General features: G+C 70.9%; 51 protein-coding genes and 3 pseudogenes (1 of these 54 only partly in view). 20 read left to right on the top strand and 34 right to left on the bottom strand.

What is annotated here, in order from left to right; all coding sequences use genetic code 11:
- The 16 genes and pseudogenes from ACZ4FV_RS19530 to ACZ4FV_RS19455 all read right to left on the bottom strand — a co-directional run.
- On the bottom strand, window positions 1-406 hold the beginning of the coding sequence (locus tag ACZ4FV_RS19530) for an ROK family transcriptional regulator (RefSeq protein WP_395872431.1). It extends 782 nt beyond the left edge of the window; the window shows 406 of its 1,188 coding nt (coding positions 1-406); the start codon lies at window positions 404-406; its stop codon lies off the left edge, out of view.
- Window positions 407-719: 313 nt separating this feature from the next.
- Complete coding sequence (locus ACZ4FV_RS19525) at window positions 720-1,700, bottom strand: OmpL47-type beta-barrel domain-containing protein (RefSeq protein WP_465322993.1); 981 nt, start codon at window positions 1,698-1,700, stop codon at window positions 720-722.
- A 93-nt stretch (window positions 1,701-1,793) separates the two neighbouring features.
- Window positions 1,794-5,294: pseudogene (locus ACZ4FV_RS19520) on the bottom strand (ThuA domain-containing protein); the annotation flags it as partial.
- A 189-nt stretch (window positions 5,295-5,483) separates the two neighbouring features.
- Window positions 5,484-6,344: a sugar phosphate isomerase/epimerase family protein gene (locus ACZ4FV_RS19515; protein ID WP_395872430.1), complete on the bottom strand. Its 861-nt coding sequence runs from the start codon at window positions 6,342-6,344 to the stop codon at window positions 5,484-5,486.
- Between the two features lie 93 nt (window positions 6,345-6,437).
- Window positions 6,438-7,658 (bottom strand): ABC transporter substrate-binding protein, encoded by a 1,221-nt coding sequence (locus tag ACZ4FV_RS19510; RefSeq protein WP_395872428.1) that lies wholly within the window; start codon window positions 7,656-7,658, stop codon window positions 6,438-6,440.
- Entirely contained in the window at window positions 7,655-8,734 is a 1,080-nt protein-coding gene (locus tag ACZ4FV_RS19505) for an ABC transporter permease (RefSeq protein ID WP_402241499.1), read from the bottom strand. The genes ACZ4FV_RS19510 and ACZ4FV_RS19505 overlap by 4 nt, the downstream gene beginning before the upstream one ends.
- Window positions 8,734-9,744, bottom strand: coding sequence for an ABC transporter permease (locus tag ACZ4FV_RS19500; RefSeq protein WP_395872426.1), 1,011 nt, complete (start codon window positions 9,742-9,744; stop codon window positions 8,734-8,736). Before ACZ4FV_RS19500 ends, ACZ4FV_RS19505 begins: the two co-directional genes overlap by 1 nt.
- Entirely contained in the window at window positions 9,741-11,237 is a 1,497-nt protein-coding gene (locus tag ACZ4FV_RS19495) for a sugar ABC transporter ATP-binding protein (RefSeq protein ID WP_465322969.1), read from the bottom strand. The genes ACZ4FV_RS19500 and ACZ4FV_RS19495 overlap by 4 nt, the downstream gene beginning before the upstream one ends.
- Window positions 11,234-12,388 carry a Gfo/Idh/MocA family protein gene (locus ACZ4FV_RS19490; RefSeq protein WP_465322992.1) on the bottom strand — a complete coding sequence of 385 codons (1,155 nt, stop codon included), beginning with the start codon at window positions 12,386-12,388 and terminating at the stop codon, window positions 11,234-11,236. The genes ACZ4FV_RS19495 and ACZ4FV_RS19490 overlap by 4 nt, the downstream gene beginning before the upstream one ends.
- A gap of 269 nt (window positions 12,389-12,657) precedes the next feature.
- On the bottom strand, window positions 12,658-14,031 hold the full coding sequence (locus tag ACZ4FV_RS19485) for an alkaline phosphatase family protein (protein ID WP_465322968.1): 1,374 nt from the start codon (window positions 14,029-14,031) through the stop codon (window positions 12,658-12,660).
- A complete protein-coding gene (gene eboE / locus ACZ4FV_RS19480) occupies window positions 14,031-15,191 on the bottom strand; it encodes a metabolite traffic protein EboE (protein ID WP_465322967.1) in 1,161 nt (386 codons plus the stop codon). The genes ACZ4FV_RS19485 and eboE overlap by 1 nt, the downstream gene beginning before the upstream one ends.
- On the bottom strand, window positions 15,188-16,057 hold the full coding sequence (locus tag ACZ4FV_RS19475; RefSeq protein WP_395872418.1) for a TatD family hydrolase: 870 nt from the start codon (window positions 16,055-16,057) through the stop codon (window positions 15,188-15,190). Before ACZ4FV_RS19475 ends, eboE begins: the two co-directional genes overlap by 4 nt.
- Window positions 16,058-16,073: 16 nt before the next feature.
- Window positions 16,074-16,778, bottom strand: coding sequence for an EboA domain-containing protein (locus ACZ4FV_RS19470; RefSeq protein ID WP_395872416.1), 705 nt, complete (start codon window positions 16,776-16,778; stop codon window positions 16,074-16,076).
- Window positions 16,775-17,617: a sugar phosphate isomerase/epimerase family protein gene (locus ACZ4FV_RS19465; protein ID WP_395872414.1), complete on the bottom strand. Its 843-nt coding sequence runs from the start codon at window positions 17,615-17,617 to the stop codon at window positions 16,775-16,777. The genes ACZ4FV_RS19470 and ACZ4FV_RS19465 overlap by 4 nt, the downstream gene beginning before the upstream one ends.
- Before the next feature lie 136 nt (window positions 17,618-17,753).
- Entirely contained in the window at window positions 17,754-18,833 is a 1,080-nt protein-coding gene (locus ACZ4FV_RS19460) for an SCO3242 family prenyltransferase (RefSeq protein ID WP_465322966.1), read from the bottom strand.
- The gene (locus tag ACZ4FV_RS19455; RefSeq protein ID WP_465322991.1) at window positions 18,830-20,098 is read right to left on the bottom strand and encodes an inositol-3-phosphate synthase; all 1,269 of its coding nucleotides are present in this window, start codon (window positions 20,096-20,098) and stop codon (window positions 18,830-18,832) included. Before ACZ4FV_RS19455 ends, ACZ4FV_RS19460 begins: the two co-directional genes overlap by 4 nt.
- Before the next feature lie 480 nt (window positions 20,099-20,578).
- Between ACZ4FV_RS19455 and ACZ4FV_RS19450 the strand changes: the two genes are divergently transcribed.
- Window positions 20,579-21,595: a sugar phosphate isomerase/epimerase family protein gene (locus ACZ4FV_RS19450; protein ID WP_395872410.1), complete on the top strand. Its 1,017-nt coding sequence runs from the start codon at window positions 20,579-20,581 to the stop codon at window positions 21,593-21,595.
- Window positions 21,596-21,622: 27 nt separating this feature from the next.
- Window positions 21,623-21,703 (top strand): annotated as a pseudogene (locus tag ACZ4FV_RS19445) (hypothetical protein); the annotation flags it as partial.
- Window positions 21,704-21,847: 144 nt separating this feature from the next.
- Here ACZ4FV_RS19445 and ACZ4FV_RS19440 read toward each other — a convergent pair.
- The gene (locus tag ACZ4FV_RS19440) at window positions 21,848-22,210 is read right to left on the bottom strand and encodes a putative quinol monooxygenase (RefSeq protein WP_465322965.1); all 363 of its coding nucleotides are present in this window, start codon (window positions 22,208-22,210) and stop codon (window positions 21,848-21,850) included.
- A 119-nt stretch (window positions 22,211-22,329) separates the two neighbouring features.
- Between ACZ4FV_RS19440 and ACZ4FV_RS19435 the strand changes: the two genes are divergently transcribed.
- The gene (locus ACZ4FV_RS19435; RefSeq protein WP_402241467.1) at window positions 22,330-22,668 is read left to right on the top strand and encodes a cyclic-phosphate processing receiver domain-containing protein; all 339 of its coding nucleotides are present in this window, start codon (window positions 22,330-22,332) and stop codon (window positions 22,666-22,668) included.
- Between the two features lie 472 nt (window positions 22,669-23,140).
- Here the strand turns inward: ACZ4FV_RS19435 and ACZ4FV_RS19430 are convergent, their stop codons facing one another.
- Window positions 23,141-23,836 carry a flavin reductase family protein gene (locus tag ACZ4FV_RS19430; protein ID WP_465322964.1) on the bottom strand — a complete coding sequence of 232 codons (696 nt, stop codon included), beginning with the start codon at window positions 23,834-23,836 and terminating at the stop codon, window positions 23,141-23,143.
- A 672-nt stretch (window positions 23,837-24,508) separates the two neighbouring features.
- Between ACZ4FV_RS19430 and ACZ4FV_RS19425 the strand changes: the two genes are divergently transcribed.
- The 4 genes from ACZ4FV_RS19425 to ACZ4FV_RS19410 all read left to right on the top strand — a co-directional run bounded on the left by ACZ4FV_RS19425 (window position 24,509) and on the right by ACZ4FV_RS19410 (window position 27,695).
- Window positions 24,509-25,234: a TetR/AcrR family transcriptional regulator gene (locus ACZ4FV_RS19425; RefSeq protein ID WP_465322963.1), complete on the top strand. Its 726-nt coding sequence runs from the start codon at window positions 24,509-24,511 to the stop codon at window positions 25,232-25,234.
- A gap of 334 nt (window positions 25,235-25,568) precedes the next feature.
- Window positions 25,569-25,745 (top strand): hypothetical protein, encoded by a 177-nt coding sequence (locus ACZ4FV_RS19420; RefSeq protein ID WP_395872394.1) that lies wholly within the window; start codon window positions 25,569-25,571, stop codon window positions 25,743-25,745.
- A 173-nt stretch (window positions 25,746-25,918) separates the two neighbouring features.
- Window positions 25,919-26,845, top strand: a complete 927-nt coding sequence (locus ACZ4FV_RS19415) for a TauD/TfdA dioxygenase family protein (RefSeq protein ID WP_402241451.1) — start codon at window positions 25,919-25,921, stop codon at window positions 26,843-26,845.
- 508 nt (window positions 26,846-27,353) lie between these two features.
- A complete protein-coding gene (locus tag ACZ4FV_RS19410) occupies window positions 27,354-27,695 on the top strand; it encodes a hypothetical protein (RefSeq protein ID WP_395872389.1) in 342 nt (113 codons plus the stop codon).
- Between the two features lie 190 nt (window positions 27,696-27,885).
- Here ACZ4FV_RS19410 and ACZ4FV_RS19405 read toward each other — a convergent pair whose 3' ends face one another.
- The gene (locus ACZ4FV_RS19405) at window positions 27,886-28,035 is read right to left on the bottom strand and encodes a hypothetical protein (protein ID WP_395872387.1); all 150 of its coding nucleotides are present in this window, start codon (window positions 28,033-28,035) and stop codon (window positions 27,886-27,888) included.
- Window positions 28,036-28,090: 55 nt separating this feature from the next.
- Complete coding sequence (locus tag ACZ4FV_RS19400) at window positions 28,091-28,987, bottom strand: RNA polymerase sigma-70 factor (protein ID WP_402241445.1); 897 nt, start codon at window positions 28,985-28,987, stop codon at window positions 28,091-28,093.
- Window positions 28,988-29,360: 373 nt separating this feature from the next.
- Here ACZ4FV_RS19400 and ACZ4FV_RS19395 point away from each other — a divergent pair, with 373 nt between their 5' ends.
- Both ACZ4FV_RS19395 and ACZ4FV_RS19390 read left to right on the top strand, forming a co-directional pair.
- On the top strand, window positions 29,361-30,338 hold the full coding sequence (locus ACZ4FV_RS19395) for an L-threonylcarbamoyladenylate synthase (protein WP_465322962.1): 978 nt from the start codon (window positions 29,361-29,363) through the stop codon (window positions 30,336-30,338).
- Window positions 30,339-30,590: 252 nt separating this feature from the next.
- Window positions 30,591-31,019 (top strand): VOC family protein, encoded by a 429-nt coding sequence (locus tag ACZ4FV_RS19390; protein WP_402241439.1) that lies wholly within the window; start codon window positions 30,591-30,593, stop codon window positions 31,017-31,019.
- Window positions 31,020-31,092: 73 nt separating this feature from the next.
- Here the strand turns inward: ACZ4FV_RS19390 and ACZ4FV_RS19385 are convergent.
- Window positions 31,093-31,572: pseudogene (locus ACZ4FV_RS19385) on the bottom strand (ATP-binding cassette domain-containing protein); the annotation flags it as partial.
- Window positions 31,573-32,067: 495 nt separating this feature from the next.
- On the bottom strand, window positions 32,068-33,681 hold the full coding sequence (locus ACZ4FV_RS19380) for an NPCBM/NEW2 domain-containing protein (RefSeq protein ID WP_465322990.1): 1,614 nt from the start codon (window positions 33,679-33,681) through the stop codon (window positions 32,068-32,070).
- Window positions 33,682-34,215: 534 nt separating this feature from the next.
- Here ACZ4FV_RS19380 and ACZ4FV_RS19375 point away from each other — a divergent pair.
- Window positions 34,216-35,022, top strand: coding sequence for an ABC transporter ATP-binding protein (locus tag ACZ4FV_RS19375; protein ID WP_395872378.1), 807 nt, complete (start codon window positions 34,216-34,218; stop codon window positions 35,020-35,022).
- 147 nt (window positions 35,023-35,169) lie between these two features.
- On the opposite strand, the gene ACZ4FV_RS19370 is transcribed toward ACZ4FV_RS19375, so the two are convergent.
- On the bottom strand, window positions 35,170-36,489 hold the full coding sequence (locus ACZ4FV_RS19370) for a wax ester/triacylglycerol synthase domain-containing protein (protein ID WP_465322961.1): 1,320 nt from the start codon (window positions 36,487-36,489) through the stop codon (window positions 35,170-35,172).
- A gap of 207 nt (window positions 36,490-36,696) precedes the next feature.
- Window positions 36,697-38,175, bottom strand: coding sequence for a pyridoxal-dependent decarboxylase (locus ACZ4FV_RS19365; RefSeq protein WP_465322960.1), 1,479 nt, complete (start codon window positions 38,173-38,175; stop codon window positions 36,697-36,699).
- A 40-nt stretch (window positions 38,176-38,215) separates the two neighbouring features.
- Here ACZ4FV_RS19365 and ACZ4FV_RS19360 point away from each other — a divergent pair, with 40 nt between their 5' ends.
- The gene (locus ACZ4FV_RS19360; RefSeq protein ID WP_465322959.1) at window positions 38,216-39,136 is read left to right on the top strand and encodes a hypothetical protein; all 921 of its coding nucleotides are present in this window, start codon (window positions 38,216-38,218) and stop codon (window positions 39,134-39,136) included.
- 153 nt (window positions 39,137-39,289) lie between these two features.
- On the opposite strand, the gene ACZ4FV_RS19355 is transcribed toward ACZ4FV_RS19360, so the two are convergent.
- A complete protein-coding gene (locus tag ACZ4FV_RS19355; RefSeq protein WP_395872370.1) occupies window positions 39,290-39,883 on the bottom strand; it encodes a TetR/AcrR family transcriptional regulator in 594 nt (197 codons plus the stop codon).
- 152 nt (window positions 39,884-40,035) lie between these two features.
- Between ACZ4FV_RS19355 and ACZ4FV_RS19350 the strand changes: the two genes are divergently transcribed.
- Genes ACZ4FV_RS19350 through ACZ4FV_RS19340 form a run of 3 tightly spaced genes read left to right on the top strand, consistent with a single transcriptional unit; the run spans window position 40,036 to window position 42,862 of the window.
- Complete coding sequence (locus tag ACZ4FV_RS19350) at window positions 40,036-40,812, top strand: alpha/beta hydrolase family protein (protein WP_465322958.1); 777 nt, start codon at window positions 40,036-40,038, stop codon at window positions 40,810-40,812.
- Complete coding sequence (locus tag ACZ4FV_RS19345; protein ID WP_395872366.1) at window positions 40,809-42,002, top strand: YbfB/YjiJ family MFS transporter; 1,194 nt, start codon at window positions 40,809-40,811, stop codon at window positions 42,000-42,002. The genes ACZ4FV_RS19350 and ACZ4FV_RS19345 overlap by 4 nt, the downstream gene beginning before the upstream one ends.
- 50 nt (window positions 42,003-42,052) lie before the next feature.
- Window positions 42,053-42,862: an inositol monophosphatase family protein gene (locus tag ACZ4FV_RS19340; protein WP_465322957.1), complete on the top strand. Its 810-nt coding sequence runs from the start codon at window positions 42,053-42,055 to the stop codon at window positions 42,860-42,862.
- 266 nt (window positions 42,863-43,128) lie between these two features.
- On the opposite strand, the gene ACZ4FV_RS19335 is transcribed toward ACZ4FV_RS19340, so the two are convergent.
- The 5 genes from ACZ4FV_RS19335 to ACZ4FV_RS19315 form a co-directional block, all read right to left on the bottom strand.
- Entirely contained in the window at window positions 43,129-43,794 is a 666-nt protein-coding gene (locus ACZ4FV_RS19335; RefSeq protein WP_402241420.1) for an ABC transporter permease, read from the bottom strand.
- A gap of 23 nt (window positions 43,795-43,817) precedes the next feature.
- The gene (locus tag ACZ4FV_RS19330; protein WP_395872360.1) at window positions 43,818-44,696 is read right to left on the bottom strand and encodes an ATP-binding cassette domain-containing protein; all 879 of its coding nucleotides are present in this window, start codon (window positions 44,694-44,696) and stop codon (window positions 43,818-43,820) included.
- Window positions 44,693-45,028 carry a PadR family transcriptional regulator gene (locus ACZ4FV_RS19325; RefSeq protein ID WP_395872359.1) on the bottom strand — a complete coding sequence of 112 codons (336 nt, stop codon included), beginning with the start codon at window positions 45,026-45,028 and terminating at the stop codon, window positions 44,693-44,695. The genes ACZ4FV_RS19330 and ACZ4FV_RS19325 overlap by 4 nt, the downstream gene beginning before the upstream one ends.
- 294 nt (window positions 45,029-45,322) lie before the next feature.
- A complete protein-coding gene (locus ACZ4FV_RS19320; RefSeq protein WP_402241416.1) occupies window positions 45,323-45,814 on the bottom strand; it encodes a VOC family protein in 492 nt (163 codons plus the stop codon).
- On the bottom strand, window positions 45,811-46,683 hold the full coding sequence (locus ACZ4FV_RS19315) for a sigma-70 family RNA polymerase sigma factor (protein ID WP_395872355.1): 873 nt from the start codon (window positions 46,681-46,683) through the stop codon (window positions 45,811-45,813). Before ACZ4FV_RS19315 ends, ACZ4FV_RS19320 begins: the two co-directional genes overlap by 4 nt.
- 137 nt (window positions 46,684-46,820) lie before the next feature.
- Here ACZ4FV_RS19315 and ACZ4FV_RS19310 point away from each other — a divergent pair, with 137 nt between their 5' ends.
- Complete coding sequence (locus tag ACZ4FV_RS19310) at window positions 46,821-47,234, top strand: VOC family protein (RefSeq protein ID WP_395872353.1); 414 nt, start codon at window positions 46,821-46,823, stop codon at window positions 47,232-47,234.
- A 241-nt stretch (window positions 47,235-47,475) separates the two neighbouring features.
- A complete protein-coding gene (locus ACZ4FV_RS19305) occupies window positions 47,476-47,883 on the top strand; it encodes a hypothetical protein (protein ID WP_465322956.1) in 408 nt (135 codons plus the stop codon).
- On the opposite strand, the gene ACZ4FV_RS19300 is transcribed toward ACZ4FV_RS19305, so the two are convergent.
- Window positions 47,815-48,570 carry an SDR family NAD(P)-dependent oxidoreductase gene (locus ACZ4FV_RS19300; RefSeq protein WP_395872351.1) on the bottom strand — a complete coding sequence of 252 codons (756 nt, stop codon included), beginning with the start codon at window positions 48,568-48,570 and terminating at the stop codon, window positions 47,815-47,817. The two genes, ACZ4FV_RS19305 and ACZ4FV_RS19300, sit on opposite strands and share 69 nt — an antisense overlap.
- The gene (locus ACZ4FV_RS19295) at window positions 48,567-49,895 is read right to left on the bottom strand and encodes an alkyl sulfatase dimerization domain-containing protein (protein ID WP_465322955.1); all 1,329 of its coding nucleotides are present in this window, start codon (window positions 49,893-49,895) and stop codon (window positions 48,567-48,569) included. The genes ACZ4FV_RS19300 and ACZ4FV_RS19295 overlap by 4 nt, the downstream gene beginning before the upstream one ends.
- Window positions 49,896-50,054: 159 nt before the next feature.
- Here ACZ4FV_RS19295 and ACZ4FV_RS19290 point away from each other — a divergent pair, with 159 nt between their 5' ends.
- Window positions 50,055-50,660, top strand: coding sequence for a TetR/AcrR family transcriptional regulator (locus tag ACZ4FV_RS19290; RefSeq protein ID WP_395872348.1), 606 nt, complete (start codon window positions 50,055-50,057; stop codon window positions 50,658-50,660).
- Between the two features lie 292 nt (window positions 50,661-50,952).
- Here the strand turns inward: ACZ4FV_RS19290 and ACZ4FV_RS19285 are convergent, their stop codons facing one another.
- Complete coding sequence (locus ACZ4FV_RS19285) at window positions 50,953-51,699, bottom strand: HAD family hydrolase (RefSeq protein ID WP_395872346.1); 747 nt, start codon at window positions 51,697-51,699, stop codon at window positions 50,953-50,955.
- A gap of 321 nt (window positions 51,700-52,020) precedes the next feature.
- Entirely contained in the window at window positions 52,021-52,692 is a 672-nt protein-coding gene (locus ACZ4FV_RS19280) for a ScbR family autoregulator-binding transcription factor (RefSeq protein ID WP_395872344.1), read from the bottom strand.
- A 189-nt stretch (window positions 52,693-52,881) separates the two neighbouring features.
- On the opposite strand from ACZ4FV_RS19280, the gene ACZ4FV_RS19275 reads away from it, so the two are divergent.
- From ACZ4FV_RS19275 to ACZ4FV_RS19265, 3 genes are all read left to right on the top strand, one after another.
- Window positions 52,882-53,805 carry a ScbA/BarX family gamma-butyrolactone biosynthesis protein gene (locus ACZ4FV_RS19275; protein WP_395872343.1) on the top strand — a complete coding sequence of 308 codons (924 nt, stop codon included), beginning with the start codon at window positions 52,882-52,884 and terminating at the stop codon, window positions 53,803-53,805.
- A gap of 309 nt (window positions 53,806-54,114) precedes the next feature.
- Window positions 54,115-55,242: a non-homologous end joining protein Ku gene (gene ku / locus ACZ4FV_RS19270; RefSeq protein ID WP_395872341.1), complete on the top strand. Its 1,128-nt coding sequence runs from the start codon at window positions 54,115-54,117 to the stop codon at window positions 55,240-55,242.
- Window positions 55,243-55,561: 319 nt separating this feature from the next.
- Window positions 55,562-56,068 carry an acetoacetate decarboxylase family protein gene (locus ACZ4FV_RS19265; protein ID WP_465322954.1) on the top strand — a complete coding sequence of 169 codons (507 nt, stop codon included), beginning with the start codon at window positions 55,562-55,564 and terminating at the stop codon, window positions 56,066-56,068.
- Window positions 56,069-56,331: the final 263 nt, after the last annotated feature.

Genomic DNA, 56,331 nt, shown 5'->3' with positions numbered 1-56,331 from the left:
GTGGGAACGGGTCGTCCTCGCGCAGTTTGTCGACGAGCGCGAATACCCGGTCGAGCACCGCCGCGGGGCCGCCGCGCACGTCGCACGGCTCGGTCAGATGGCCGAGCACTTCCAATTCGCCGTTGGTGACGGCGACATCGATCGACGTCGCGCCGATGTCGACGCCGACGAACCGCGTGGCGGATGCGATACGTACGATGCCCGAGCGTCGCCCGCCACGCGAGGCCGCGAGTCCGGCCGGCTCCACCAGGCCCAATTCGACGAGCCGATCGATCTCGACGGCCAGTTTGGAGCGTGAGATCTGCACGGCGTCGCCGAGTTCGCTCCGCGACCGCGGCCCGTGGTCGCGCAACAACTCCAGCAGGTGCGCCTGGTGACGGTTCTCCGGTCCGAACTGCGTTTCCATGGCCTCGTCCCCCTCGTGATCCGGTGGGATCACATCGTCCACGTCCCGCGACGATCCCGCCGAGGCAGCCGAGCCTTTCCCCGGGTCGTCACGGGTGACGGGCACGTGGTGACCGGCACTGGACTTTTGTCCTGGTTTTCCGTCGTTCGCGTGGCGCATCATCAACTTTTTCCATTTCGATAACAAAGTTGTGCCGACGGTACCGCGAAGGCCGCGACCCCGTCGGAACGGGGCCGCGACTTCGGGGCGAGCCGGCGCGCGTCATCGCGAACCGTTACTGCTTTGAGGGTATTACGCCCTGTTCAGGCGGCGATCACCCTTCGATGTCGGCGATCACCCGATTCGCATCGCGGGTGATCACCGTGCGCACATCCACGTTCGGGACCACCTTCGGGTCGGCGACGAGGGTCTTGAGTTTGCCGAGTTCGGCCATCGCCCGGTCGTCCCGGCCCTGCGCCTCGGCCACCCGGGCCTTCTCGATCTGTCGGGTGAGCTTGGTCCTGGCCGTCGCGGACAACCATCCCGTGCCGCGGAAACGGTCGACGAGGTTCTGCATGTCGCGCATCGACGTGGTCACCGTGAAGCGGACCGCGGTCGTCGTCGTGTTGCCCGCGTTGTCCGCCGCCGAGACGTCGACCGTGTGCTGCCCCAGGCTCAGGGCGAACAACGGTTGAACGGTGCCGGAGGTGAAGGGCTTCGCGTCGAGCGTGCCCGCGAGCGTCTTGACACCCGAGGTCGGATCGATCGCCTCCCAACTCACCCGCACGTCCTGCGCGTCGCCATAGACCGCGCCGTCGGCGACCCCCGCGACCAACAGCACGGGCTTGGTCCCGTCGATCTTGATCGTCGCGGCCTTCTCCGGCTCGACGAGTCCGGCCCGGTCGACACCGCGGTAGCGCAGCACGTGCTCCCCGTCGCCGGACACCGACACCGGGCTGTCCGAGTAGGGCGTCCAGGCGCCGCCGTCCAGCGCGAATTCGATTCCCGCGAGCTTCGAGGACGCGTCGACGGCGCTCAGCGTGACGGGTATCGCTCCCCGGTGCCAGCCGCTGTCTCCCGGCGCCGCGAATCCCGCCGTGGTCAACGGAGCCGTGGCGTCGACCTTGACCACCAGTTCCCGGCCCTCCTCGGTGTTGCCCGCCTTGTCCTTCGAGCGGTACCGAAGCTTGTGTTCGCCGTCGCCGCTGACGCTCACCGGGGTTCCGTCGTACGCGGCCCACCCGGCGCCGTCCAGGTCGTACTCGGTGGAAGCGACCCCGGACCCACCCGCCTCGTCGACGCCGGCGAGCGTCACGTTGACGGGAGCCGCCGTGTACCAACCGTCCTTGCCGGTGGGCTGCGCCGGATCGGGCGTCGCGTTGGTCACCGGTGCCTGGGCGTCCGTGGCGACCCTGGTGAACCTCCAGTTCTGGTTGGCCGCGCCGTTGCAGGTCCACTGCACGACCTTGGCGCCGTCCTGCGTGCCGACGCCGGCGACGTCCGCACACAGCTTGCTCGTGACGTTGGCCAGCGCGAATGTGCCGGCACTGGCGCTCACCGTGGGCTTCCAGTGTTGGTTGCCGCCGTTGTTGCACGTGTACTGCACGAGTTGCACGTCGAGTTGGGTGGACCAGCCGGGGACCTCCAGGCACTTGCCGTCGATCGCCGACTTGATCGTGTACGAGCCGTCACCGACCGGGTCGACCTGCCACTTCTGTTCCTTGCCGGCGCCCGATGCCTGTTGCACGATCGGCGCGGACTCGGCCGACGAGGCCCCCTGCACGGCCATGTTCTTGCCGCTGTGCTCGGCCGTCAGGGTGTACAGGCCCGCCTGGATTTCGCCGGTGACCACCTCGGGATCGAACAGGACCGCGTCCAGGTCGTAGGCGTGGTTCGTCGGCGTCTTGAACACCACGTAGAGCTTGTGCGTTCCGGCGAGCGCGGTGAGTGGCACGCCGGGGGTGATCCGGTAGTCGTTCCAGCCGCCGGTGGCCGGTACGGGTGTGCTGCCCAGAAGCGTTCCGGTGGGAGAGTCCGCGCGCAACTCGATGGACCCGCCGCCCGTGGGCGAGGACAGCCGGTAGCGAAGCGACTTGGTGCCGGCCAGGTTCGCCGGGTCGAACATGATCCAGTCGTTGTCGCTGATGTCGCCGAGGCGTTTGCCGTTCTCCGCGCCCGGCTCGTTGATCAGCCGGGTCCCGGACTGTGCGGTGAAGTACTCGGCCTGCTTGTGCCGGGGGTGGAGCATGGCGCGGGTGTGCGAGGTCAGCGGGGGTGCGCCGGAGGCGCCCTTGTCGGTGTACTTGGCACTGACGATGTAGTAGAGGTTGGCGCCTTCGGGGTGCCCGCCCAGGTCGCCGGTGTCGATGGTGCCTTCGCAGCCGGGGATGTCGGTGGTGTGGTGCGCGTGGTCGTCGTGTCCCAGTGCGGGGTTGACGACGACCTCGGCGCAGTCGATCGCTCCGTCCTCGGGATCGGTGACCGTGACCTTGTAGGGCACGCGGTCGCCGAATTCGATGAAGCCGCCGTCGGCCGGGAGGTCCAGCTTGATCGTGGGCGCGGTGTTGCCCACGGTGACGGACACGTTGGCGAAGCCGGTGTCACCGGTGGTGTTGGTGACCTTCAGTTGCGCGTTGAAGGCGCCGACGGCGGTGTAGACGTGGGTGGGGTTCGGGTCGGTGGAGTCGACGGTGCCGTCGCTCTCGAAGTCCCACGCGTAGGTGATCGGGATGTTGCCCGGATCGTGCGTACCGTTGCTGGAGAACGCGACCGTCAGCGGTGCCGGGCCGTTGGTCGGCGTTCCCTTCGCCACGGCGACCGGCTGGCGCCGGCCCTGCGTGTAGTCGATGCGGTAGAGACCGGAGTCGTCGTTCCCGCCGCCGAAACCCCTGCCCCAGTCGAGCACGTACATCGAGCCGTCGGGGCCGAAGGTCATGTCCATCGGCTTGGCGAGCTGCGCCGTCGGCAGGAAGTCGTTGACCTGTAGAAGACCACCCGACGCGTCGGAACGAATCTCCTTGACGAACCCGCGTGCCCATTCGTAGAAGAACTCCGCGCCGTCGTAGTAGGCCGGGAACTTCGTGGTCGAGGGGTTGTTGGGGTCGTAGCGGTAGACGGGGCCGGCCATCGGCGCGCTGCCGCCGTTGCCCATCTCGGGGAATTCGGGGGAGGTGCCGTAGCCGTACCAGATCTGCGGCATTTGCACGGCCGGGAGCCGGGTCAGTCCGGTGTTGTTGGGCGAGGGGTTCGTGGGGGCGGCGCAGTCGAACTTCGGTCCCACGGCGCCGTTGTCGGGGTTGTAGGGGGCGTAGGGCTGGTTGTCGCCGTGGCAGAAGGGCCAGCCGAAGTTGCCGGGCTGTGCGATGACGTTGTACTCGACCAGTCCCTCGGGGCCCCGGTCGGTGGTGGGCAGGCCGCGGTCGGGGCCGTAGTCGGCCACGTGCAGCCGGCCGGTGCCCTGGTCGACGCGGAAGCGGAAGGGGTTGCGGAAGCCCATCGCGTAGATCTCGGGCCGGGTCCTGTCCGTGCCCGGGGCGAACAGGTTCCCGGTGGGGATGTCGTATCCGCCGTCGGCCCCGGGCCTGATCCGCAGGATCTTGCCGCGCAGGTCGTTGGTGTTGCCCGCGGTGCGCGCCGCGTCGAGCATGGATTTGCCCGGTCGCCAGTCCAGGGGTGCGTAGCCCTGCCACGCCGGATCGAGGTTGGGCGGGGTGTCGTCGCCGGTGCCCAGGTAGAGACTGCCGTCGGGGCCGAAGTCGAGGGCGCCGCCGGTGTGTCCGGGTTCGGGGAAGGTCCGGTCGCGGTACGCGGGGACCTCGATGACGGTCTTCTCGCTCGCGGGGTCGATGGTGTCGCCGGTGACGGTGAACCGGGAGAGTCGGTTGACGTCCGTGGCGGCGTTCCTGGGCGAGTGGTAGAGGTAGATCCACTTGTTCTGTGCGAAGCCGGGATCCAGGACCATGCCGACGAGGCCGTCCTCGCCGCCCGTGTACACGTCGAGCCTGGCGGCGGTGACCGTGCTGTGCGTGTCCGGCTTGTAGACCTTCACCTCGCCGGCGCGCTGGATGTAGAACACCCGCCCGTCCGGGGCCACGTCCAACTGCATCGGATCGACGGTGTTCTCGTCGAGGGCGACCTTCTCGAAACTGCTCCACACCGTCGGCCCGCAGTCGCCGGGGACGTTGCCCGCCGCCCACTTGAGGCCGCCGATGATGTGCCTGCGCAGATCGGGTTCCGCGTAGGAGGAGGCGGTGTGGCCCATGGCCGTGGCCCAGACCCGGCCGCCCTCGGCGTTGCGACACCACGAGATCGGGTGGTCGGCGCCCATCCTGGACGGGCCCGGGTCGTAGGTGCTCTCGTCCGCCGTCACCAGGACGTGCACATTGCCCCGGGGGTTCTTGTCGAAGTTGTACCACTCCTCGCTGCGGGACCAGCGCTCCGGCAGGTCCTTGGTCGAGGGGTGCACGCGGTCGGCGACCTTGGCGGTGCCGGGCAGGACCCCCGGCGAGTGGGCGGGCATGTGGGCGCCGCCGTTGACCAGGTTGTCCCACCACGGGAATTCGTTGTCGATGCCCATGTCGGTGGCGTTGTGCAGGGCCACGATGCCCTTGCCGGAGTGGACGTACTTCTGCAGGGCTTGGCGCTGGGCCTCGGTGTCCCAGACCATGCCCGAGTTCTGCAGCATGACGATGACGTCGAAGCCGGCGAGGTTCGCGTCGTTGAAGACGGCGGAGTCGTTGGACTGCACGACCTCGTAGTGGTTCGCCTCGGCCTCGTCCTGGAACATCTTGATGCCGGCCGGGATCGACTCGTGGACGTAGCCGACGGCCTCGGTGAACAGCAGCGCGCGGAACGTGGCGTGTGCCTGGGCCTGGGGAACGGGCGTCAGGGTGAACAGGGCCAGGGCCATCGCGAGGACGGCACCGAGTGATCGCACGGATCGGGAGGCGGGTAGGGGACGGGGTGGACCGATCGAGCGCATGGGTTCTCCTCGTTTCGCACAGGGGTGCGCTGCTCGTGCCGCGCGGGTCGCGGGCGAGCGGGACGGTGCGAGGGTTTCCGTGGCCGGTTGGTCGGACCGGGCGAGGTGCCGTACGGGTCAGAGCGCGGCGAGGGTCGCGCGCAGGAAGGCGATGCCGTCGCGGGCGATGGTGTCCTGGGTGGCCGCGAGGGGTCTCCAGATGGAGGCGGCCACCGCGATCGAGGCGTTGTGCGCGGTGAACGACTCGATGCAGAGCGGACCCTGATGGCCGGCTGCCGCCAGGGCGGTCAGGAAGCCGGGCCAGTCGAGGTGGTCGGTGCCCGGCGTGCCGCGGTCGTTCGCGCACACCTGCACGTGCGCGATCCGGCCCGCCGCCGCTTGGACGGCGCCGACGAGGTCGTGTTCCTCGATGTTCTGGTGGTAGGTGTCCAGGGCGATGCCGACGGCGTCGGCGGGGAGTTCGGCGATGGCTTCCAGGGTTTGCGCGACGGTGTTGAGCACGCTGGTCTCGTACCGGTTGAGGGGTTCGACGGCCAGGAGGACGCCGGCGGAGCGGGCGTGTTCGACGATCGGGGCGAGGCCGTCGCGGAACTCGTCGAGGATGCGGGCGCGTTCGGCCTCGGTCGTGCGCCAGGTGCGGCCGACCGCCGCGTACATGGGGCCGGCGACGACGGGCGCGCCGACCTCGGCGGCGGCGTCGACGCAGCGGCGCAGGTAGTCGCGGGTACGACCCAGGCCGGCCGCGTCGGTGGCGACGAGGTCTCGGCCCGGGGGCATGACGGCGGCGACGGAGGCCGCGGTCAGGTCGTGGTCGAGCAGGATTTCGCGGACCTTGACCGGGTTCCAGTCATGGGGCTGCTCCAGCGGGAGTTCGACCACGTCCGCGCCGAACTCACGGATGCGGGGCGCGAGTCGCAGAAGGTCGCCTTCGGTGAGTGGGGAAGCCCAGATCCAGGTGTTCACACCGAGCGCACGCATGGCGGTGCTCCTTGTCGTCGCGGGATCGAAGAAGCTGCGGGATCGTGACCGATCGGAGTCGGGGCGACGAGACGATCGCCCCGACTCGTTCGACTACTTGCCGCCCCACTTGTCGGGATAGCCGGGCAACGTCTCACAGCCGCACATCGCGTAATGCAGCGGCGGCATGCCGGGCTTGAGGTACTGATCGCGGTTGTCGGCCGTGATGGTGGGTTGCGGAAGCTTCCATTCCTTGGGTACCGGTTCGCCCTTGAGGATCTTCAGAGCCGCGATGATCGGAGTGCGCCACTGGTACGAGGGGTACGTCGGGGCGATCGCGGTGAGGTTCTTCTTCTTCCAGACCTCCAGGAACTGCTGCTGGTCCTCGCCGGTGATCGGCGGGACCTTCTTGCCCGCGTCCTCGAACGCCTCGACGGCCGCGACGGCGGTGTCGCCGGCGTCCATCCAGACGCCGTCGATGGTGCCGTGGCGCTGGATGGCGTCGCTGACGACGGCCTTCGTCTTGGCCGGGTCGCCGTCGGTGAACTTGACGTCGACGACATCGAGTCCGCCCTGCTCCAGCACACGCTTGCCCGCGGCCCAGCGGTTCTCCAGGACGTCGACGCCGGGCAGGATCCGCAGCGCGAGGATCTTCCCGCCGGGCTTGACCTTCTCCTTCAGGAATCGGGCGCCGGTGTCGCCGAAGGCGTAGCCGCCGACGGGGTTGACGAAGGTGACCGGGCAGTCGGTGCTGACGCCTCGGTCGAAGACGACGACCGGGATCTTTCCGCACGCGGCCTTGACGGCCGGGGTGAGCGTGGCGGTGGTGTTGGGCGAGACGATCAGCGCGGAGCAGCCCTTGCCCGCGAGTTCCTGGATGTCGGAGATCTGTTTGTCGTCCTTGCCCTGGGCGTCCAGGACGGTGAACTTGGCGATCTCGGGGTGGGTGGCGGCCTCGGCCTGGATGTTCTTGAGGCCGGTCTGGCGCCAGTTGTTGGCGACGCTCGCGTTGGAGAAGCAGATCTCGTACGGGCCGTCCTTCTTGTACTGCGTGGTGTCGACCATCTGCTGCGGGTCGAGCATCTGCTCCCAGGGCTTGTCCGCGGGGCCTTGCGGAGTCGCCTTCAGAAGCGCCAACTGGCGGTCGTAGTCCGCTTGTACGAAGAACTTCGAGTCGCCGGAGTCGCCCTTGCCGGGGTTCGTTCCGGGGGCGGACGCGCCGGGGACGCCGGGGGCCTTGCTCGCCGACGAGGAGTCGGCCTTGTCACTGGAGCACGACGCCGTGGCCAGTAGGGCGGCTGCGACGGTCAGGCCGACGGACAGTCTGTGTCTCATCGTGATTCTCCTCGGGAGGGTCGGGACAGGAAGGGCAGGTGGGCGGACACGCGGGCGCGGAGCCGGGACCAGTCGACGGCTCCCAGCGCGACGGCGGTGATGACGATGACGCCCTGGACGGTGGTCTCCAGGGCGTTGGAGACCCCGCGCAGGTTGAGCAGGGTGAACAGGGTCTGTAGGGACAGCGCGCCGGCCATCGCCGCGACCACCGAGCCGCTGCCGCCGCCGAGTGCGACGCCGCCGAGGACGACGGCGGTGATGGCCTCGAACTCGTAACCCCGCCCGGCCTGGGCGGAGACCCCGGAGAAGCCGCCGACGAGGATCGCCGCGACCGCGGCGGCCGTGCCGGACAGGACGAACGCGAGTACGCGTACCCGCATCACGCGCACTCCGGCCAGTCCCGCGGCCTCGGCGTTGTCGCCGGTGGCGACCAGGGTGCGGCCGAAGTTCGATCGCATGAGCACGACCGCGACGACACCCACCGCGACGCACACCAGTACGGCCCAGGGCACCGATCCGAAGGCGATGCTGCGGCCGATCCGGCGGAAGTCGTCGGGCAGGATGCCGCTCGGGGAACCCTGGGTCCAGTAGAAGACGGCGCCTTCGAGGATCAGGGTCATGCCGAGTGTCGCGATGAACGAGGGCACCCGCAGCACCGTGGTCACGAGTCCGTTGATCAGGCCGACGAACGCGCCGCCGATGAGCAGCACGGCCACGACGATCGTCCAGTGCGCGCCGGGGAAGGCGTGGTAGGTCTCCGCGGTGACCACGACGCCGACCGTGACGAGCGCGCCCACCGACAGGTCGTAGCCGCCGGAGACGATCACGAGGTACTGGCCGGCGGCGAGGACCACCAGCGGCGCCGAGCGCTTGAGGAACGCGAGGAAGGGATCGGGTCGGAAGAACGTCGGGTCCTCGATGCCCAGTGCGAGCAGCAACACCGCGAGGAGCAGGTACACCGGCGCGCCGGCGCGCAGCGAGGCGGCGAACCGTCGTGCGGGCGTGGCGCGGGCCACGAGGTGCGGATCGGGGGACGCGTGCGGCGCCCGGCGCCGCTTGTCCAGGGTGTCGACCATCACGACGCGACCCCCTTGGTGGTGCCTCGGCGGGCGTAGAGCGCGACCGCGACGATGATGACGACGCCGCGCACCACGTTCTGGAAGAAGGGGTCGACGCCGATCTGGTTGAAGACGCTGTCCAGGACGGCGAGCATCAGCACGCCGCCGATGGTGCCGGTGACCCCGCCGCGGCCGCCCGCGAGCGCGGTGCCGCCGAGCACGACCGCGGCGATGGAGGTGAGGTCGTAGCGCGCCTCGGTGCCGGCCCACGGCGAGCCGGCGCCCAGGCGGGCGGCGAGGAACAGCCCGGCCAGCCCGGCGCATACCGCGCACAACACGTGCGCGGCGATGATCACGCGGTGGGTGCGCACGCCCGACAGGCGGGCGGTCTGTTCGTCGCCGCCGACGGCGTACATGTGATAGCCCAGCCGGGTGCGGCGCAGCACGAACCAGACGGCGACGGCGACGGCCAGGAGCAGGAACGCGGAGACGGGGATCGGGCCCATGCGGTCGAAGCCCAGGCGTTGGAAGGACTCGGGGACCTTGCCGGCGGGTCCGGAGTAGGTGTCCTCGATCCAGCCGCGCAGGATGAAGCCGACGCCGAGGGTGGCGATGAACGCGTTGACCCCCAGTTTGGTGACGATGAGGCCGTTGGCGAGGCCGACCGCGACGGAGAAGGCGAGCACGGCGGCGATCGCGGGGACGATGTTGCCGTCGGAGCCGTCCATGGTCTCGGCGGCGACGAGGGTGGCGATGCTGACCAGGTAGGCGACGGACAGGTCCAGGGAGCCGGTGAGGACGACGACGCTCTGGCCGACGGCGATCAGGCCCAGGACGACGGAGTTCTGCAGGATGCCGACGGTGTTGTCGAGCGTGAGGAAGGAGCCGCCGCGGGCGGTGACGGTGATCCAGCCGAGGAGGATGACCCCCAGCAGGGCCAGGTAGACGACACTGGTGGGGTCGGCGAACCGGCCGGGGAGGGCGGATTTCGCGGTGCGTGTTCGGGGTGCGAGGGCCTGGGTGTTCACGTGGCGGCCCCGGCGGCCACGCGACCGGCGGTGGCGAGGCGCATGATCTCTTCTTCGGTCGGGCCGGCGGGCAGTTCGCCGGCGATCCTGCCTTCGGACATGACGAGCACGCGGTCGCTCATCCCGATCACCTCGGGGAGTTCGGACGAGACCATGAGCACCGCCATGCCCTCGCGTGCCAGTTCGCGGACGAGTTCGTGGATGGCGGCCTTGGCGCCGACGTCGACGCCACGCGTGGGCTCGTCGAAGACGAGCACTCCCGGGCGCACCCCGAGCCACTTGGCGATGACGACCTTCTGTTGGTTGCCGCCGGACAGGTAGCGCACCTGCTGGTCCTCGCCGCGGGCGCGCAGTGCCACGCGGGCCAGCAGATCGGCGACGGGCGGGGCGGGGCGGGCGCGCAACGGGCGGGAGAAGACGGCCCGTTCGACGAGCAGGGTGTTGTCGCGTACGGATTGGCGCAGGGCGAGTCCTTCGCCCTTGCGATCCTCGCTGACGAGCGCGATGCCGGCGCGGATGGCCTCGCGCGGATCACGCGGACGCAGCTCCCTGCCGTCGACGCGCATGGTGCCGGTGGTGAACGGTGTCGCGCCGAACAGGGCTCGGGCCAGCGACGTTCGCCCGGATCCCTGGAGTCCCGCGATGCCCACGACCTGCCCGGCGCGCAGTTCGAGGTCGATGGCGGCCAGCTTGGCGTTTCCGGCTCCGGCGACGGCGAGGCGCACCTTGCCGACGTCCGCGGCGCCGGCGCGTGGGGGGTAGTAGGCGCCGAGTTCGCGGCCGACCATCAGGCGTACGACGGTGTCCTCGTCGGTCGTCGCGGTCGCCAGGGTGGCCACGCGCCGGCCGTCCTTGATCACGGTGACGCGGGTCGACAGGTCGAAGACCTCGCGCAGGCGGTGCGAGATGTACAGGATGCCCAGGCCGCGTCCGGTGAGCCGGCGCACGAGCGCGTAGAGCCGCTCGACCTCGTGGTCGGCGAGTGCGGCGGTGGGCTCGTCCATGATCAGCACGCGGGCGTCGGTGGACAACGCCTTGACGATCTCGACGACCTGCTGCTGAGCAACCGACAGGCGGCGGACGGGCGTTCGCGGGCCGAACGAGGTCTCGGAGAGTTCGGCCAGGAGTCGGGTGGTGGCCTGCTCCATGGCGCCCCGGTCGACCAGGCCGCGCCGAGTGGGTTCGCGACCGAGGAAGACGTTCTCGGCGACCGTGCGTTCCGGCAGGAGGGTGAACTCCTGGTGGATGATCGCGATGCCGGCGGCCTGGGCGCGGGAGGGGTGGGAGAAGGCGACCGGCGTGCCGTCGACGGCGATGGTGCCGGCGTCGGGGGTGTGCACGCCGGCGAGGATCTTCATCAGGGTCGACTTGCCCGCGCCGTTCTCCCCCACGACCGCGTGGACCTCGCCGGCCCCCACGTCGAGGTCGACGTCGTGCAGGACGCGAACACCGGTGAATTCCTTGCGGATTCCGGTTACCGCCAGCAGCGTCATCGAAGACCTCCCACGGATGCGGCGAGCCGACCGGTCGGGATCGGTACCCATCCGTTGCCGCCCTGGGCACTGGTCTCGACGGCCGCCAGGACCCGCTGGATCTGGAGTCCGTCGGCGAAGGTGGGGGTCGGGTCGCGCCCTTCGGTGATCGCGGTGAGCAGGTCCGCCGCCTGGTGCGTGAACGTGTGCTCGTAGCCGAGCAGGTGGCCGGCCGGCCACCAGGCGCCGGCGTAGGGGTGTTCGGGCTCGGTGACCAGGATGCGGCGGAAGCCGGCGGTGCGGGCGTCGTCGGTGCGGTCGGCGAACCACAGTTCGTTCATGGCCTCGAAGTCGAACGCGATGCTGCCGGCCGAGCCGTTCACCTCGATGCGCAGGCTGTTCTTGCGTCCGGTGGCGAAGCGGGTGGCCTCGAACGAGGCCAGGGCGCCGCCGGAGAGCCGGCCGATGAACAGCGCGGCGTCGTCGACGTCGACGTCGCCGTGGACGGCGGTGAGTTCGGCCACCGGGCGTCGGCGGACGAACGTCTCGGTGAGTGCGCTGACTCCGGTGAGGAGTTGGCCGGTGACGAACTGGGCGGTGTCGATGATGTGCGCGCCGATGTCACCGAGCGCGCCGGAGCCGGCCTCGTCCTTGGCGAGCCGCCACACCAGTGGGTGTTGGGGATCGACGATCCAGTCCTGGAGGTACTGGGCACGCACGTGGCGTATCTCGCCCAGGCGTCCCTCCGCGACGAGATCGCGGGCGAGGGTGACGGCGGGTACGCGGCGGTAGTTGAACCCGACCATGGCGCGTACGCCGCGGGTGGCGGCCTCGTCGGCGGCGGCCACCATGGCCTCGGCCTCGGCGACCGTGTTGGCCAGCGGCTTCTCGCACAGGACGTGCTTGCCGGCGGCGAGCGCGGCGACGGCGATCTCGGCGTGTGAGGCGCCGGGGGTGCAGATGTCGACGATCTCGATGTCGTCGCGCTCGATCAGCGCGCGCCAGTCGGTGAGCGCGACGTTCCAGCCCAGGCGTCGCGCGGCGGTCGTCGCCGCGGCGCGGTCCCGTCCGGCGAGGGCGACCATCGTCGGTGCCCGCGCCAGGTCGAAGAAGGCGTTCACGGTGCGCCACGCCTGGGAGTGCGTGCGACCCATGAACGAGTAGCCGACCATGCCGACCCCGATGCCTGTGCTTGCGCTCGGACCGTCGAACTGCGTGGTCACGGATGCGTCCCTTCGGGTTGTCCGGCCCGGACGGCCGGTGCTTGGCCAGGAATGTAGTGGGTTCTTCCTGAGTGAAGAAGAGTTTTCACAGAAGAAATCCAACTTCTTCCAGATGAAGGACAAACTATGTGGTCGTGAAGCTGCCCACGACGACGTGAGCTCATGAAGTCGCGCCACCACACCGGGAGTTGCCGACCCGTGTGCCGGCGACCCGTCGCCTATGCGTTCGCCAGGCCCAGTTCGAGCAGGAGGGCCTTGACCTGGGTCGCGTGCACCGTGTCGCGTTTGGCGGTGGGGTCGCTGCACAGCAGCAGCGGGGCGTCCGCCGCGTCGGTGGGGAGTCGTCCGTGGGTTCCCCGTACCGGGGCGGGGTCGAGCGGGACGACGGCCATGCGGTAGCGCAGCCCGAGCCGCTTGCGGGCCAGGGCCACGCCCGCCTTGAGTTTGACGTGGCGGTCGGCGGGGTCCCAGAACAGTTCGGCCGGGTCGTAGCCGGGTTTGCGGTGGATCTCGACCTGGCGGGCGAAGTCGGGGGCACGCTCGTCGTCGAGCCAGTAGTAGTACGTGAACCATGCCTCGGGTTCGGCGACCACCACCAGGTCGCCGGCCCGGTCGTGCTCGAGCCCGTACTCGCGTCTGCCCTCGGCGTCCAAGACCTCGGCCACGCCCGGTTGTTCCGCCAGCAGGGCGGCGACGCGGGGACGGTCGGCCGGGTCGCGGACGTACACGTGGGCGATCTGGTGGTCGGCCACCGCGAATGCCCGCGAGGTCCACGGGTCCAGGTACTCCATGCCGTCCTGGGTATGCACGCGCAGCAGACTCGCGCGGCGCAGCACACGGTTGACGTCGACGGGCCGGCTTGCGCGGGTGATGCCGTATTCGCTGAGCACGACGACGGTGCAACCGCTCTCGGCGGCCCGGCGCAGGAGTGGGGTCAGCGCGGTGTCGATCTCACGCGCGGCCCGGATCGCCTCGGGGGCATCCGGGCCGTGCCGTTGGAGGTCGTAGTCCAGGTGCGGCAGGTAGGCGAGGGTCAGATCGGGCCGATGCCTGTGCAGCACGTATGCGGTCGCGTCGATGATCCATTGCGAGGAGCGGATGGAGGCGGTCGGTCCCCAGTAGTGGAAGAGGGGGAAAGTGCCCAGGCGGGCAGTGAGTTCATCGTGCAGCTCGGGCGGATCGGTGTAGCAGTCGGGTTCCTTGCGGCCGTCGGAGTAGTAGATCGGCCGGGGGGTGAGCGTCCAGTCGACATCGGCGCCCATGGCGTACCACCAGCCCATGTTGGCGACGGTGTAGTCGGGGCGTACGCGTCGGGCCGCCTCCCAGATCTTCTCGCCCGCCACGAGGCGGTTGTGTTGCCGCCACAGGAGTACCTCGCCGAGTTCGCGGAAGTACCAGCCGTTGCCGACGATGCCGTGCTCGCGCGGGAGGTCGCCGGTGAGGAAGGTGGATTGCACGGAGCAGGTCACCGCGGGCAGCACCGGGTCCAGGCGGGCCTGGAAGCCGCTGTCGGCGATGCGGCGCAGCGCGGGCATGTGGGCGAGCAGGCGGGGGGTGAGTCCGACGACGTTCAGGACCAGCAGGCGGGGCATCAGGTTCCTTTCCTGTCGGCGGGTTTCAGGCCCAGGTCGAGCAGGGCCGCGCGCAGTGCGGCGAGTTCGGCGGCGATACCGGCGACCAGGGCCCGGGGGGTCGGTGGCCCGGTGTCGTCCAGGACCGGCCAGGTGTAGGTCTCGACTTCGATGTGGTCGGTGCGCGCGCGGGGGCCGGCGAACAGACCTTCGAGGGCGCGGTCGAGCACGTCGTGGGTGGCCGTCAGCGGCGCGCGCGGTCGGCCGTGGAGGGGGAGGTGGTAGTGCACGCGCCAGGGTGCGTTGCCGGGTAGGCCGCCGGCGATGGCCTGGGATAGGTCGTCGACCGCGAGCGGTGGGGTGCCGGCCTCGCGGGTCTGGTGGAGGAAGCGTGGTTCGGCGTAGGGGCGGAGGGTGTCGGGGGTGGGTGCCTGGGCGTGGAGGGCGCACGAGGCCTGGGATTTGACCACGGGTATGCCGGCGTTCTCGAGCGTGACCAGGGCCGTGTGCGGATCCTCGAAGCCGACGGCGAGGTGGCACGTGTCGAGGCAGACGCCGATCCGGTCGGGATCGGTGCCGCGCAGTGCGGCGACGGCTTGGTCGGTGGTCTCCAGGACGCAGCCGGGCTCGGGTTCCAGGCCGACGCGGATGCGCCGGCCGTGGCGCGATTCGATGTGTTCGAGGCCGGCGGTGAGGTGGTCGAGGGCGCGTCGGGCGGCGTCGGAGCGTTCGGCCGGCCAAGGCGTGCGCCAGGCGAGCGGCAGCGTGGAAACGCTGCCTCGGGTGGCGTCGTCGGGGAGCAGGTGGGCGAGGATGCGGGCGCAGTCGAGCGTGTACGCCAGACGGGCGGGGTCGGCCCAGTCGGGGCTGTACACGTTGTGTTTGACGACGTCGTGTTGGAAGCCGGTGTAGGGGAAGGCGTTGAGGGTGACCACTTCGAGCCCGCGCAGGGCGAGTTCGCGGCGCAGGCGTTCGATCGCGGCGTGGTCCCGGGTCAGCGCGGTGGCGACGGGGCGGGCGAGCCACAGGCCGACGCCGAGCGTGTCGAGGTCGAGTTCGGTTCGTACGGGTTCGCAGAATCGGCCGAGTTGTTCGAGGACGCCGTCGAGGTCCTCGGCGGCGTGGACGTTGGTGCAGTAGGCGGCGTGGACGAGGGTGCCGTCGTGGTGTCGGAACCTCATGTGCGCGCTCCGCGCAGGATGGAGTTGCCCTCGTGGGTGTCGCCGGGTCGAGCGCGGACGAGAGCGTCCGGGGCGGGGAGGTCGAGGCGGTTGCTCTGGGCGTAGAAGGCGACGGGGTTGCGCCACAGCACGTGGTCGACCTGGTCCGCACTCCAGCCGGCCGCGAGCATGGCGCGGCCGGTGTGCACGGTGGACAGGGGATCGCTGTGCCCCCAGTCGGCGGCGGAGTTGACCACCACGCGGTCGGGGCCGATGGCGCGCAGGACATCCACGACCCGTTGCGGGGTCATCTTGGTGTCGGGGTACACGGAGAAGCCCATCCAGCAGCCGGTGTCCGCGACGAGTTCGACGGTGGTCTCGTTGAGGTGGTCGATCAGGACGCGGCCGGGCTCGATGGCGCTGTCGCGGATCAGGTCGAGGGTGTGCCGGACGCCGGCCGCCTTGTCCCGGTGGGGAGTGTGGATCAGGGCAGGCAGTTCGAACTCGACCGCGAGGGCGAGCTGGTGGGTGAAGGCGTGCTCCTCGGCGTCGGTCATCGAGTCGAAGCCGATCTCGCCCACGGCGACGACGCGGTCCTTGGCGAGGAACTCGGGGAGGAGGTCCAGGACGGGTGCGCAGCGGGGGTCGTTGGCCTCCTTCGGGTTGAGGGCGATGGCGCAGAAGTGCTCGATCGTGTACTGGGCGGCGCGGAACGGCTCCCAGCCCAAAAGGCTCTGGAAGTAGTCGACGAAGGACGCGACGGACGTGCGGGGTTGGCCGAGCCAGAAGGCCGGTTCGACCAGGGCCCGGATGCCGGCGTCGCGCAGGGCGCGGTAGTCGTCCGTGGTGCGCGAGGTCATGTGGATGTGGGGGTCGAAGACGCGCATCGGTGGGGCTCCTCGGCTACGGTGCGAAGGCGGTGGCGATGGGTTCGAGACCGGTGGGCGAGGGTCGACCGGCGGCGGATCGCTCTCGGCCGAGGTCGCGGAGCATGCGGGCGAGTTCGGCGTCGGCGCGTTGGTCCAGGTCGGCGACGGTGGGGGTCGGGGGTAGACCGACGAACAAGCACTTGAGGACTCCGTGCCGCCACGCGGCGGCGTCCAGGACCTGGGCGCAGGGGCCCATCGCGGCGGCGATCAGGCGGTGGTCGTTGGTCCGCAGCGCGTCCTCGACCAGCTCGCGCGCCGATGCCGGGTCGACGTCGGGCAGGTAGGGCAGGGCCCGCAGCACCGCGCGGCGTTCGCACGGGTCGCCGCGGTCGTACAGAGCGCGTACCAGGGCGGTCGGGTCTACGGGCGCGGGGCCGCCGTCACGGCCGCGGGCGACGGCGTGCAGCAGCAGTACGCGCGCGGCGTCGTCGCAGGTCCAGCCCGCGATCCCGGCGAGGTCCGCGCGTCCGCAAACTCGGCCCGCCGCGGCGAATGCGGCGGCCACGCGGGCGGGGTTCGCCGCCGTCCGGGCGGGCCAGTCCCGCCGTTCGGGGCGGACGCCGGCCTCGAACGCCGCGCGCAGTGCGTCGAGGTGCGGTTCGGGCGATCGACGGTCGGCAGCCGGCCGCGTCGCGGTCGATGTATCGGTGTGCGCTTCGCGGTGCCCCGGGTGCCTCATCCGGCGATCTCCTTTTCGACCGCGCGCAGGAAGGCGATCGAGCGGCGGGCGGTCTCGGTGGCGGCGTGGCTGTGGCGTGGCAGTTCGACGCCGACCAGCCCGTCGTAGCCGGTGTCGGCCAAGGCGTGCAGGACGGGCGGGAAGTCGATGTCGCCCTGCCCGAACTCCAGGTGTTCGTGCACGCCGCGGCGCATGTCCTCGATCTGTACGTTGACCAGGTGCGGTCCGGCCCGTGCCACGCAGTCGGGCACCGGTAGCGGCTCCAGGCAGCGGCAGTGCCCGATGTCCAGGGTGAGGCCGAGGTGTTCGGGGCGGCCCAGGCGTCGCCACAGTTCCTCGTAGCGGTCGAGGGTGTCGACGAACATCCCGGGTTCGGGTTCGAAGCCCAGGCTCACGCCCCGTGCGTGCGCTTGCGTCAGGACCCGTGAGCAGCCCGCGGTCAGGCGCTCCCAACAGGCCCGGGGGTCGACGTCGCGGGGAGCCCGGCCGCTCCACAACGACACGACGGGGGCGCCGAGTTCGGCTGCGACGCGCACCGCGCGCTCCAACAGGTCCACGCGTCGGTCCGCCCCGGCGGTGTCGTCGAGCAGGGTGGGGTGGTGCTTGCGCCAGGGGTCGAGGAGGTAGCGTGCGCCGGTCTCGATCACGACCGACAGGCCGAGCCGGTCCAGCCGTGCGGCCACTCCCGCGACGCGCGAGGCCAATCCGGGGGTGAAGGGGTCCAGGTGGTGGTGGTCGAGGGTTAACGCGACCCCGTCGTAGCCGAGGTCGGCGAGTATCTCGAGCGCGTCGCCGATGCGATGGTCGGCGAAACCGTTGGTGCCGTAGGCGATTCTCACGGGGACTTCCTCCTCCGCTGGGGTCGGGTGTGGTTCGGGTCGGGGTTCGGGTTAGGGCTCGGGTCCGTGCTCGGGTCGGGGTTTGGGCCCGGGTCCGGGTCCGTGTTCGGGCCGGCGACGGGCGGGTTCACCTCGCTCAGGTGGGTGACACGTGCCGGGTGAGGGCGCGGCCGAGGGGCCAGGACGCGGACAGCGCGAGTGCGGCGCCGGGTCGACCGAGTCGGGACAACAGGGCGGCCTGTAGCGGGATCAGGGCCAGAACGCCACCGCCGACGGCCGCTCGGATCGCCGGGGCCTGGGGGGCGGCGCTCGCCCGCAGCAGTGGACGGCCGTAGGCGGCCGCGTATGCGATCAAGGCGGCGGCCGACGCGGGTGTCGCCCCGCTCCGGTCCGCCGGTTTCACGTCGCCGGGTCGACGGCCGTGGCCGATCCGGGCGGCGGCGATCGCGGTCGCCGCGGCGGTGGCCAGGGCACGGGCGGGGGGTTCCGGCGTCGTGCCGTGTTCCTCGTGCCGACTCAACGCGGTCAGGCCGTACGTGTGCAGGGCCACGACCGCGGCGCTCGGGGCGGCGAGCGCGTAGCGCGCCGGTTCCGCGCCGACCAGCACGTCCAGCCCGCGCGCGAGTGCCATGCCCGCCGGGGCGAACGGGGTGCCCTTCCAGATCAGGTCGTACGTCCACACCGCGCCCGCCAGGCCCAGCAGCGCGGGCAGCCGACGCCGTCCGCCGGCCCACGATCCCAAGGCGAGGCCCGTGGCGGTGAGACCGACGGCCGCCCCCAACGCGCCCCCGGGCGCGACCCGGCCCGAGGGGATGGGGCGATGCGGTCGTTCGTCGGCGTCCGAGGTGCGGTCCGCGTAGTCGTTGAGCGCCATTCCCGCCCAGTACAGGCATACCGAAGCGAGCGGCAGGGCCGCCGTTCGGCCGTGCGGCAGGCGGCCGGACGCGGCCGCGCCGACCAGCACGTCGCCGGGCACGCTCAACGCGGCCGACACCCGGACGAGTTCCGCGTACGCTCGCAGCCGGGCGGTGATCCCCGGTCGGTCGGCGCGGTCGGCGCGGTCGGCGAGCGATCTTGCCGCCGGTTCCGGGGCGGGTACCGAGCGTGCGTTCGGCGGTGTGCCCGCTCCGGGTGTGGTGTCGTCCGCGGCGGATTCGGTCGGCATGCCCTCGCCCGGGCCGCCGACCCGCGCGCGTGGGCGCTGGGCCGCGCTCATCGCGTCGCCTTTCGGCCCGTCGCCAGCCGTTCCCGGGCCCAGGAGAGCAAGGTCTCGTACTGCGCGGACAGCGCGTGTTCGTCGTTTCCGACCGGGTCCTTGAAGTAGAAGGCGAGTTCGCGCAGCGGTCCCGCGCAACCCACCGCGTGGGCGCGCGCCGCCAGGCGGACCAGGTCCAGCACCAGCGGCGCCGCCAGCGCCGAGTCACAACCGGTCCAGGTGAACTGGAGGTTCATCCGGGTGCCGAGAAAGCCCTCGAAGCTCACGTGGTCCCAGGCGGTCTTCCACTCTCCCAGCTCCGGCACGTTGTGGATGTGCACCCCGCCGCCCACCGGCCCGCCCAGGAGCGAACGCAGCGCCCGGTCCTTGGACTCGACCTTCGCCGCGGCCCGTTCGGGCGAGGAGAGGGTTTCGCCGTCGCCTCCGCCGAGGAGGTTCGTCCCCGACCACGACGTGACGCGCAGGGCGCGCTGGGCGAACATGGGCGCCAGGACGCTCTTGAGCAGGGTCTCCCCGGTTTTGCCGTCGCTTCCCGCGTACGGCACGCCGCGCGCGACGAACAACTCGGCGACGCCCGGTATTCGCGCGCCCGCCGACGGCGTGAAGTCGACGAACGCGCAGCCCGCCAGTGCGGCCGCCCACGCGTAGCGCGCACTCGGCGGCAGCACGTCGACGCCGGTCTCCAGGGCCGCGCCCAACGCGGCCGCGCTTGCGTGGGCGGGGTGCGGCCTCGGCAGCGGCTCGGTGGACGCGAGATGCACCACGACCACCCGCGTCAGGTCCTGCGCCCAGGCGAACTCCTGTATATCGCGGACCAGTTCCGCGATCTGGTCGGCTTGGGGGCGCGGGTCGGCGGCGGCCACGCCCGGACGCACGCGGGCGTCGATCGCGTCGAGTCCGACGCCCACCCGGTCCGGCAAGCCGTGCGGGAGCACCCCGTCCGCGACGAGCCGCCGTGCGCGGGCCCGGAGCCCGATCGTGTCCACGTCGTGCCCGCCGAACACCAGATCACGAAAGCCGACCAGGCCACATCGCGCGAAGGGCGTGGTGGCGGTGACGCACCCCAGCGGCGACTCGTCGCCGGCCGAGGCCGCGAGCGCCCCGCAGATCGTGGTCACGGCGACCGACCCGCGAACACCCACCAGCCACACCCCGACACGACCCGCGCGCTCGGCCGGAGGCGTCGCGGATGTCGAAGACGTGGACGGCGCGCGATCCGGGGCGGGCGCCTCGGGCCCGGTGGGCTCGATCCATCGACGCGCCATCGGTCTGCGTTCGCCCCCCGGCTGGGGTAGTCCCGTCATCACATCTCCTCGTTCGTACGTGGCGCCGACGGGGTCGACGACGTCGTGGACGCGGTCACTCGCTCGACGGCTTCGGCACGCCGCCATCGGGATCGAACGCCACGCGTCCCGGAGGTCTGCGCGCGGCATCGGCGGCCCCGGAGGGGTCGTGGGGGTGCGTGAACGCGGCGTTGCGTTCCTTCCCGCCTTCGTCGGGTTCCGACAGCCGCGTTCCGCCAGGAATGTAGTGGATTCCGCTTGTGTCAAGAAGAGTTTTCACGAATGAAAACAAACTTGTTCCTGTCTATGGACAAACTAAGTGGTCGAGTGGAGGCTGCTGCCCTCGAATCCACCGAAAGAGCGGGAGGGCGTCGGATGCACCGGCCCCGTGGAGCGGCCACCCCGCACCCGCCCGCTCCCGTGCGACGCGGACTCCGCGCCGCGCCCCCGGGAAGGACGACCATGCCTCGCCCCATCACGCTGTTCACCGGTCAATGGGCGGACCTGCCCTTCGAGCAGGTGTGCCGACTCGCCGCCGACTGGGGCTACGACGGCCTCGAAATCGCCTGCTGGGGCGATCACTTCGACGTCCGCAGAGCCCTCGCCGAGGAGGACTACGTGGACGGCCGGATGGCGATCCTGAACAAGTACGGGCTGCGGACGTGGGCCATATCCAACCACTTGGTGGGACAGGCGGTGTGCGACGCGATCATCGACGAGCGCCACCGCGCCATCCTGCCCACGCACGTGTGGGGCGACGGTTCGCCCGAGGGGGTGCGCCGCAGGGCCGCCCGAGAGATCCAGGACACCGCGCGAGCCGCCGCCCGACTGGGCGTCGAGACCGTGGTGGGATTCACCGGCTCGGCCATCTGGCACACCGTGGCGATGTTCCCCCCGGTATCCCCGCAGCAGATCGCGGAGGGCTTCACCGACTTCGCCGACCGCTGGAACCCGATCCTGGACACCTTCGACGAGACCGGCGTGCGGTTTGCCGCCGAAGTGCACCCGGGAGAACTCGCCTACGACTACTGGACGACGGCGCGCATGCTCGAGGCGGTCGACCACCGGCCCGCCCTCGGCCTGAACTGGGACCCCTCCCACCTGTTGTGGCAGGGACTGGACCCGATCGCCTTCATCGTCGACTTCCGCGACCGCCTCTACCACGTGGACTGCAAGGACACCCGGCTGCGCGACGGCGACGGCCGACGCGGTCGTCTGGGTTCCCACCTGCCGTGGGGAGACCTGCGCCGGAGTTGGGACTTCGTCTCCACCGGCCGCGGCGACGTGCCCTGGCAGGACTGCTTCCGGGCGCTCAACTCCGTCGGCTATTCCGGACCGATCTCGATCGAGTGGGAGGACGCCGGTATGGACCGTCTGATCGGAGCACCCGACGCGCTCGCGTTCGTACGCACGCTGGCCGCCATCCAACCGCCCGACACCTCGTTCGACGCCGCCTTCCGAACGAATCGCACACCGTGAGGGCACGACCGGCTCGGCCTCTCGCCCATGTCCTACGTCCGCAACCTGCGACTCGACCGGATCCGTGAGGACATCCGCACCTCCACCGACCCCGTCGGCACGATCGCCTACCGGTGGGGCGTCTCGCACCTCGGCCGCTTCGCCCACGAGTACCGCGATCGCTTCGCCGACTGCCTTCCTACACCGCAACCGGCAGGTCACCGGGCGTCCTCCCGCGTCTGCCACGCATGGCACCTGCCCGTGGACACCCGCTCAGGCGGGAACCGGCGCAACCCCGGGATACGGGCTGAGCATGGTGTCGAAGTAGCCCTCCGGGTCCGCCTCCAGGAAGGTCGACAGGTTTTCCAGGAAGGCGCGCAGCGGTGGCGTCGCGTTGTGCCGGTCCAGGTCTTCCTGCGAGCGCCAGACCTCGTACAGGAAGAAACGGCCGTCCTCGTGCTCGTGGAGGTGGCATTGCAGATTTCCGGGCTCTTGCCGGGTGGGTTCCACGAAGGAGGAGAGGATGCGCCGAACCTCGTCCGCGCGCTCCGGCCCGGGGCGAAGGAAACCGTAAAGGCACTCAGGTAAGCCGCCTCCGCCACCGTGCGTCCGCGACTGTCGCCCAGCGCGGGTCAACCTGCCGGGTGGGTCGGCGCCGCGGTTTGCGACCTGCTCGTGATGCTCCGCCTTCGCTGCTTCGGCGCTTCCTGTGGCCGCTCTTCCGCGCTGGTGGTCGGGTACAGGATGATGTGCGGGTGCATGAAGACCCGCCCGTACCGACGCCCGTCATCCTCGGCATCGACGACCTGCGACCGCTGCCGAGGGCCACGCGGATCGCCCGCACCAGCGGCGAGGGTATCCGGCTCCTGCGCGAGTACCGCGACCGCTTCATCGACGAACTCTGGCTCGACCACGATCTCGGCGGCGACGACACCATCCTGCCCGTGGTGACCCTCTTGGAAGAAGCCGCCTTCCACGGAAGCCCCTTCCGCATCGGAGCGGTCTTCGTTCACAGCGCCAACCCCATCGGCGCCGAAACCGTCGTCCGGGCGCTCACACGCTGGAACTACCGAGTCCGGCGGGCCACGGCTTAGGAATCGGGCTCTCCTGACCTTGCGCCGGCCCGAGAACCCGTTCGAGCCTCGCGATCGGCGCCGGGTGACCGGGCGGGTGCTCGTCGACAGCGCGCACGGTTGTCGGCGGAGTGGTCTCGGCGCGGTTGGCGTGTCCGCGCCGGTAGGCCGGTCAGGGCCGGTGGTTGCAGTCGAGGCAGTCGATGGGCGTGTCCGTGTAGACGGCGACCGCCACAGCCTGGGCCAGAGCCGGGGGACAGTGCCGCGGATCCGCAGCCAACGAGCGTGTCGACCACAGCGGCCCAACGTCGGTCGGAGCGGCGAAGACGGAGTGGCCCGCAGGCGGGCCGGCTCCGACGGGAGGTGCGCGGGACAACCGGGCAGGGCCTTGAGGCCGCCTGCCAAAGGTGTACGGCCCGACACCGGAGAGGACTTCGCCGCTCTGCGCCGCCGGGATCGCCACTGCCGCCGACTTCGGGCCGACCACCGGCGGTCAGTGGTGCGCGGTGCCGGCGAGTGCCTGTTCGGCGGCGGAGTCCTTGGGGCTGCGGGGGGTTTGGCTGCGGTAGGTGTGGCCGAGTTCCGGGCCGAGTGCGAAGTAGTGGCGGAAGTTGTAGACGAGGGGGCTCCAGGCGGCGGGGTCGATGTGGTCGGTGCCGGGAACGACGATGCGGGAGTCGGCGTGAACCTTGCGTACGACGGCCTCGACGATGACGAATCCCCCGGAGACGTCCGGCTCTACCCGCTCGGCGCGGGCCTCCAGTTGGATCGGGCATTCGGCGACGCGAGGCGGACGGACCAGGTGGGACGGTTCGGCGGTCAGGCCGGCCGCGCCGAACTTGTCCGGCTCGAAGCGGAAGCCCTCGGCCTTGGTGGCCGGCACCGGGTTGCGTCCCGTCAGCGGCGCCAGCCGCTCCACCGCCGGCCACTGGGCGGGGGCCGGCAGGTTGATCACCACGTCGGGTCGGATACCGAGGTTGCGCGCGGTCTGCCCCTCGCGGCCCAGTCCGAGTACGACGGTGCGTCCGAGTGCCCATGCGGAGGACATCGGGGCGAGGTTGAACGAGCCGTCCTGGTTCTCCGTCGACAGGAGTGTCACCGGGGTACCGAAGTACAGGATGCTCGGCTCGATCTCCAGGTGGGTGGCGGGTGTCCGTGGGGACGGGGCGCTGCGGGGTGCGATGTCCATGGTCGGCAACCTAGGGTCCGGTCGTTTCGGCGGCGGACGACGCGTCAAAGGTGACAATGGGCCGCCTGAACACCCGGCGTACACACGAGAGCCCCGATCCGGCTTCGGAGGCCGGGCTTCCGGCACCCACACGAGCGGGCTTCCGCCGTGCCCTCCTCGACGGCCGCGCCTGGTCGGCGACGGAACCCCGATCGCCCGCACGTTCGTCTCGGTTCGAATCCCGTGCAGCCGACCCCCGCCTTCGCCGCGGCGGGTCGGTCGATCCCTTGCGGTCGGCTGATCTTCGCCGCCATGTCACAGGTGGCCGCGCTGTCTTGTCTCGGGTAGCGAAGACAGATTCTCGCGTCGGGAAGGTGATGATCATGCGGGTGTTCCTGGCGGGCGGAACCGGCGTTCTGGGGAGGCGGCTGGTGCCACACACAGCTCGTGGCCCGCGGCCACCAGGTGACGGCCACGACCACGAGCGCGGCCAAGCTGCGCGAGTTGGCGCGGCAGGGCGCGGACGGCGTGGTGATGGACGGTTGGACGCGGTGTCGGTCGGCGAGGCGGTTGACGGCGATCTCCATGGCGCACGCCGGCAAGCCGGAGTGTCGAGACAAGGGTGCGGCGTCCTGGCGTAGGGGATGCTTCGGGCTCTTGAATGGTTAACGCATGTGCGTTAACGTCCGCGACATGGAAAATTCGGCGGCCACCCGGCTGTGCTTGATGACAACTGCGGAACGCATGTTCGCCGAGCGGGGCATCAACGCGGTCTCGGCACGGGAGATCGCCGTGGCGGCCGGGCAGCGCAATACGAATGCCGTCAAATACCACTTCGGGTCGCCCCAGGGCCTGGTCGACGCGATCTTCGAGTACCGCATGGGTCCGATCAACGCGCGCCGCACCGAACTGATCGCACTGTTCGACCGGCAGGGACGGGCACAGGATCCGTACGCCCTCGCCGAGGCATTCGTGTTGCCCCTCGCCGAACTGCTCGACCAACTGCGCGACAGCCCGTCGGAGGGCAGTTGGTACCTGCGGTTCTGCGTACAGGCCGCCTACACCGTGCACCCCGACGTCGTCACGTTCGCACTCGACGACCTCGGGCGCAGCCCGTGGACCACGGGGTTGAAGGAACTCAACACCCGCGCCCTGACCCTGTCCGGCGGCACGCTCCCGGACCGGCTCGCCCTGCGACGCTGGCAACACTTCGCCGGATTCGCCACGCGCGCGCTCGCCGAACGCGAGCTGCGCCAGAGCGTCGACTCCCACTACGCCCCGGGCACGACCGCGCTGTACGTGGCCGACCTGGTGGACGCCGGTGTCGGCATTCTCACCGCGCCGTGCCGCCCGGAAACCCTGGCACTGTCCGCATCGGAAACCCCTTTGGAACAGATCCGGAAACCCGGCGCCCCGTAGCAATCCCGCACACCCCGCAGGGGTGATTTCCTTCCGCGACCGGGGGATCGCCCTTCGTTCCCTCAGCGCGATCCCCCACCCACCGGAGCAGAGTCGCCCGCCGGCCATGCCCGCGCGCCGCCGCGGCCGCCGCCCCCCGCCCGGCGCGCCACCTCGACCTGCCCTGAGCCACGTCACGCCGCGCCACCACGTCGTCCGAAGGAGGCCCTCGTGGCAGTCAGCCCATCCCCGACACCCGCACCGGAACCCGAACTGGAACAGGCAACTTCGGTCCCCGTGTCACCCACTCCGCCGTACAGCCGGGGCCCGGCTCGCGGCCGGGCCCGCCGTCGTGATGGCACGCGACATCGCCCGCGCCGACGCGCGCACCGGCCGCATCGTCTACGCGGACGCCGCCTTCGAGCACGCCTTCGCGATCGCGGCGGTCGTCGGCCTGGTCGGCGTCCTGGTGGCCGTACTCATGCGCCACGGACGCACCCCGGCCACCGGCGGTGCGACCTCCGGAGCGTGATCGCACCGACCGACTCCCCGCGTCCACCGCGCGTGACCGTGCCCACTGTCTCCACCAACCCCTGTTCCCACCAACTCCTGCTTCCCACCGATCCCTGTTCCCACCAACCCTGTTCCCATCAACCCCTGTTCCCATCGATCCCTGTTTCCGCCTCACTCCTGGAGGTTCCCGCCGTGACCACTGCTCCCGAGAACACGCGCCGCCCGGTGTTCGACAACGGCCTATCCGCCGTGCCCGTGCGCGAACTCTGCCCCACCGGCGACTACCGGCCCACCGCCCCGTACGAACTGTTCGAACTGGCGCCGTGCAGCCCCACCATCGGCGCGGAGATCGCCGGCATCGACCTCGCCCGGCCGCTCGGCCCGGAACTGCACGCCGAACTGCACCGAGCCCTGCTCGAATGGAAGGTCCTGTTCTTTCGCGACCAGAACCTCACGGCACCCCAACACCGTGACCTCGCCCGGCTCTGGGGCACACCGGAGGTCCACCCCTTCCTGCCCAAGGCGGACGACATCCCCGAGGTCGTCCGGCTCTCCCGGGGCGCCGACTCGCCGGCGGTCGAAAACGTGTGGCACTCGGACGCGTCGTTCGAGACCACACCCCCGATGGGCTCGATCCTGCGCGCCGTACACGTCCCCGCCGTCGGCGGCGACACGCTGTGGTCGGACATGGCAGCGGCCTACGACGGCCTGCCGGAGGCGACGAAGACCCGCATGGACGGGCTGACGGCCGTCCACGACTTCACCCAGACCTTCGGCAGCGCCCTCGAACCCGAGGAACTGGCCCGGCAGCAGCAGAAGTACCCCGCAGTCTCCCACCCCGTTGTCCGCACCCACCCGGAGACCGGCCGCCGACTCCTCTACGTCAACCGCATCTTCACCCACCACATCGAGGGCCTGCCGGACGACGAGAGCCGCGAACTGCTGGCATTCCTCTACGACCAGGCCCGCCACCCCGAATACCAGTGCAGGCTGCGCTGGCGCCCCGGCACGATCGCGTTCTGGGACAACCGCGCGACACAGCACTACGCGAGCGCCGACTACTACCCACACGAGCGAATCATGGAACGCGTGACCATCCTTGGCGACCGACCGCGCTGACCCGGCCCGCCGATTCTCCGAGCGCTCTGCGGCCTCCGGGCGCAGGCGGTTCCGATGCCGTCGCACCTGCCCGCCGCATGCGCGGCATCGCCCCGACCCGGCCTCGGGTCGGGGCGGGCGAGCCGTTCGATCAAGCCTCCACCGGGTCCCGATCGCAAACCCGTACGTCGCGCGCCCTCACGTGCGGCTTTTGCCGCAACCGGACATCTCCTGGGGTCGTCCCCGAGGGTGACCGGTCACGCCGGGTCCGAGGAGGGCACGACATGTCCATCGCCTTATCCACCCGCACCCTGCTCGTCTGCTCGGCCGCCCTCGTGCTCGGCCTGTAAGTCTCGACCACCCACCGAAGGAAGCTCCTGCCGACAAGACGCGACCGACCCGGGCCAAGGACGGATCGTCCGTCGAAGAACCGCGCGGACCCAGGCCCACGAAGTGGCTCGGTCCCGAGGACCCGCCGCCGCCGGCATTGGGCACCGAATTCGTCCTGCCCAACCTCGCCCGCGTATCGGTGACCCAGGTCGCAACACCCGGCGACGTCCCCGCGCCCGCCGGATCGCGGCGCGGCGACGTCCACGTCCGGCTCGGTCACGACGGCGCGAAGCCGCTGACCCTGGACGGTCAGGTTCACGTGAGCGTGGTGCGTCACGACGACAACGCCGTACACATGGCACAGGTCGACCCGCCGCTCCCCGACCGGACCCTGGCCCCCTCGTTCAACGGGCAGCTGACGAGCAAGGAAACCAAGAACGCCGTGATCGGCTTCGCACTGGAGGAATCCGCCTTCGCCGCGGGCTTCGAGGTGTGGGTGACGGTCGATCAGCCAGGCCGAGCCGCGCCCTACCCGGTCTAATTCCTGTACATCCCGAGCGCCGGCTGACCCCCGGGCCACAGGATTGCCGTGGTCGCCCCGGCCCCGCGTAGCACCATGCGATTGCCCACGCCGGCAAGGTGCTCCGCCGCCGCAGTGCCACCGCGCACGCCGTTCCGAGCACCGCCCGGTCGCCGAAGTGGCAGGCGTCGTCGAACCACACGACCCGGTCTTACAGGTCGGCCGCGTTCCCGGCGACATCCACCACGAACGGCAGGGTGATCAGCGCGTCCACATCCCAGGGGAACGCCCGCCCCCGCCGCCGGACCCACCACCACACCGGCAGCGCCGGCACCGCGACCGGGTACAAGACGGCCCGCATGCCCATGGCCTTGTCGGCGAACCGTGCCCACGATGGGGCCGCGGCCGTTGTGGTGTCAGTTCAGGTCGAGTGGTGTGTCGGCCGCGATGTGGGTGAGCTTGGCGGGGTTCCGGACGAAGTAGATGTCGGTGACGAGGCCGTCGTCGAGACGGATCGCCATGATGCTGTCGATCTCGCCGTCGACGCGCAGGAGGAGCGCCGGATCGCCGTTGACGGTGGTGGGCTCGCCGGTGAGCGTGCCTTCCTTGTCGCCGAGGGCGGCGAGAAGGAGGCGGACCACCTTCGTGAGGCCGATGACGGGCCGTAGCGCGGCGCTCCTGACGCCGCCGCCGTCGCTGATCAGGACGACGTCGGGGGCGAGCACGTCGAGCACGCCCTGCAGGTCGCCGGTCTCCACGGCGTGTTGGAACGAGGCGATGGCGGCCTTGGCCTGGCGTGGTGAGACCACCTGGCGAGGGCGGCGGGCGTCGACGTGCTTGCGGGAGCGGTGGGCGATCTGGCGGACGGTGGCCGGGGTCTTGCCGACCGCCTCCGCGATCTCGTCGTAGTCGACGTCGAAGACTTCGCGCAGGACGAACACGGCCCGCTCGGTGGGCGAGAGGGTCTCCAGGACGAGCATCACGGCCATGGACAGGCTCTCGGCGAGCTCGACGTTCTCGGCGACGTCCGGCGAGGTGAGCAGCGGCTCGGGCAGCCACGGGCCGACGTAGGTCTCCTTGCGGCGCCGCAGGGTGCGCAGCCGGTCGAGGGCTCGCCGGCTCGTGACGCGGACGAGGTAGGCGCGCTGGTCGCGGACCTGCTCCAGATCGACCTCGGCCCAACGCAGCCAGGTCTCCTGCAGGACGTCCTCGGCGTCGGCCGCCGAGCCGAGGATTTCGTAGGCCACGGTGAAGAGCAGATTGCGGTGGGCGACGAAGGCATCGGTCGCCGGGTCCGCGGTGTGGTCGCGCATCCTCGAATCCTTCCATTCCCTTTCATGGCGGCCGGTCCCGGGGTTCCGGGTATGCGGGCGGACGGCGGGCGGGCGCCGCCCGCCGCGCTTGGTCATGGTCCCTGTTCCGTTCGTTCGCTTCGTTCGCTTGGGGTTTCGCACACAAGGCGCCGGACGGAGGGAACGTGTGACACGGTGTGGCCCGGATCACATTCGACGGCGAGTCGGGGCGCGTCGGACGGAAATCGCGCATGTACGTCCGGTACCTCGCCGCGTGGCGGCGCTGCCCCTGACGGTCGGCTCGATCCGACCACCGGACCGTTTCGGGAGGTCGGCGCGGGCACCGGCTGCACGCCTGCCTCCCGTGCGCGGCTGCGGTGAGACGATTGCCGATGTGACGACGAGAACGGCTGACATCGAGAAGGCGGCCGCTGTGCTGCGTGATGGGGGCCTGGTGGCCCTCCCGACCGAGACCGTCTACGGTCTGGGCGCCGACGCCGAGAACCCCGCCGCCCTTGCGCGTGTCTTCCAGGCCAAGGGGCGCCCACCCTCCCATCCACTGATCGTGCACATCGCGGGCGCGGAGCGGTTGGGCGACTGGGTCCGGGAAGTGCCCGCGACGGCCCGCCTGTTGGCCGCGCGTTTTTGGCCGGGTCCCCTCACGCTGGTCCTGCGGCGGGGCGGGCGGGTGTCTCCGGCGGCGACCGGCGGCCTGGAGACGGTGGCCGTGCGCGTGCCCGATCATCCCGTCGCGCTCGCGCTGCTCTCGGCCTTCGGCGGAGGTGTCGCGGCGCCGTCCGCCAACCGCTTCGGTGCGGTCAGCCCCACGACGGCGGACCACGTCCGCGCGGAGCTCGGCGATGCCGTCGACTTCGTGCTGGACGGCGGCCCCTGCCTCGTCGGCGTCGAGTCCACCATCGTCGACGCCACCGGCGACGTTCCGAGCATCCTTCGGCCCGGTGGGGTGACGCGCGAGGATCTCGAAGCCGTGCTGGGACGCTCGCTCGAGGTCGACTCCACAGGCCGCACGCCGGTGCCGGGTCGGCATCCCTCGCACTACGCGCCTCGCGCGCGGGTGATCCTGGTCGGGCCCGAAAACGTGGTCGCCGAAGCGGAACTCGCGCAGGAGTCGGGGCAGCGGGTGGGCGTGCTCGTCCCCTCCTCCCGCGCCGGCGCTCCGGTGAAGGCGCACACGGTGATGGCCGTTCCCGAATCGCCGGCCGCCTACGCGCGGGGGCTGTACGGGATTCTGCGCGAATTCGATCGGCGCGGGTGCGACGTCGTCGTCGTGTCCCTACCCGCGGACGAGGGGCTGGGACTGGCGATCGCCAACCGACTGCGCCGCGCGGCAGGGCCCAGACCCTCCCGGTGACCGGCGACGATGCCGTCCGGGGGCGGCTCGGGCAGGGGCACGTCCGGCATCACGTCGCTGCGATGGGCCACCACCCGCGCCGCCCCTACCGTCTCCGCGGCGATCGTCCGCGACGGCTTCCGTTCCGCGAACCGTCCTGCCCGGCCCTCGTGTTCGCCGGTGATGGCCGCGGCGGCCGGCTCGCCCCGTCCCCCGCCGCACCGCGGCGACCCGTTGGACAAGGGACGAAAGACCTGCTTCTACGATGGACCGATGGCAGCGATCAAGCAGTTCCAAGTCACCTTCGACTGCGCGGAACCCGAGCGCCTCGCTCGTTTCTGGTGCGAGGTGCTGGGGTATGTCGTACCGCCACCGCCGGCGGGGTTCGCCACTTGGGACGAGTACAAGCTCTCACTACCTCCCGAGCAGCAGGACGCGTGGTTCGCCTGCATCGATCCCTCGGGCGTGGGGCCGCGGCTGTACTTCCAGCGCGTCCCCGAAGGGAAGGCCGCCAAGAACCGGGTGCATCTCGACGTGCGGGTCGGCACCGGACTCGTGGGTGAAGAGCGCCTGGCCGTACTCGAGGCCGAGTGCGCACGACTGGTCCCGCTTGGTGCGGTACACGTGCAAACGCTGTATGACGGCACTGATTCGTGCATCCCGATGCAGGACATCGAGGGCAACGAGTTCTGTATCGACTGAGTGGCCGCGATCGCCACACCCTCGAGTGGCAGACAATGCCACACCGTCGCGGATCGACTGGTGCGGTTCGCCGTCATGAGGCGCTCGGGACCGCGGCGCCGGCGGTGGGCACGGGTAGTGCGCGGTGTTGTCGGGCGATGTGCTCCGGGTCCCGGCCGGGGCGCGGGATCGAGGCGAGCAGCAGTCGGGTGTAGGGGTCGGCGGGCGCGGTGAGCAGGTCGCCGACGGGTCGGTGCTCCACGGTGCGGCCGCGATGCAGCACGAGGGCCTCGTCGCACAGGTAGCCCACCACGGCCAGGTCGTGGCTGACGAAGATCAGCCCGATGCCGGTGTCCCGGCTGATGTCGGCGAGCAGATTGAGGACCTGCGCCCGGACCGAGACGTCCAGCGCCGAGACCGCCTCGTCCAGGACCAGCAGCGCGGGCTCCACCGCCGGCGCCCGGGCGATGGCCGTGCGTTGACGCCGGCCGCCGGAGAGTCCGCGCGGTCGGGTCGCCGCCTCCCGGGGGCCGAGGCCGACCTGGGCCGGCAGTTCGCCGATCCGCGCGCTGTGGGCGGCGCGGTGTCCTGTTCGACATCGCCCGCCTGGCCCCGGTCCCGGGCGACCCGGACGCGGAGTTCGCCGGCGCCACCTTCGACCCCGAAGGCCGGATCCTATACGTCAACATCCAGTCCAAGGTCGGCTGCACCATCGCACTGCGCGGTCCGGGCCTATAGTTCCGCTCGCCGGTGTCGAGGCGTTGCCTGTCGGGTGACGGGCGTGGTCGAACGCGCCCACTCGTTCGGGGGGTTGCTCCGTTGAACGCGGTTCGTGCAGGCGGTGGTCCGCGCACCCCCATCGTTGGTTCACCGGGTCGACATTCCACCGCGGGAGCGTGTACGGCGTCGGACCGGAGGGTGTTCGAGAAGCCCCGGTCGTGGGCGCGCGGGCCGGCGCGCGGGGACGGCCGGCTCCGGGAAGTGCCGGCTCCCGGTCACGGTCGGATCGACCGTGACCGGGGGCCGTTCCGGAAGCCGGCCGCCGGGGCTGTGCCGGGATGAGTGGGGATCAGGTGCAGGTGAGCCTGGGGTTTGCCCAGTCCGCGTGGTCGTAGTCGATGCCGTTGCCGCCATCGGTGACGGCGAGGGTCAGCGTGCGGCCTCCGGTCAGGTCGGCGGTGAGTGCCCTGGCCGGGTCCGACGTGGTCAGCACGCCGCTGTCCGCGACCTTGATGTCGTCGCGGTAGATCCGGAACGTGACCGACCCGGTCCGGGTGCTCTCGTCGTCGACGCCGACGTCCACTGTCAGACGGGTGCAGCGGGCGCCGAGGTGGTAGGTGAGGGTGCCGGGGGCGTGCGCGCCGAGGCCCTTGGCGTAGACGGTGCCGTTGATGGTCAGCGCCCGGCCGTCGCCGGCTGCCCGTTCACCGTTGCTGCGGTCCTTCTCCACCGGGCCCCAGCCGTTGAGCATGCCCGTCCAGGGGATGTTGGACAGGTGCGAGGTGCCGGCGGGGGGAACGGGCGCCGGGCCGGGGGTGATTCGGTAGACGACGGTGGCGTGGGAGGGTACGGAGGCGCTGATGGTGCCGGTGGTGTTGGTGGAGGCGACCTTGGTCCACAGATCCTTGAGCCGATAAGGGCTGCGGTTGGCGATGCCCAGGGCGTCCGTGGTGGTGGAGATGGTGGCGGTGCCGCCGGTCTCGTTGGTCAGCGACACGGCGCGGTCGCCGTTGGCCAACTCCTTGACCATGACCACGAGGCCGCCGTTGTTGGCGACGACGGTGCCTTGCTTGCCCAGGGGGTCCTGGTCGACGGCGATCACGTCGGGGTTGGACAGGATCGAGAAGGTTTCCGCGCTCGCCGTGCGCAGATCGGTCCCGATCAGCAGCGGCGCGGACATCATCGACCACAGGGTGAAGTGGGTGCGGTACTCGGCGGCGGTCATGCCGCCGTTGCCGACCTCCAGCATGTCCGGGTCGTTCCAGTGGCCCGGGCCGGCGTAGGGGGCGAGGGGTTGGTTGCGGTGGGCGATGTTGATCATCGAGAACCAGTTGTCCGAGATGTCGCCCGTGGTGCGCCACAGGTGACCGATCGGGGCGGCCCACTCCCAAGCCTTGCTCTCGCCCCAGTCGCAGAGGGAGAAGACGATGGGGCGGCCGGTGGCGTGCAGGGCGTTCGCCATGTCGGTGTAGCGCTTCCTGGCGTCCACGCCCTGGTTGTTGCAGTTGTCGTACTTGAGGTAGTCGACGCCGAAGGAGGCGAACAGGTTCGCGTCCTGGCGCTCGTGACCGAGGGCGCCGGGGAATCCGGCGGCGTCGCAGGTCTTGGTGCCGGCGCTGGTGTAGATGCCGAATTTGAGGCCCTTGTCGTGGACGTAGTCGGCGACGGCCTTGATGCCGTGGGGGAAGCGGACCGGATCGGCGACCAGGTTGCCCGCCGCGTCCCGGTTGGGGAGGGCCCAGCAGTCGTCGAGGTTGACGTACTGGTAACCGGCGGCCTTGAGGCCCTGGGACACGAAGAGGTCGGCGATGCCCTTGACCATGGCCTCGTTGAAGTCGGACCGGCAGTGGGTCGAGTTCCAGTTGTTGAACCCCATCGGGGGTACCACGGCTTGGCCGTCGGGTGCGGCGGCGGCCGTCGGGGCGGCGACGACGGATGCGCCGGCCAGGGCGGCCGCGCCCATCGTCGGGGCCAGGAGCGGCAGGGCGGTGAGGATCGCCGCGAGGCGGCGGGTGAGGGTGGTTCGTACCTTGTGCACGGACGGCTCCAGAGCTCGGGGATTCGAATGAGCACAGGTGCTGATTGGTGCGATGGGTACTTACGGCCCGTGGAAATCATCGTGATCGAACGTATTTCAACGGGAATTGACATCCCATCGGTGGGGAGTTGGGCGTGTCAAGGGATGGACCGGAGCAATACGCGTCACTTGTCGCGGTGTTCGGGGTGTTGTGATGTTGATATGTGTCGGGTTGTTCGGGCGACCGTAGTGCCCGGCGAGCGCCCGGCGATCCCTCGGCGGAACTGCTTGACCGCGCCCGCCGGTTTCCGTGTGGGCAGGCCGATGGCCCGTTCGCCGTCGCGGTGTTGCCGGATGACGACGGCGACGCCCCCAAGGGAGCCTCGTTCCGGCGCAGTCCGGTCCCTCCGGTGCGTTCCCATGTGTCGACGGCGGGTCGATACTCGAGGAGTCCGTACGCTCACCGACCGAGGAGAGCCCGTGCGCAAACACCGCAGGAACGACGGCGACCACACCGATGCGACTCCACGCGATCTGCCGGGCGGGCCCGAACTCGCCTCCCGTGCGAGCGCCCTGACCAAGACGTTCGGAGCCGACGACACACGGGTCGTGGCCGTGGACGCGGTCGACATCGGCATCGAACGGGGTTGCTTCACCGCCATCATGGGGCCGTCGGGCTCGGGCAAGTCGACCCTGATGCACTGTCTGGCCGGCCTCGACTCGGTGACCAGTGGTCACATCTGGGTCGGGGACACCGAGATCACCGCGCTCAAGGACAAGGATCTCACCCGACTGCGCCGGGACAAGATCGGTTTCATCTTCCAGACCTTCAACCTGCTTCCCTTCCTCACCGCGATGGAGAACATCGTGTTGCCGATGTCCATCGCCCACCACCAGCCGGACCGGGCCTGGCTCGACCAGGTGGTGGCGACCCTGGAGATCGGTGACAGGCTGCGCCATCGTCCATCGGAGATGTCCGGCGGGCAACAGCAACGGGTCGCGTGTGCCCGGGCGTTCGCGTCCCGCCCCGAGCTCATCTTCGCCGACGAGCCGACCGGCAACCTGGATTCGCACGCGGGTGCCGAGGTGCTGGGCGTACTCCGCCGCAGCGTCGACGAGCTGCGCCAGACCGTGGTCATGGTCACCCACGATCTGGTCGCCGCCTCCTACGCGGACCGCGTCGTCTTTCTCGGCGACGGCCACATCGTCGACGAGATGAGCACGCCGACCCACGAGCGGGTCCTCGAACGCATGAAGCGCTTCGACGCCACCAAGCGCACCACCTGACCCGGAGCCGGGCGGGAGCGGTAGGGGATGGCGATCCGGCCGCTTCGCACGGACGGGCGGCTCGCGGGGCCCGGAGAGTTTCGATGGTGCCGCCACCGCCGGGTCTCCACGCGCCGCACGGGGTGCGGTGTGCGGGTGGCGGTGACGTCAGGGTGTCGTGGTGCGCTCCGGGCTGCCCGGTGTCGGGTCGACGATCGCTCCGGGTGTGATCGCGGAGGCGGCGACGGGGAGGTGGGGCGTGCGGGTGTCTTCGAGTGCGTCGAGTTCGGCAAGCCATCGGGTGGAGAGTTCGTCGATGGCGGGCAGGCTGGGGTCGGCGACGACGGCCAGGTGCGCGGTTCCGGCGTATTCGGCCAGGCAGATCGACAGGCGGTGTCCCGCGGGCAGGAACATCAGCGGCAGCAGGGTGTGGATGCTGTGGCCGTGGAGTTCGAGGGGCCGTGCGGGACCGGGGACATGGGTGGCCACCACGGTGGTGCGCCGCGGATGCAGGACGCGGGCCAGGGCCCGACCGTGCCAACGAGTGGGCAGGGTATCGAAGAGGACGTCCGCGTCGGGATCGTAGCGGCCGGTCCGGATGTTCGCGGTGGCCAGGTGCGTGGCGGCCAGTCGCTCGGCCGCGGTGGGCACTCGGCACGGCAGGACGACGGGGACGCCGCGGTGGAAGTTGCCCACCGCGGTGCTCGTGTCCTCGCGCCGGCTGTCGAGGGGGACCATCGCCCTCACGGTGCCTGTGGCGTCGTCGGGCAGCCAGGGTCGCAGGGCACCGGCGAGGGCTGCCAGATACACGTCATTGAGGCTGGTGCCGCCGGCGCGCGCGATCGCCTTCATACGAGGCAGCGGCGTGTGGGCCCATCGGCGTAGCGGCGGGCCGGTCGGGGCTTGGACACGCGCCGGGCCGAGGTCGATCGCGTGCGCGGGCAGCGCGATGTCGATCGCGGCGCGCAGCAGGGCGCGCACGCGGCCGGGCGTCCAGGTGCGTGGTGGCCTGGGGGGTGTGCGGCGGCGCGGGAGGCCGGATTCCCCCAGCGCGGCGAGCATGACCCCGATCAGGGACATGCCGTCCATGAGGCCGTGGTGGGCGCGAAGGAGCAGAGCGAACTCGTTGTCACGGTGGCCGTGGAGCAACGTCATGCCCCAGGTGACGTCCGCGAGGGGTCGGGCGCACACGCGCTCGATCGCCGCGTGCAGCGCGACGTCGCCGCCGCGGGTGGGCAGCGCGACCTCCTCGAGGTGATCGGCGGGCGCGGCCGGACCGCGCGTGTTCGCGCCGGGCGCGCGGGCTCGGTCGCGCAGCGGTGGGTGGGCCGCGCGGGCCAAGTCGATCAGCGCGTGCAGTTCGACCGTCGAGGGCGCGGGGCCGGTGATCACTGCCACGCCACCGATCTCCATGCTCGAGTGGGGGTGCGCCGCCGCGTAGTCGAACCAGCGTTCGCCTGCCGCGGCCGCGGCGTCATGTCCGTGCACGGTGTTCTCCGTCGGATGTCGTTCGCATGACGAGAGGGCGGACGCGTGGGCGCAGGTGGACGGGGCGTGGCACGTCTGCGGCTCCCGCATCGTCGGCGCGCCGGCACGGCCGGATTCCGGTCACGTGCACGGTCCCGGCTTCTCGGGGTGTGTGGTGGGTTTCGCGGTGCCCCGGGCAGGTATGGCCGCGCGCGGGCGTGTTCGTGGTCACCGTGCGCCCACCGGGGCCGTCGTCGGGGCCTCGGATGATGGGGGTCGGTGGTCGGGGATCGCGGCGGCGACCTCGCGTACCAGTTCCCAGGCGTTGCGTACGGAACTCTGCGATGCCAGACGCGAACCCAGGGCCGCGCGCAGGACGTAGCGGCCGTCGACGGTGGTGGGCGTCACCAGGAGTCGGTGGGTGGCGTCCAGGTCGGTGCGCAGGCGTTCGGTGCGCGCGTTGTCGCCGACGAGGCGAAAGCACACCAGTCCGAGGGTGTGCGAGACGAGTTCGAAGCCGGGGGTTTCCCGGACCGAATCGGCGAACAGGTCGGCGAGCAGCAGCTGTTCGCGGATGTGCGTGCGCAGGCCGTCGATGCCGTGGGTGCGCAGGACGAACCACAGTTTCAGGGCGCGGAAGGGGTGCATGAGTGGCACCTGCCAGTCCCGGAAGTCGGTGACCTCGCCCGAGTCGCTGGCCCGGTTCCGCAGGAAATCCGGGCGGATGTCCATGGCGGCGGTGAGGCTGTGCCGGTCGGCCACCCACATGGCGTCGCAAGGCGGCCCCGTCAACAACCACTTGTGGCAGTTCACGGCGTAGGAGTCGGCGTGTTCGACGCCGTCGTTGATCCAGCGGTTCTCCGGGCAGACGGCCGCCGATCCGGCGTAGGCGGCGTCCACGTGCAGCCACGCGCCGAATTCCCGGCACACCGCGGCGACGGCGGCGAGCGGGTCGATGGCGCAGGTGCCCGTGGTGCCGACGGAGGCGACCACGATCGCGGGAACGATGCCCGCGGCGCGGTCGGCCGTCAGTTGCTCGCGCAGGGCGCGAGGGTCCATCGCGCACGTGCCGGCCGTGGTGGCGATCAGGCTCGGTTCGCCCAGGCCGGCGATGCGCGAGGCTTTCGGGACGCAGGAGTTCGCCTGGTCGGTGCAGTACAGGCGATAGCGACCCTCGGTGCCGTGCTCGCGCCAACGCCCGCCCGAGGCCCGGTACAGGGCGGCGACCACGGCCACCAGGACCGCCGAGGACGCGGAGTCCTGGAGGACCCCGCCGCCGTCCCCGCCGCTGAGGAACCGCTCCGGCAGGCCCAGCGCGACCGCGAGGTGGTCCAGGACCGCCTCCTCGAGTTCGGTGGCGGCCGGGCCCGTCGACCACATCATGTGCTGGACCGCCAGACCCGATGCCAAGAGCTCGCCGACCACCGACGCGGGGCTGGTCTGCGTGGGGTAGTAGCCCAGGAACGACGGGTGTTGCCAGTGCACGAGGCCGGGCATCACCACACGCCGCACATCGGCGAGCACGTCCTGGATCGGCTCGCCCCGCACCGGCACGCCGTCGGGCAACATCGCCCGCACGTCCCCGGGGCGAAGCTCCGGCGTCACCGGCAGGCGTTCCTCGCGCAGGTCCTCCCAATAGTCCTCGAGGATCTCGGCGACCATGCCGATCGCGCCGCGAAACGAATCATCCATGGGAATTTGTGACATGACGGGTAACGTACCGCACAAATCTACTGAAACGGCCCATATGACAAGCGAATCCGTGCTGTGGCTGGCTCCTCCGCACCAACTGCCCCATGACCTCGCGACCCTGCACGCGGCCGCGAACCGACCTGATCGTCACCACACGCCCCCAGGCCACGGACGCGTCCGCGAACGCAAGCCTCGCGAAGCCGTGTTCGACGAATACTTCGCCGTCGCCCGGTGCGCGTGTGCCCCCGCGCCCCTGTTGATCGACGCCCTCGACGACACCCTCGCCAAAGTGCGCGCCCTGTCCCGGAACCCGGACGGGACCCCGACGGAGCCCGACCTCGAACTCGCCGCGCATGCCGCCGGGCTGACCCCCCGAAGCGACCCCCACGAACTCCGGACGCACGCCACGGTCCGCGAACGCTGGATCCAGGGACACCGACTGTTCTTTGCCCTCACCCAGGCGACCATCGTCGCCCTGCGACACGCCCTCCACGCTCCCTCGCCCGCCGGATCCGCCGTCGGCCTGGACAGCGCCGCGCACTTCCTGCGCGCCGGCGCGTCCGCCCTGCGTGTCACCGCGAGCTTCGGCGTCGACGACTACCACGACATCGTCCGGCCCTCGATGGCCCCACCGCACGTTCCCCGAACGGGATTCTCCGGCCTGTGGTCGGCCGATCACCGCGTCCTGGTGTGGAGCCTGCGCGAGTGGGGCCGGGTCGCGCCGGCGAAGTCCTCCACCCTGCGACCCGCCCATCGACGCCTGGTCGAGGTCCTGACGGACGTCCACCACGCCCACGTCGGGGTCTGTTCGCGCTTCGTGGGCTCCGGCCCCTCCCTGCTCCGCGGCGCGGAACCGGGGGTACAGGCGCTGGAACGCCTGTGCCGGCGGCGCCGCGCCGACCTGGACGCCGCGCCCGCCGGCAAACCGGTCCGACTTCCCGACGCCAGGGACGCAACGCTCACTCGTCACCACTGAATGCCACCCGCTCGGGCGCCCCCGGACTCGCTCCGCCGACCGCACGCGGTCGGCGGGATCATCATCGGACGGACGGACGGGGACGCGGGTCCGGCCGCCGCGGCGTCGCCGACCCGTGCGGGCCGGGCGGCCCGACACCCGGCGGCTGTGCGGCTACCGCCTCGGATCGGCGGCGGTTTCGAGCAGGGTCTGCGCGGCGGAGAGCGCGGCCTGGGCCGCGTGTGGGTCCGCCAGATGGTCGGCCACCACGGTGGCGCCTTCCAGAAGAATGAGCAACTGCCGGGCCAGCGCTTCGGGTTGCGAGGCGTTCGCGGCTTCCGCGATCGACGTCAGGAGCTCGAGGTAGCGGGTCAGGTGGCGGGTGGCGATGGGAGCCGCAGGGGCGGCGTGTCGCTGCGCCGCGGCGTTCAGGATGGCGCAGCCGCGGAAGCCCGGGGTGGCGTACCAGGTACCCAACGCGTCGAACACGGCCGCCAATCGGGCGGCGGGGTCGTCGCCGGCAGCGGAGGCGGCGGCGGTGATCCATGCGAGGACGCGGTCGGAGCGGACTTCCAGGACGGCCTGGACGAGCCCGTCCTTGGAGCCGAAGTGGCGGTAGAGGGTCTCCTTGGAGATGCCCGTCCGAGCGCAGAGCTCGGCGATGCCGATGCCGTCGAGACCACGCTCGTAGAGCAGTGTGGTGGCGGAGTCGACGATCGCGTCGCGTGTGCGGGTGGGGTCGAGGGTCGCACCCTTGGGAACCGGCATGCACATGATAGTACCGATCGGTTCGATGTTCTGCTAGCTTGCGGCGTCGGACATCGAACCGATCGTTTCCATCTCGGGAGGCAGACGTGGGCAGAGATCCGATCGCGGACGACCACGCAGTCGGGCTCCGGCCTCCGGCGGCGACTGTGCCGGTGGCCTTCGAGAGCTCCGGCGTACCGCTGCTGGGCGTCCTGCACCTGCCCGGCGGACCGGGACCGCACCCGGTTGTCGTGCTCTTGCACGGATTTCCGGGCAACGAGCGGAACTTCGACCTCGCACACGCGCTGAGCCGGGCCGGATACGCCGCGCTGGTCTTCCACTACCGCGGATCGTGGGGTGTCGAAGGCTCCTGGTCGTGGGGCAATGTCCTGGAGGATTCCGCCCGGGTCGTCGGCGCGGTGCGGGAACCGCGGTTCGTGAACGCGCATCGGCTCGACGAGAACCGCCTCGCGGTCCTCGGGCACAGCCTGGGGGGTTTCGCCGCGCTGCGCACCGCCGCCGCGGATCCGGGTGTCGCGGCGGCGGGCTCCTTCGCCGGGTTCGACCTCGGTGTGGCAGGGCGGGCGGCGCGCACCGACGCGGCGGTGCGCGAGTCCCTCGTCCGCGCATTCGGGGAGTCGCTTTCGCCCCTGCGCGGGACGAGCGGCGAGGAACTCGTCGCGGAGATGGAAGCGGCCGGTCCGGCCTGGGAGTTGGCCCGGCTCGCCCAGCGACTCGCCCACCGTCCGGTGCTGCTGGTCGCGGGCACGAGGGACGACGTCTCACCCCCGGAGACGCACCACTACCCGCTCGTGGCGGCCTACGAGTCCCGGCTCGACCGGCTGCGCCACACGGTATGGCCCACCGACCACGCCCTGGCGGATCACCGAATCGCCCTGGCGCGTACGGTGATCGGGTTCCTCGACCGGGATCTCGGGCCGGCCCGGTGATCGCCACGTCGCTGCGCCTCGCGCTCGGTACGGCGGTCGCGCTCGGCTTCGCGCGCTTCGGGTACGGCCTGGTCCTCCCGGCCATGCGGGCCGACCTGGGATGGAGCCTCGGGAAGGCCGGATTGCCGACCACCGCGAACGGCGTCGGCTATCTGGGAGGCGCGGGAGTCGCCGCGGCGCTCGCGCGGCGGTGCGGCACCACGTGTACCTTCCGGGCAGGCATGATCGTGTGCGCCGTTTCCCTGGCGCTGACTGCCGCCGATGTGGGTTTCGCCGGGATGGCCGCGGCGCGGGTTTCGGCCGGGTTCGCCGGCGCGCTGGTGTTCATCACGGGCGGTGTGATCGCCTCGCGGACCGCCGAGCGGACCGGGTCTTCGCTCCCCATCACCGTCTACTTCGCGGGCGCGGGACTGGGCATCGCCTTGAGCGGGGCCCTGCTGCCGCCGCTGTTGGCCGGGTCGCCCGCGAGGTGGCCCGTGGCGTGGATCGCGCTCGCCGCGGCCTCGGCCCTGGCCACGGCGGTCGGTTGGGGTGCCGCCCGCAGCGCGGACTCGCCCGCCGAACGAGGCGACGCCCGAAGCGGATGCCCGATCGCGGGCCTGGGGCGGCCCGCCGTGGCCTACCTGCTCTTCGCGGCCGGCTACATCGCTTACATCACGTTCCTGTCCGCGGCACTCGAGGAGCGCCACACGGGGACGGGGCAGGTGGCTTCGATCTGGGTGGTGCTGGGCTCGGCCGTCGTCATCGCCCCTTGGGTCTGGAGGCGGGCGTTCAACACATGGCCGCCCGAGCGCACGCTCGCCGTGCTCCTCGCCGTGCTCGCGGCGTCCGCTTGCCTGGCGCTGATCCGGCCGCCGGAGCCCGCGGGTCTCGCGGTGCTCGTGCTCTCGGCCGCGATGTACGGGCTCACTTTCATGGCGGTGCCGGCGTCGGTGACGGCGCTGATCCGAACCAACGTGCCGCCGCCCCACTGGTCGCGCACGCTCGGCGCGTTCACCGCGGTGTTCGCGATCGGGCAGACCGTCGGCCCGTGGGCGGCAGGCGCCGTCGCGGACCGGACGGCGGCCGACGCCGCGCTGGTCTGGACGGCCGCGCTGTGCGCACTCGGAGCCTTGGCCACGACGTTGCCACGATCACGGGTCGGACCTCGTACAGCGGTCGGCGCCGACGGCCGACGGGATCTTCGGTGACGGCGACCCGACCCCGGGCGAGTTCCTCCGGCGCCCATATCCTGCGTGACATGATCAACTCGTATGCGGACCTTGACGATGCCGGAGTCGCGATAGCGGCGGCACGCGCCGGCGCGGACGTAGTGCGCAGCATGTACGGCCGGCGGCTCACGCGCATCGACAAGGGCGCCGGGGACTTCGCCACCGCCGCCGACGTGGAGGCCGAAAAGACGATCCTCGGCGTCATCCGTGCCGCCCGACCCGACGACGCCGTCCTCGGCGAAGAAGGCGGGCAGCAGGGTGCCGCGGAGACGGAGCGCCGGTGGCTGGTGGATCCCTTGTGCGGCACGCTGAACTACGCCGTCGGCAACATGCTGGTGGCCGTCAACGTGGCGCTGCGCAACGGGGCGGCGGCGGTCGCCGACCCCTTCAGCGGCGAGATCTTCTTCACCGACGGTGAGACCGCCCGGGTGCGGCACGAGGGGGTCGATGCCCGGCTGTCGCCCACCCCCGACACCCGACTCGTGGATGTCAACCTGGACCCGCCGTTCCCCGGCGCACCCGGCTTCCGGGCCGTGGACCTGTTGGCCCAGCCCGGGTTCGTCGAACGGTTCCGGCCCCGGGTCGTGTCCACGACACTGGCATTGGCCTGGGTCGCGGCAGGCAAGCGCGCCGCATACGTCACCGACGGCGGCGATCTGTCCGGGAGCGTGCATTTTGCCGCCGGCATCGCGCTGTGCCGAGCCGCCGGCTGCGTGGTCACCGGCATCGACGGTGCCCCGATCGGGCAGGCAGGCCGCGGACTCGTCGTGGCCGCCGACGGTGAAACCCACGAACTGCTGATGTCGATGATCCGCAGCAGCAGCCGGCACCGCACCTGACCGGTCGTCCCCGCCTCAACGGGCCGGCGCCCTGTCGAGAGGGAACGGCGCCCTGTCGAGAGGGAATGGACCGGGCAACTGCGGCCATCCCTGAACAGAGGGCGGGGACAACCGACATCAACCGCGGCCCGCTCAGCACGGGCGCTGTCGAACCCGTGCACGGTTCGACACACCCACGGGCGCCGGCCGCCTCCCAGGCCTGCTCCGGCCGACGCCGTACCGCGAGCCCTGCCCCCGGGTCGCCGGCCCGTGGGGTCGTACCCGGCTCACCCCGAGGGCAGCACTCGCAGGTGTCGGTGGCGGCGTAGCCGTGCCGTGGAGACGGCGGCCAACGCCAGCGAGAACACGAGGGCGGCCACCAGGCCGTGGGCGACGCCGCGAACGAGGAAGGCGGTGTCGGTGTGGTCGATGGCGTACGTGCCGATCTCCCGTCCCGACCAGAAGGGCATCAGTCGCGCCGTGGTCGTCGCGGGGTCGGCGACCATCTGCATTCCGACCGTGACGAGCAGAAGCAGCGTGCCCTCGAACTCGCCCGGCACCAGGGCTCCCAGGAGCAGGCCGAACGGTGCCGCCACGGCCACGCACAGCACCATCGCCACGGCGAGCGCGTCGCGGCGCACGTGTGGTTGGTCCATCGTGACGATCGCCAGGTAGGGCAGTGTCACCACCACACCGATCAGCCACAGGGCGAGCATCCTGCCCATCCAGAGGTGATGCGCCCGATAGCCGGACAGGCGAAGTCGTTGGTCGATCGAGCGTCCGTTCTGCGCGACGAACAGGGCGGAGCCGCTCATCGCCCAGCTCAGACCCACGAACAGGAACCTGATCGCCTGTCCGGGGTGGTCGGCGCGTTGCATCAGGTAGAACGGCAGGGGGAACAGCAGCAGGAGAAGGAGCACCACGCGGCGCCGCAGAATCTCTCGGCCGGTCATCTCGGCAATGGTCGACAGTCGCGTCACCGCAGGTGGGTTCCCTTCGGGTGGTGCCGGCCTCGAAGGGCCGGGGCTGCTTCGTGGCGCGGCGTCAGATCGACGACCGTGTCGGCTCGTTCGAGCCGATCCAGCAGGTGCGTGACCACGACCACGGCCCGGCCGCTGTTCGCCCATTCCCGGACCTGGTCCCAAAAGTGCGTGTACGAACCGTGGTCGAAGCCCTGATAGGGCTCGTCCAGGAGAAGCACGTCCGGATCACCCAGCGCGGTCAACACCACCTCGAGTTTTTGTCGGGTACCGCCCGACAGGCGCGCGGCCGCGGTGGGCGCCGGCTGGGGCCATCGCAGGTGTTCGGCCATGGCCCGCCCGGCTCCACGAGAGCGGTTGCGGCTCAGGCCGCGGCCGGCGCCGACGAGTGCGAAATGCTCGTCGGGGGTGAGGAAATCACTGGTTCCCCCGCCTTGCGGGCAGTAGCCGATCGACCCGCGCACCACGATCCGACCCGCGTGTGCCCGCTCCAGTCCCGCGCAGATGCGCAGGAACGTGCTCTTGCCGCAGCCGTTCGCGCCGACCACGGCGGCCACTTCCCCGGCATGCACGGTCAGGTTGACATCGTCGAGCAGTGGGCGCCGGCCGTGCCGCTTGCCGATGCCGCTCGCCTGGAGTCGAGGCGGCTCCGAGGGAACGACCCGGCGTTTTACCGGTGTCGGCGGCGTGCCGAGACTCTCGTATACCGCCGCCGCGTAGGCCGAGGGCGTCCCGAACGCGCGGAGGGGATCCTCGCCCGCCTCCCACAGATGCGCCCGCGTCTCGTCCAACACCCGCGCGACCTGATCCGCCGGCAGCCCGCGGAGTCGAAGTTCGCTCGCCAACGAGCCGAGCCAATCGGAACCGGCGATCACTGCCGCACCCCTTCCCATATCGCGCCTACCCGCTGGGCGAACTCGGTCCATTCACCGGCCGCGGTACGCAACTCCCGGTCGCCCAAGGGCGTCGACCGGTAGTACTTGCGGGCCGGGCCCGCATCGCCCACACCCCAGCGGGACGTGATCAACCCGTCGCGTTCCAGACGCAGCAGCACGGGATACAACGTGCCGCCGCGGATCGTTCCGAGCCCCGCGGCCTCCAGCGCCTGCGTGAGTCGATATCCGTAGCTCTCGCCGTCGGCGAGCAGGCCCAACACACACAAGTCCAGTACGCCACGCAGCCATTGGCTGTGCCGCTCCGCGTTCATGTGGCGACACAGTAGCAGCACTATCTACCTGGTGCCGCTACTTAGTATCGATCGCCCGGAGCACGGACGACACACGGACGACACGCGGATGGGGCAGGCGTCACCGGCACCGGCGAGCGGTCGACAACGCCCGCTGCGCCGAAGGGATACGACCGTGTCGTCGACCTCGGCCGCGTCGCGGGTCGCGACGCCGGCGGCTCGCCGGTGGGCGTTGTTCAGGCCGAGCGGGTAGCGGCCGCGCCTGACCTCCGGCCCACTCGTCGGTTGCACCGGGGTCGACGTCGGCCCGGAACTTCACGGTCCGTTCCCGCCGTCCTGCCGGATCGCCGCACATGCAGCCCGCTGTGCCTCCGGAGACGGGACCACTTGCCGCGATTGGGCGAATCGCAACATGTTGCCGGACGGATCGACGAACGCGCAGTCGCGGACGCCGCCGGGCCTGTCGATCGGTTCCTGCATCACCTCGGTGCCCGCAGCCTCGATGCGCTCGAAGGTGGCGTCGCAGTCGTCGGTCGCGAAGACGAGGGGGCCCAGCAGACCGTTGGCCATCAGGCCGGCGATCGCCTGCCGGTCGGCCGGTGGGACATGGGGGTCCGCGCCGGGGGATTCGAGGACGATCCGCACATCGGGCTGTGCGGGCGGGCCGACGCTCACCCGTCGTATCCGCCCGGAGCCGTGGCCGTCGCGTACCTCGAAGCCGAGCACGTCACGGTAGAAGCCGAGCGCCGCGTCGAGATCGTGGACGGTGAGCGTGCAGGACGAGAGCCTGAGGTTCGTACGGGTCACCTCCGCTCCTTGTCGCCACCGGGAAGTACGACGATGTCGCGGTCGCGGAGCCGGTCGGGGTCGGTGTCGATGTCGATGCGGGTGATCTTGTCGTCGTCGACGGTGAACGCGAAGACGGCCTTCGGCCGGCCCAGGTGCGACCAGACGGCAGCCGGTACTCCGTCGACCAGAGCGAGCCGGGCGGCCTGAGCCCGTCCGGCGAAGAAGGCCGCGACCTCGTGGCCGCCGCGGATGTCGCCGACCACCGCGTCCGGATCGAGCACCTCGACCAGGGCGGCGAAGTTCCCGCTCCGGGCGGCGGCGAGGAACGCGTCGATGATCTCCCGTTTGGCCGATCGCGCGGCATCGGATGCGTCGGCGGCTCCTTGTACCCGACGCCGGGCCCGGCTGGCGAGCTGCCGCGCCGCCGCCGGGGAGCGGTCGGTGATGGCGCCGATTTCGCCGAACGACACCGCGAAGACGTCGTGCAGGACGAACGCGAGCCGCTCGGCGGGAGTCAGCGTGTCCAGCACCACCGTCAGCGCGACACCGACCGAATCGGCCAGCAGCGTCTCGTCCTCGGGGCCGGACGGGCCGGTCGGCCGGATGGTCGCATGCGGCGCCTCCGGCTCGGGCGGCAGCGCCCCGGCCGACTCCTCCCGCCGATTCCGGCGCGCCTCGAGCATGTTCAGGCACACCCGGGCGACGATCGTGGTCAGCCATCCTCCCGGGTTCTCGATCTCGCCGGTGTCGGCGCGGCTGACCCGCAGCCATACCTCCTGCACCGCGTCCTCGGCCTCGCCGGGCGTGCCGAGCATCCGGTAGGCCACCGCGTGCAAGCGGCCCTGGTGCTCGGCGAACTGCTCGCTCACCCAGTCCTGATCGACCATGTGTCACATTCCTTCGTCTCGTCGGTCATTACTGATTGACCGGTGAACCCGTGCCGATGTGACATCCGGGCCAGACCCGGCGGTCCGGCCTGCCGGCGGTCGGACGGCACAGCACCTCAAGCACCAGGGAGACAAGCATGAAAGCGCACGTGAGCTCGATCCTTCTCGGCGTCCGGGACATGGAGGCGTCCAAGCGGTTCTACACCGAGGGGCTGGGCTGGAAGGTCGCGAACGACTACGGCATCTCGGTGTTCTTCGAATCGGACGGCGCCTCACCCGTCGGCTTCTACGGCCGCGAAGGCCTGGCCGACCAGGTGGGCACGAGCCCGGAAGGCAGCGGATTCAGCGGGCTGGTCCTCACCTACGTCGTCCGCAGTGAGGCGCGGGTCGACGCGGTCGTCGCGGAGGCAGCGAAGGCCGGCGCCACGATCCTCAAGCCCGCCGGGGCCCTGCCCTGGGGCGGGTACGGCGGCACCTTCGCCGACCCGGACGGCTACATCTGGAGCCTCGCCTACAGCGCCCAGGGCGAGGACCAGCCCTACGCGGAGTAGCCGCCGAGGACAGCGTCCGGACATGGCGGGACGCGGTCCTTGCCGGCCACGCGGGACGGCCCCTGCCCACCGGTGAACTCGCGGCGCGACCGCCGCGACCGGCGCCGACGGGCGGGTTCGGCGCGACCGCGGGTCGGGCGCGACGCATTCGGTTCACGGACGGGCACCGAGCCCGGCCCGCACGAGCCCGACCCGCACGCGCCCGCCCCGCGCACCGCCGACGGCGAGACGTTCCGTCGCTATGTGCCGCGAACCGTCCGAGCGCACCGCCGGCCCCGAGGAGATCACCGCCGCCCGCACCTCGCGGCATGCAGGTCACCCGCAGCACGGGCGACGGGGCCCGAAGAACGTCGCGGATTTCCGGTTCCCGGTATGCGCCTGGGCCGACTACTCCACCCTCGGCGGCGTCAACGTCGTCGGCTTGGCGCAAATGACGATCGGCGGCGAAGGCGCCTGGCAGGACGAGGTCGCCGCGTTGACCGTCAGGCTCTACAACAACGGCCCGCCAAAGGGCCTGACAGGCGGCGGGGGAGCAGCCCGACCGAAGCGGTCGGCCGGGCTGCTCCGGACAGCCTCCCGGTCAGCCGGGCATGGCGGTGCCGCCGTTGATGCGAAGTATCTGGCCGGTGATGAACTCGGCGGCGGGTGACGCGAGATAGCAGACGGCCCAGGCGACGTCGTCGGGGTGGCCGATCCGGCGGAGGGCGGCGGCTTCGATGTTGCGTTCCTGGGGGATACCGGCGGTCATGGGGGTGGCGATGACACCGGGGGCGACGGCGTTGACACGGACGCCGTCCGGGCCGGCTTCGACGGCGAGGGTTTTGGTGAGTTGGGCGACGGCGGCTTTCGACATGGCGTAGCAGGCGATGTTGGGGCGCAGGGTGTCGATGGCGCTGGAGGCGACGTTGACGATGTTGCCGCTGCCTTGGGCGGTCATGACCCGGGCGGCGGCGCGGCAGCCGAAGAAGACGCCTTTGAGGTTGACGGCGAGGACACGGTTCAGGTCGGCTTCGTCGGTGTCGACGACGCGCCGGGCGTGCGAGATGCCGGCGACGTTGACCATGGTGTCGAGGCGGCCGTGGCGTTGTGTGGTGCGGTCGATCAGGTCGTCGACGGCGGCGGCGTCGGTGACGTCGAGGGGGTGGTGCCAGGCGCGGTCGGTCCCGTGCGCGGTCTCGATCGTGTGGGCGGTTGTCGCGGCACCGTGGCCGTCGTGGTCGGTGCAGATCACGGTGGCGCCGCAGTCGGCGAGGCGCAGTGCGGTGGCGCGGCCGATGCCGCCGGCGGCACCGGTGACGACGGCGATCCGGTCGGTCAGGTCGTGGGCGGGGTTCACCGGCTGTCCCTGGTGGTGGTGAGGGTGCGGAGGGCCTCTCGGGAGGTGGTGGCGGCGATGCGGTAGATGCCGCGGCCCATGAAGGAGGTCTCGGCGTCGAAGCGCCGGGTGAACGCCTCGGCCGCCGCCTCGTGGGCGCCGGTGTTGTCCGGTGCGGCGAGGACGGCGAGTTCGGCGAGGTGGCAGGCGAGTTGCAGATCGTCGCCGATGAGATCGCGGGCTTTGGCGGCGAGGGCGTCGGCGCCGCCGGCGAGTTCGGCGAGGACCGCGGCGAGTTGCTCACGGGGAGCGGGGAGCAGGTCGGCGGCGTAGCCGTTCCACCAGCCGCCGTGCAGCCGGATGACGTTGGCGGCGATGAACTCGGGGCGGTCGTGCAGGGGTTGCAGGTACGGCAGGTCTGCCAGGTGCGGCGGGACGCGCAGCGTGTCGAGGATGGTGTCCGGGCGCTGACCGGCGTTCAGCGCGTCGAGGGTGTGGGCGACGATGTGGCGCAGGAGTTCGGCGGCGTTGCCGAGGCGTTCGCGGATGGTGGCGGCGCCGAGGATCGGCATGGAGTGGCCGGGGATGAGGGTGTCGGGGCCGACGGCGGCGATGCGGTCGAAGGCGTCCGCCCATTCGTCGGCGTAGCGCTGGACCTTTTGCGGGTTGCCGGCGTTCGGGCACACCCCGTTCCACAGGTCGCCGACGCAGACCACGCGTCGGCCGGGGATCCACACCCAGGTGGCGTCGTCGGTTTCGGCGCGGGCGTGGTGCAGGTGGAAATTCTCGCCGCCGATCCGCAGGGTCAGCGTGTCGTCGTACACGGTGTCCGGCCAGAATATGTCGGTCTCGTGCCGGGGCCACCAGGTGCGCGGGCCGCCGGACTGGCGGGCGTTGACGGTGGTGTTGAGGTCGGCGGTGCGGATGTAGCGGCGGAACCGGTCCATGACGGCGCGGTGCGCCACGATGCGCGGGGGCGGGTCGCCCCGTTCGGCCGCCTCGGCGAGCAGCGGGCCGTGTCCGAACGCGTGGTCGATGTGCGCGTGGCTGTACACGACGGTGTGCAGCGGCGCGTCGGTGACGGTGCGGATCAGGCGCAGCAGTTCCGGTCCGTCGTGCCGCATCGCGGTGTCGACCAGGACCAGGCCCTCGTCCGTCTCGATCACCGCGACGTTGACCACTCCGGCGGTGACCTGCCACGTGCGCGGCGCGACCTCGATCGCCCGGCCCTTCGGCTCTGCCCAGACCTCGAACAACCTGCCCATGGTGCCGGACGGAGTGCGGTGCTCGGCGGGAGCCGGCGTGTCCGCGGTGTCGTCGGGCGGGGCGGCGAAGGGGTCGTTCATGTAAACCTCCGAGAGTCCAGAGCGTCCATCGCCTGATTTAAACAGATGATTGAATCAGGCGATGGAAACAGGTGATGGCTATCATGGCTCCGGTGTGATCGGCAAGAACCAGGAAGGCGGTACACGGTGGGCAGCAGTGGCGGGGCGCGGATCGGCGGCATGACCGAGACCGACGGAGACACGACCGCGACGCGGCTGATCGAGGCCGCCGAGCGGCGGATTGCCGACGCCGGTGTCGACGGCGCCTCGATGCGCGCGATCAACGCCGAAGCGGGCGTGAACGTGGCCGCCGCGCACTACCACTTCGGCTCCAAACAGGCCCTCGTGAACGCGGTGCTCACCCACCGCATGAGCCGTCTCGCGCAGCGCCGCGCGCGCTACCTCGACCGGCTCGGCGTCGCCGACACGCCCGAACTCGGCGCGGTCGTCGAAGCCTTCGTACGCCCCCTGGACGAAATCCGCCGGGAGGAGCCCTGGGGCCCGACCTATCTCGGCTTCCTTGCCGCCCTGGCCCGGGCCGCACAGCCCTGGCGCGACCGCCTGGCCGAGCAGGCCGCTCTGCACCGGGCCCCCTTCGACGCCGAACTCGCCCGTGCCCTGCCCGCGTTGCCGCCCACCGTCCTTCGCACCCGCTTCGCCTGGGCCGCACTCACCATCGTCACCGCCCTCGCCGACGCGCCCCCGACCGACGACCACAATGCGCACGACGTCGCCGACGCACTGATCGACTACACCACCGGCGCACTGGGAGCAGCACACCGCTGACCACACGCGAAACCGGACGACAGCGGCCGTGAACGGCACGCCGCCGACCCGTCGGAGCCGGCAGGCGCCACCACATGGCGTGCGCGTCGCCCCGCCCGCACGCGCACCGCCCGCCCCCGAGCACGCGTCAACGCGTCTTCAGGCCGCAGTGACCACCTTTCCCACGCCTCGGCCTCCGACGGTCCCTCGGCGAACCAGCCGGTCGCGCGGCGCATGTCGTCGGTGGCGGCGCGGTCGGTCGCCGCACCGTCGCGGTGGTGTCACAGGGCGCGTCGGTGCCCCCGTCGCGCCGTCACGAGACCACGACCGCTTCCGTTGCCCGGGCTCCCCGGTCGGCGGCAGGCACGCGGGACTCCGGCAGGCTCTCGCGTGTCTTCGCCCAGTGCAGGAGGTCGGCGTCGGCCAGTGTGCTCACCCACATGTCGGCGAGAGCCAGTTCCTCGTCGCGAGGGTCGGCACCCACGCCCAGGACGCGCAACCCCGCCCGCGTCGCGGAGAGGATGCCGCAGTACGAGTCCTCCACCGCCAGGGTGACGGCCGGAGTGGCGCCGCAGGCTCGGGTGGCGGCGAGGTAGACGTCCGGTTCGGGCTTGGGGCGCAGGTTCGCGTCCGGGACCACGACGTCGACGAAGCGGTGGAGCAGTCCGGCGTGTGCCAGGCCCGACTTCACCACGTCACGGGGGCAGTTGCTCGCCACCGCCAGGGGTGCGAAGTACGAGGCCAGGCGTACGAATTCGACCGCCCCGGGAATCGTCACGGGATGGGCCGCGACCAACTTGCGGAAGTGTTCGAGGAGTTGCCCGGTCACCTGGTCTGCGTGGCTGGTGGGCAGGCCCACCACTTCGGTCATGAGCCGCCCGCATTCGGTGAAGTGCAGGCCCTTGGTGCGTTCGCCGAAGTCGGCCGGGGTCGGGACCCCGTACCCACGAAGCACGAGCTCACGCGCTTCTTCCCAGTGGCATTCGCTGTCCAGCAGGGTTCCGTCGCAGTCGAAGACGATGGCTGCCGGGGTCCAGGAGAGGAGGGAGTTGCCTGTCATCGATGGGGCCGTCCGATCGAGAGAGGGCGGGCCCCCGAGATGCCCGCGCGAGGTCCGGAGACGGCGTTGTGGGCCGACCCGAAACATAACGCTCATTACGTTAGGTTGGATACGGTAAGTAATCAAATAATGACGCTTTGACAGCGTGTTGCTCTCGATGCGGGTGCGGGCGGGTGCGGGCGACCCGTCGGTCCGGTGGTACGCGTCGCGCTCCGGGGTGCCGGTCACGATGGGTGGCCGCGTCGTTCGGTGATCCGCCGGCAGGTGAGGAGGCGTTCGCGTGGGTGGTCGGGACGGCGCGTTCGGGGCTGTCGGCCGTGGCTATTCGGCGTCCGCGCAAACCTTCGGGGCGACTCCGGGGCCGTCCGTTGTACCCGCCAGGGCGCGGGCCAGGGTGGCCTCGGCGCGCGGGGGATCGGCGAGCAGGGCCGGCAGGAGCAGGCGCCAGAGGTCGGTCAGGTCGTTCTCGATGTCGGCGCGGCCGGAGAGCGCGTCGGAGACGGTGTGCATGCCGAAGAAGGCGTGGATGATCGAGCGAGCCGCCGCCGCCGGATCGACGCGGTCCGCGAGATCGCCTTCCTCGCGCGCGCGATCCAGCAAGGCGTGCGCGGCGGCGATCCAGTCCACGAAGGGGGTCGGCAGTGTCGCGTCGATGGCATAGCGCTCTCCCCACAACCGTGCCCCGCCACGGACCACGGGATCGTCGCGATAGGCCCGGGCCACCGCGAAGCTGAGCCGCACCAGACCCTCCAAGGCCGGTGCGCCCGCCGGGATTTGCCGTTCGATGAGCTCCGGCCAGGTGGCGAAGTGGGCTTCGACGATCGCGCGGGCCAGGGCATCCTTGTTGGTGAAGTGGAAATAGATGGCACCGCTGGTGAGTCCCGACGCGTTGCCGATATCGCTGATGCTCGTCCCGGCGAACCCTCGCTCGTGGAACAGGCGTGCCGCCGTCTCCAGAAGGGATTGGCGAGTCGCTCCGGCCCGTTCCTGCACGTGCCACCTCCAGCTCGGATATCTGCGTAGAAACTAGTGCCGTTCGGGCTCGTGGTGACGCACCACGGACGCGACACGACATCGCTCGGAAGCGGAACCGTCGCACCTTCCAAGGCGCGCCTGATGCCGCGAGAGTCGTGGCGAGAGGACGACATGCACCATCCCGGCCCCTGGGTTCTGCTTGTATCCATGACTACGTTCGGTGGCCGCGCAGCGTCTTCGGGCCTGTCGGCGAGGCAGTTGAGTTGGTCGCGCACCGTGGCACGGGAGTCGGTGCACCGGGCTTCGGTGGCCGAGGTGTTGTTGACCGATGTGGTCCGTCTCGCGGAGGCGACCTTTCTGGCCGCGGCCCAGTGGCCTCGCTCGCATCCCACATTCCCGCCGTCCGGCGACGGCGGACACAGCCGGCTGATGATCGTGGAAACGCTCCGTCAGCTGGGAATCTTCATCCCGTCGCAGTTCTTCTCCGTGCCCCTCGAAGCGCACTTTCTGATCAAGGACCTTTTTTACGGCGTGAACGTCGCCACGGAGCCGCGTTTGCGGAGCGGCGCCACCGATATCACCTGTTTGGCCGAAGTCGACGACCTGCGGCCCACGCGCGACGGGCGCGGACTTCGGGGCATGCGCTTGCGCATCCACCTCTCGGCCGGCCTCACAACCTTCGCGCGCGCGGGCGGCAACGCGCGATTCCTGGACGCGGGCACGTATGCGGCTCTGCGCGGCGATTCGGCCGGGGTCCGAGCGCCTCGGCCGTGCCGCAGACCGACACCGGAGGCGGTGGACGCGGTCCTGCCCCGCGACGTCCTGCTCGCACACAGCGGGGGCGGGATCCTGGAACTGGACCCCGCCGATCACCTGCATCCCTTCTTCTTCGATCACGCCGGCGACCACGTGCCCGGGATGGTGCTCGTCGAAGCCGCCCGGCAGGCGATCGCACTCGCGAGCGACGGCGAGCTGTTGCGGCCGACGGCGTTTCGGCTGCGGACGCCGTACTTCACCGAGTTCGATCCGCCGGCCCGGGTCGAATGCTCCCTGCACAGCGGACGCCAGGCCTCGTTCCGTTTCCGGCAGGGGGCGGGCCACACGGCGACGGGGGCGTTGCGGTACCGCTGAGACGGGGCCGACGGTCGAGTCGCGCCGCGGTCGCCGCCCGCGAACGCGCGGGTGACGAAACGTCGACCCCGGCGGGCAGGCCGAGGTTCTCCGGCCGGCAGGACAACGCGCTGTGTACCTCGGTCGGGTCGGAGATCGGGGCGCTCTCGGACAAAAGTGAATGAAAACAGGAGAAAAGGAAAATAAGTGCTCGGGTGCTCGACTGCTCGGAGAGTACGTTCCGCCGGGTGGCGACCCCGCCGGGCGCCCGCCCTCCCGTCCGTCCCGGCCGGCGGTGGCCGGTCCGCTCGTTTGCAGAAAGGTGCGGGTATGGCGCGCGCGATCTGGACCGGTGTGATCAATTTCGGCTTGGTGACCGTCCCCGTCGGGCTGTTCTCGGCGACCGAGGACCACACGATCCACTTCCACCAGCTCCAACGCGGCACCGCCGACCGGGTCCGGAACCAGCGAGTGAACGAGCGCACGGGCAAGGAGGTCGACTACGCCGACATCGTCAAGGGTTACGACACCGGCGACGGCCGGTACCTCACCGTCGAGCCCGACGAACTCGCCGACATCGCCCCGGGCCGGTCCCGAAGCATCGACGTCACCGCTTTCGTCGACCTCGCCGACATCGACCCCATCCACTTCGACAAGACCTACTACCTCGCTCCCACCAAACCCGAGTACGAACGCGTCTACGCCCTGCTGCTCCAGGCGCTGGAGCGCACGAACCGCGTCGGCATCGCCCTGTTCGTGATGCGCGGCCGCCAGTACCTGACCGCTCTGCGCGCCCGGGGGCGGGTACTGACCCTGGAAACGCTGCACTTCGCGGACGAGATCCGCGATCCCACCGCCGAACTCGACCATCTCCCGAAGAAGACCGCGTTCAAGGAGCGGGAACTGAAGATGGCCGAACAACTCGTCGAGGCGATGGCCGCCCCCTGGCACCCCGACGAGTACCACGACACCTACCGCGAACGCGTCGAGGAACTCCTGGAGAGCAAACGGCAAGGCAACGAGATGGTCTCCGCCGAGGAAGCCCCCGAGCCGACGAACGTGGTCGACCTCATGGACGCCCTGCGCCGCAGTGTGGACACCGCGGGCGGGCGCGGCCGTACCACGGCCGGCCGCACCAAGCCCGGCAAGGGCGAAGCCGCAGGCTCCGCCAAGCGTCGCGCGGGGACGACGACCCGCCCGCGTGGGAGGAAGGCCGGCCCCACCGGCGGGAAGTCTCGGCCGAGGACGGGCGACAGGGGCGACAGCGGCGGGAAGGGCGGCTCCGCGCCGAACGGCAAGGCCGGGAACCTGTCCGCCTTGACCAAGGCCGAACTGTCCCGCATGGCCGCCGACCTCGAGGTACCGGGACGCTCCAGGATGACGCGCGACCAACTCGAGGACGCCGTCCGCGACGCCGGCGGCACGAAGCGCGCGCACGGCAAGCGCAAGGCGTCCTGAACACGTCCACGGCGACCTAACCCCAAGTCATCGATGTACTACGATGAGTGCGCATGTCGGACGGCTGCGGCCCGGTTTTGGTCCGTCGGAGCGGACGGATTGTCCGCGGAAGGACGAGGCAGCCGAGTGGAGGAGGGGCTTCGGGACCCTCGGCGGGTCGGCGCTCCTGCGTGACCGTCCGGTTCATCCGTGATGAAGGGGGCCGTGCGTGTCGGTCTATCCGCCGGAGCCATGGGAGCTGCGCGGGCAACTCCACATTTCGCTGTTCGCCGTTCCGAGGCGTCATCTGTCCGCCGACACGCCGGAAGGGACCCGGTCCGTGACGATCGCCGGACGTCGCCTGGTCGCCGCGGCCTGGGTCGTGTACGAGCCGGGGGGCGTACTCGCCTACCGCGAATTCCTCGTGGCGATGCTGGTGCGCGAGGGACTGCGTCCGAGGGCCTGCATCCGCGACATCTGGGTCGACCATACGATTGCGCGTGACGGTGGCCGCGCCCTGTGGGGCATCCCCAAGGAGATGGCCCGTATCGACATCCGGCAATACACGGACGGTGGAGTGAACGCACGGGCGGAAACCGCACATTGCCTGGCCCGCGCCGAGTTCACGCCCCGCTTGACGGTGCCCCGGCGATGGACCATCGCCGGCCGGATCGTCCAGACCCTCGACGGCCGTGCGAAGAGGAGCCGCGCACGCGTGCGCACCGGTTTGCGGATCGCGTCCGCCCGCTGGGAGTTCCCGCTCGACGGCCCGTTGGCCGCGCTTTCCGGCCGGCGCCCCCTCGTGTCACTGTCGCTGCGCGACTTTCGGCTGCGCTTCGGGGGCTGACCCGAAGGGCTCGCCGCCCACGCTCCACCATCCGCCGGAACCGCCGGGCACGCGGCGCCGGGGGCTGCTCGCAAGGAGCGCCTCATCCGGTCGTCGCGGTCGTGGCGGCGTGGGTCGTCCCGACGGCGAGCGTCCCCCGGTGCCGGGCGCGGGGGGGGGGGGGGGGGCGGGGCCGGGGGGGGGGGGGGGAGGAAAAGAAAAGGAACCCCTCTCCACGCGCTCTTCCCTCCCTTGGGCATACTTCCCCCAAACCTCGGGAAAAG

This window comes from Embleya sp. NPDC025285, from assembly GCF_055558835.1.
The sequence above is the reverse complement of the archived record's forward strand: the minus strand, read 5'-3'. Positions and strand labels throughout refer to the sequence as shown.

Coding starts and splice junctions, on each gene's coding strand:
- ACZ4FV_RS19515 (WP_395872430.1), bottom strand. CDS start 6,344: ATGCGTGCGCTCGGTGTGAACACCTGGATCTGGGCTTCCCCACTCACC.
- ACZ4FV_RS19510 (WP_395872428.1), bottom strand. CDS start 7,658: ATGAGACACAGACTGTCCGTCGGCCTGACCGTCGCAGCCGCCCTACTG.
- ACZ4FV_RS19505 (WP_402241499.1), bottom strand. CDS start 8,734: ATGGTCGACACCCTGGACAAGCGGCGCCGGGCGCCGCACGCGTCCCCC.
- ACZ4FV_RS19495 (WP_465322969.1), bottom strand. CDS start 11,237: ATGACGCTGCTGGCGGTAACCGGAATCCGCAAGGAATTCACCGGTGTT.
- ACZ4FV_RS19490 (WP_465322992.1), bottom strand. CDS start 12,388: ATGGTCGGCTACTCGTTCATGGGTCGCACGCACTCCCAGGCGTGGCGC.
- ACZ4FV_RS19485 (WP_465322968.1), bottom strand. CDS start 14,031: ATGCCCCGCCTGCTGGTCCTGAACGTCGTCGGACTCACCCCCCGCCTG.
- eboE (WP_465322967.1), bottom strand. CDS start 15,191: ATGAGGTTCCGACACCACGACGGCACCCTCGTCCACGCCGCCTACTGC.
- ACZ4FV_RS19475 (WP_395872418.1), bottom strand. CDS start 16,057: ATGCGCGTCTTCGACCCCCACATCCACATGACCTCGCGCACCACGGAC.
- ACZ4FV_RS19470 (WP_395872416.1), bottom strand. CDS start 16,778: ATGAGGCACCCGGGGCACCGCGAAGCGCACACCGATACATCGACCGCG.
- ACZ4FV_RS19460 (WP_465322966.1), bottom strand. CDS start 18,833: ATGAGCGCGGCCCAGCGCCCACGCGCGCGGGTCGGCGGCCCGGGCGAG.
- ACZ4FV_RS19455 (WP_465322991.1), bottom strand. CDS start 20,098: ATGGCGCGTCGATGGATCGAGCCCACCGGGCCCGAGGCGCCCGCCCCG.
- ACZ4FV_RS19450 (WP_395872410.1), top strand. CDS start 20,579: ATGCCTCGCCCCATCACGCTGTTCACCGGTCAATGGGCGGACCTGCCC.
- ACZ4FV_RS19430 (WP_465322964.1), bottom strand. CDS start 23,836: ATGGACATCGCACCCCGCAGCGCCCCGTCCCCACGGACACCCGCCACC.
- ACZ4FV_RS19425 (WP_465322963.1), top strand. CDS start 24,509: ATGGAAAATTCGGCGGCCACCCGGCTGTGCTTGATGACAACTGCGGAA.
- ACZ4FV_RS19420 (WP_395872394.1), top strand. CDS start 25,569: ATGGCACGCGACATCGCCCGCGCCGACGCGCGCACCGGCCGCATCGTC.
- ACZ4FV_RS19405 (WP_395872387.1), bottom strand. CDS start 28,035: ATGCGGGCCGTCTTGTACCCGGTCGCGGTGCCGGCGCTGCCGGTGTGG.
- ACZ4FV_RS19400 (WP_402241445.1), bottom strand. CDS start 28,987: ATGCGCGACCACACCGCGGACCCGGCGACCGATGCCTTCGTCGCCCAC.
- ACZ4FV_RS19390 (WP_402241439.1), top strand. CDS start 30,591: ATGGCAGCGATCAAGCAGTTCCAAGTCACCTTCGACTGCGCGGAACCC.
- ACZ4FV_RS19380 (WP_465322990.1), bottom strand. CDS start 33,681: ATGGGCGCGGCCGCCCTGGCCGGCGCATCCGTCGTCGCCGCCCCGACG.
- ACZ4FV_RS19365 (WP_465322960.1), bottom strand. CDS start 38,175: ATGTCACAAATTCCCATGGATGATTCGTTTCGCGGCGCGATCGGCATG.
- ACZ4FV_RS19360 (WP_465322959.1), top strand. CDS start 38,216: ATGACAAGCGAATCCGTGCTGTGGCTGGCTCCTCCGCACCAACTGCCC.
- ACZ4FV_RS19355 (WP_395872370.1), bottom strand. CDS start 39,883: ATGCCGGTTCCCAAGGGTGCGACCCTCGACCCCACCCGCACACGCGAC.
- ACZ4FV_RS19340 (WP_465322957.1), top strand. CDS start 42,053: ATGATCAACTCGTATGCGGACCTTGACGATGCCGGAGTCGCGATAGCG.
- ACZ4FV_RS19335 (WP_402241420.1), bottom strand. CDS start 43,794: ATGACCGGCCGAGAGATTCTGCGGCGCCGCGTGGTGCTCCTTCTCCTG.
- ACZ4FV_RS19325 (WP_395872359.1), bottom strand. CDS start 45,028: ATGAACGCGGAGCGGCACAGCCAATGGCTGCGTGGCGTACTGGACTTG.
- ACZ4FV_RS19315 (WP_395872355.1), bottom strand. CDS start 46,683: ATGGTCGATCAGGACTGGGTGAGCGAGCAGTTCGCCGAGCACCAGGGC.
- ACZ4FV_RS19310 (WP_395872353.1), top strand. CDS start 46,821: ATGAAAGCGCACGTGAGCTCGATCCTTCTCGGCGTCCGGGACATGGAG.
- ACZ4FV_RS19305 (WP_465322956.1), top strand. CDS start 47,476: ATGTGCCGCGAACCGTCCGAGCGCACCGCCGGCCCCGAGGAGATCACC.
- ACZ4FV_RS19295 (WP_465322955.1), bottom strand. CDS start 49,895: ATGAACGACCCCTTCGCCGCCCCGCCCGACGACACCGCGGACACGCCG.
- ACZ4FV_RS19290 (WP_395872348.1), top strand. CDS start 50,055: ATGACCGAGACCGACGGAGACACGACCGCGACGCGGCTGATCGAGGCC.
- ACZ4FV_RS19285 (WP_395872346.1), bottom strand. CDS start 51,699: ATGACAGGCAACTCCCTCCTCTCCTGGACCCCGGCAGCCATCGTCTTC.
- ACZ4FV_RS19275 (WP_395872343.1), top strand. CDS start 52,882: ATGACTACGTTCGGTGGCCGCGCAGCGTCTTCGGGCCTGTCGGCGAGG.
- ku (WP_395872341.1), top strand. CDS start 54,115: ATGGCGCGCGCGATCTGGACCGGTGTGATCAATTTCGGCTTGGTGACC.